Genomic DNA, 57,671 nt, shown 5'->3' with positions numbered 1-57,671 from the left:
AACAGGCACGCCGCGATTTCCATGTCGGCAACCTGTACTTCAACCGTGGCTGTACTGCTGCGATTGTCGGCTACCAGCCATTCGGCGGATTCAAGATGTCCGGCACGGATTCCAAAGCCGGCGGTCCGGACTACCTGACGCTTCACATGCAGGGCAAGACGTCTTCAGAACAGTTCTAGAACGCACTTCAATCAAAAATCACAATCAGAACAGCGGGCACACACCCGCTGTTTTTTGGAAAGGATGAGACAATGACGAAATCACAGGAAATCATCAATCAGACAGAACAGTATGGTGCACCAAACTACAAGCCGCTGCCGGTGGTCATCTCGGAAGCAGAGGGCGTATGGGTGAAGGATCCGGAAGGCAACAAGTATCTGGACATGCTCAGTGCATATTCCGCAGTCAACCAGGGGCACAGGCACCCGAAAATCATCCAGGCGCTGAAAGATCAGGCGGATAAGCTGACTCTGACATCCAGGGCATTCCACTCGGATAGGCTCGGTCCATGGTATGAAAAGGTATGCAGACTTGCAGGCAAGGAAATGGTACTGCCGATGAATACGGGAGCCGAAGCGGTCGAAACAGCGATCAAAGCAGCGCGCCGCTGGTCCTACGACGTGAAAGGTGTGGCGGACAACAAGGCGGAGATCATCGCCATGAACCAGAACTTCCATGGCCGTACGCTCGCTGCCGTATCCCTGTCTTCAGAAGCGGAGTACCGCCGCGGCTATGGTCCACTGCTCGACGGCATAAAGCTTGTCGATTTTGGTGACATTGAACAGATCAGGGAGGCAGTGACTGAAAATACAGCAGCAATTCTGCTTGAACCGATCCAGGGTGAAGCCGGCATCAACATTCCACCGGAAGGCTTCCTGAAAGCCGTCAGAGAATTGTGTGATGAACAAAATATCCTATTCATCGCCGATGAAATCCAGGCAGGACTCGGCCGTTCCGGCAAGATGTTTGCGACAGACTGGGATGATGTCAAACCGGACATGTACATACTCGGCAAAGCGCTTGGCGGTGGTGTCTTCCCGATTTCGTGCATCGTGGCCGACAAGGAAGTGCTTGAAGTGTTCAATCCGGGATCCCACGGCTCCACATTTGGTGGCAACCCGCTCGCATGTGCAGTGTCCGAAGCCGCACTCGACGTACTGATTGACGAAAATCTAGTGGAACGTTCACTTGAACTCGGTGACTATTTCAAAGGTGAGCTTGAGAAGATCGACAGTCCGCTGATCAAGGAAGTGAGAGGACGCGGTCTGTTCATCGGGGTTGATCTGACAGAATCTGCACGTCCATATTGCGAGGAACTGAAGAACCTGGGCATCCTGTGCAAAGAAACGCATGATACGGTCATCCGCTTTGCGCCGCCCCTCATCATTTCGCAGGAAGACCTGGACTGGGCGCTTGAAAAAGTGAAGCAGGTCCTCTCCAAATAAACCCTTTCAAACAGCAGTTAATATGTTACAATAACAGTGAAAACAGTTCCATAAAAGAGGCGGATATAAAATGTCAGATAAATCTAATCTTATCACTTCCACACAGGCCATCATCCATGAAGCTCTGGACAAGCTGGGCTTTGATGAGGGAATGTATGAACTGATCAAAGAGCCGATGCGTCTTCTGAAAGTGCGTATTCCAGTACGCATGGACGACGGTTCCGTGAAAGTCTTCACCGGCTACCGTGCACAGCACAATGATGCTGTTGGACCGACCAAGGGGGGCGTGCGATTCCATCCTGATGTCAATGAGGAAGAGGTTGTCGCACTATCGATGTGGATGACTTTGAAATCGGGCATAGTGAACCTGCCATATGGTGGGGGCAAAGGGGGCATCGTATGCGATCCGCGTGAGATGAGCATTGCTGAAGTGGAAAGGCTCAGCCGCGGTTACGTACGTGCCATTTCCCAGATTGTCGGACCGACAAAGGATATACCGGCACCGGACGTCTTCACGAACTCCCAGATCATGGCGTGGATGATGGATGAGTACAGCATGATCGATGAATTCAACTCTCCTGGATTCATCACCGGAAAACCGCTTGTTCTCGGCGGCTCCCAGGGGCGGGACCGTGCCACAGCGATGGGCGTCATCATCTGCCTGGAACAGGCACTTCTGAAGCGCGGCATGAAAATGGAGGATATACGGGTCGTCATCCAGGGCTTCGGCAACGCCGGCAGTTTCCTGTCGAAGATCCTATCCGACAAAGGTGCCAAGATCGTCGGTATTTCGGATGCCAACGGTGCGCTTCATGACCCGAATGGTCTCGATATCGACTATCTTCTCGATCGTCGTGACAGCTTCGGCATGGTGACGAACCTGTTCGATGAAGTACTGAAGAATGAGGAGCTTTTCAGCATCGACTGTGATGTACTCATTCCGGCGGCAATCGCCAATCAGATCACTGAAGATAATGCATACGATGTCAAGGCGGATATCATATGTGAAGCGGCCAATGGCCCGACAACGAAGGAAGCGACCCGTATTCTTACAGACAACGGGAAACTCATCGTACCGGATGTTCTTGCATCAGCCGGTGGCGTAACCGTTTCTTATTTTGAATGGGTACAGAACAACCAGGGCTACTATTGGGATGAGAATGAAGTGAACGAGAAGCTTGAAATAAAGCTTAAGAAAGCGTTCAATGACATCTACGATCTTCATGAGAAGCGTCATATCGATATGAGACTTGCAGCATACATCATCGGCATCAAGCGTACTGCAGAAGCTGCACGCTACAGAGGCTGGGCATAGGGCCATCCATTACATTGCATAGTAAAACCGGCTATCCATCGGATAGCCGGTTTTTTTTGTGATTCTCTATTACTTTCTTCTGTCTTCTTTCATTCTGTCGAGCAGCTGTTTGAGCTCTTCGATATAGTCGGCATCGCCATCACGTTTTTCGTGTGATGGTGCTTCCTCCTGTACTTTCGGTGCATCATAATCTGTGTCGTCCGTGGCTGGGCTGTAGCTGTAGCCATAGTCATCGGACTGGCTGTTCTTTTCTTCCTCGCGTTTTTGTGCATCAATTTCCTTCTGTGTAATGATGTCACCGTCCGGCGTCATATACTTCTTGTTCATCTTGCTTGTTTCGCTGTCAAAATAGCTGTATATGATCGGAATGATGAACAGTGTCAGGAATGTACTACTGACCAGTCCGCCGATGACAACAATACCCATCGGTGCGACAAGTTCGGCACCTTCACCGATACCGATGGCAAGCGGCAGCATACCAAGTGCAGTGGTCAGTGCGGTGATGACGATCGGACGGAAACGGTCCTGGACGCTCTTTTCGATTGCTTCAAGCGTCGGCATGCCTTTTTCCTTCTGCTGATTGATGTAGTCGATCAGAAGTATTGCATTGTTGACGACGATACCAAGCAGGAGGATGAAGCCGACTACAGCAATGACGCTGAGCGGATTGTTTGTGATGATCAGCGAGAACATCACGCCGATGATGCTGAGTGGCAGGGAGAACAGTACGACAAATGGATGCTTGAACGACTCGAACTGGGCAACCATGACAAGGTAGATGAAAACGATGCCGAGTACGACGGCAAGTGCCAGCTGAGGGATTGCATCAGTCAGCAGCTCAAGATCGCCACCGATGGAAGTCTCGGTTTCATCACTGAAGTCGGTATCATCAAGAATCGACTGTACATGGCTTCCGGCTTCATTCAGGCTCATCTGCGGGTCATAGCTGACTGTAAGTTCTGATGTTTCTCTCTGGTCATCCCGATTGATCAATGGCAGTGTTTCAGCCTCCTGGAATTCTGATACATCACCGATCGGGATATATTCTCCCTGACCATTTGCAATCTGGATATTTTCAAACGCATCCAGGCTGGATGTAACACTTTCAGGATACTTGACGTTGATTGTCAGGAAGTTGCTTCCCTCATCTACAGTCGAAGCAGAAATGCCATTTGTCGCCTCGTAGATGGACGTACCGATTTCAGCAGGCTGGAGGCCATTTTCACGTGCAGCAGCACGATCGACTCTGACCTGGAGTTCCTGAACTGAATCCTCACGGCTTGAAGCAACGCTCTCTATTCTGCTGTCCTCTTCCAAAGCTTCGATGATGGTCTGTTCAGACTCCACAAGACGCTCTGAATTTTCATCGGCAACATTCAGTGTCAACGTATTCGGGTCGGATCCGGTGCCTGTCTGCGATACCGGATTGACACCGATTTCGGCTGCAGTGTTGACATTCTCTATTTCATTTTCAATTTCACTGATGAATTCATTGGTTGTCACGTTGCGTTCACCTGGATCGACAAGTGTAACCATGACACTGCCGACGTTGCTTTCATTGACCGGGCTCATGGTGGAACCGGAGCCGATGGTACTCATATAGAAATCCACTTCGGAATATTCTTCAAGTTTTTCTTCTATACGCTGCACAGTCTGTTCTGTATCGGAAAGGATGGCATCCTGCGGCATGGTGACTTCAACAGTCAGTGCGCCTTCGTCACTCTCAGGCAGCAGGTTGATGCCCTGCAGATAGATGCCGGCAGCACCAGCGACAAGTATTACTGCTGTCAGGAAAAGCACCAGCATGCGGTGGGCAAGTGTCCAGCGTGACAGTTTTCTGATGCCTTTCATGTAGGAGCGGTTCTGACGTCTGTGTTCTGCATTTTCCGGCAGTGGCTTGAGGATGCGGCTTGAAAGCATGGGTACGACAGTCAGTGCAACAAACAGTGATGCCAGCAGACTGAATACGACGGTAATTGCAAATGGCGTAAACAGCTGGCCGACCAGTCCACTGACGAATATGACCGGCAGGAAGACGGCAGCAGTCGTCATGGTCGATGCAGTGATTGCACCTGCAACTTCCTTGGCGCCGTCGCTTGCTGCCTGCTTTGGTGATTTGCCCATGGACAGGTGCCTGTATATGTTTTCAATGACGACAACGGCATTGTCGACAAGCATACCGATTCCGAGTGCAAGTCCACCGAGCGTCATCATATTGATGCTGATGTCGGTGAAGAACAGCAGTGCAAATGTCGTGATGACTGAAAATGGAATGGCGATACCGATGATGAGCGGTGATTTGAGGTTGCGCAGGAAGGCGAACAGGACAACCATCGCAAGAATCGCACCACTGATCAGTGAAAGGTAGACGCTGTTGATGGCAACATCTATGTATTCCCCTTCATCGTACAGCGTCTCCACCGTCAGGTTTTCGAACTCCTCCATGGCGAGCTGCTCTTCCAGTACGGAGCGGAATTCGGCATTTACAGTCGAAGCATTGGCATCTGAAGACAGGCTCATGTCGATCTGCATGGCATCTTCCTGGTTCAGGCGTGTAATGACATCGTTCTCCACCTCGGTGATGGCGACGTCCGCCACATCATCCAGTGTCACGGTGCCGCCATTCTCAGGCAGATCGAGCAGAGTCAGCTGCTGGAGGGACTCCACGCCGTCGATGCTGCTGACTGTGCGTGTAGTGATGGACTCTCCCGCCTCTTCATCGACGATGGTGGCGTTCGGAATGGAGATGTTGTTCGCTTCGATGATGCCTGCGACATCACTCTGGCTCAGCTGATACTGCTCCAGTGCTTCGGTGTCCAGTGTGACACTGATCTCTTCCGTAATATTTCCGGTTTCACTGATTGAAGCGACACCGTTGATATTTTCAAGTTCACTGATCAGGTCGTCCACCTGACCCTGGAATTCGCTGACACTTTCGTTTTCGGATGTAACAGCCATGGTCATGCTCGGGAACATGGTAATATCGAATTCAAGGAAGGAAGGTTCACCCGCCTGCTCAGGCAGATCGACATCACCGATGGTGCGGGTGATTTCATTTTCCACTTCATCGATTGTCATATCATAGCCGAACTCAAGAATGACGATGGATGAACTCTCCTGTGATTGCGAGCTGATGTTCGTCAGACCGCTGACGGTCGACAGTTCGGCTTCCAGTGGCCGTGTAACATCCTGCATCACTTCCTCAGGTCCGGCGCCCTGGTATGTGGTTGCCACCGCAGCAACCGGCGGCTGCACATTCGGCAGAAGCTGGAGAGGCAGTCTGGTCAGTGATACAGCCCCGAGAAGTATCAGAATGATCATGACGACGATGGTGAATTTCGGTCTTCTTATTGAAAAATCCGCTAGCTTCAAAAACTTTCACTCCTAAATGGATTTATAATGGCTATCTCAATTGAACAACATGTTGTACAATGTCCAATGATAATTAAATTATATGCTTGCTTCAACAAACAATCCATTGCCAAGTGTTGAAAAGGAGAATAAATATGTCAAAATCAAGTCGGAAAGCAGAGACAAGGCATGATCTGCTGGAGGCGTTCTGGTCGCTTTATATCGAGAAGCCGATAGAAAAGATTACGATCCGGGAAATCACCGATCTTGCCGGCTACAGCAGGGGGACATTCTATACATATTTCTCGGATGTATATGAGGTGCTGGAAGTACAGAAGGCAGCTCTGATGCCGACGGTGGAGCAGATCATCGATCCGCTGAAGGAAATACAGGAGAATAACGGAAAGATCGTGGACCCGGCAAAGCGTGTGTCCGAATATATCAGGACGCATGGGGATCGCATTGCTATCATGCTCGGTCCTGGTGGCGATCCAAGTTTCGGTCATGAATTGAAGGCCAGGGTGAGGAAGGTCATGATGCACTTTGCTTTGGAACTTGGTATCCGTGAACTCAAGGAATATGAGTATGTCATCGAATATCATATTCTTGGAATGATCAACATGTACCAGCTATGGGTGGAAAATGACAGGAATATTTCAGAAGAAACCTTGAGTGAACTCTACGAAAGGGTGTCGCATGGCGGAACGATGAATATCATGAGCAGTATGATGAACGACCGGAAGACCGGTAGCTAGCACCCGGGTTCAATTATTTTATATACGCATCTTTTCTGTTTACAATTGCATCATATGCGAATACTGGAAGGAGCGATCAGATTGAAATACGATTTCGATACACCGATCAACAGAAGAAATACCTACGCCATGAAATGGGATGGCGGTGAGATGATCAAGGAGTTCGGACTGACGGAACGCTACGATGAGGACACGATTCCCCTGTTCACTGCCGATATGGATTTCCAGGTGGCCGAACCGATCGTCGAAGCACTCAGAAGGACGGTCGATCACCAGATATTCGGCTATACGATCGCCCCGGATGCCTACTATGGATCCATACAGAAATGGTTTTCCGATAAATATGACTGGCAGATCGAAAAGCAGGAGATCATCTATGCACCTGGAACCGTCCATTCACTGAATGTAGCGGTCAAGGCCTACTCCGAGAAGGGTGATGGCGTCATCATCCAGCGCCCGGTATACCCGCCGTTCACTTCAGCAATTGAGAATAATGACCGTGTGGTAAAAAATAATGCAATGATACGCGGCGAGGATGGCCGGTACAGCATCGACTTCGAGGGGTTTGAAGCACTGGCCAAAGAAGAGGATACATCCATGTTCATCATGTGCAACCCGCACAATCCGACCGGCAATATCATCCGTCCGGATGAACTGGGCCGCCTGGCGGAAATCTGCCGTGAAAATGATGTCATCATCATCGCTGATGAGATTCACGGCGACCTGATCCGCATCGGTGAGTCGTTCACGCCGATCATCAAAACCACCGTCCATACAGATCATATCGTGACACTGACCGCCATCAACAAGACCTTCAACCTGGCGGGACTACACTGTACGAACGTCGTCATTCCGGATGAAGCACTCAGGACGAAGTTCCAGGAGGAGCAGGGCATGAGCCTGCCGAGCCCGTTCACCGTTGCAGCACTGATTGCAGCGTATAATGAAGGGGATGAGTGGCTCAGGCAGGTGCGGGAGTATATTGATGGCAACATCGACTTCGTCATCGATTTCCTCACGCGTGAGATGCCGAAGGTCAAAGTCCGTCGGCCGGCGGGCACGTATGTCCTGTGGATGGATTTCAGCGGCTACGGTATTTCCGAGCGCGAGGTCCATGACCGCATCTACAATGAAGCGAATGTGCTCCTTGAGGATGGCAGGATGTTCGGACCTGAAGGCAACGACTACCAGAGGATCTGTGTGCCGTCCCCACGCTCTGTCCTTGAAGAGGCGATGAACCGCATCAAAAAGGCATTTAGTGATCTGCACTAGAATAAAAGACGAATAATTCTGAAATAAAAAGCTCTTTTTTAAACTTTGGGGTTGTAATTGTCTCCGACATGTATTAGTATGATATCCAATCAAGAAAATATATAATGATTGAAGAAGAGAAGTAGCAATTTCTCAATGCCAAAGAGAGCCGGTGGATGGTGCGAACCGGTGCAATGATCTTGTGAATGGACTTCTGTATAACCAGTCGCCCCTAAGGTACTGGCGTCTACCCAACGTTACATGGCTGATACTGATGCAGTGCATCCGTATCTTGAGTGGATCGGATATAATCCGGTCAATAAAGGTGGCACCACGGCTCCCCGTCCTTTTTAAGAGACAGGGGAGCCTTTTTGCATTCAAAAAGAAAACAGCGCATATCAGAACAAGTAGTAGCACACTGCATGGCACAGAGAGTCGGGATTGCTTGGAACCGATGCATGCATGTCCTATGAATGGGCCTGATAAGAATGCGCCCGTCCTTCGCACGTTACGCGATATGAAGCTGGAGCGCAGTGCGCTCAATACGAGGTGGCACCGCGGTGAAATCGTCCTCCATAGACCATGGGTCTATGGGGATTTTTTATATTCTGGGAGGTAGAAAAGATGAAATCAGAAGCAGTGGAAGCAGTAGTGACAGGAAGCATGAAACCATATCTGGCAAAACTATCCGAACGTATTGATCTGACCTTTGATGAAATGCATGAAGCGGTATCGATACTTCTGGAAGTCGAAGTGACCGACAGCGAAGTTGCAGCGTTTCTCATGGGTCTGAAAGCCAAGGGAGAGACGGTTGAGGAGATTGCAGCACTTGTGGAAGTGCTCCGCACACACGCCATGCCGATCCATCGGCACCTTGAAGGAGTCATGGACAACTGCGGGACCGGCGGTGATGGCTCCAACAGCTTCAACATCTCGACAACATCGGCTTTCGTTCTGGCAGGTGCAGGCATAAAAGTGGCCAAGCACGGCAACCGCAGCGTGACCAGCCGGACCGGCAGCTCGGACGTTCTATCCGAGGTCGGTGTGTCACTGGCATTCGATACCGAGGATATCGACGTGCTGCTGGATACGAATGGCATCGCGTTCCTGTTTGCCCCCCATGCCCATCCGAAGATCAAGCAGGTGATGAAAGTGAGGAACGATCTTAAAGTACCGACCATATTCAATCTGATCGGACCGCTGATCAATCCTGTAAAACTTGATTACCAGTTTCTTGGGGTATATAAGAAAGACAAGGTCGAAATGATGGCACACGTACTGAAACGGCTCGGAAGGAAACGGGCGGTCGTGATCAACGGTGCCGGCTCGATGGATGAGGCATCACTGCTCGGTGAGAACCATATGACACTGCTCGATGACGGTGTCATAACGAACGTGACATTCACACCGGAATCAGTCGGTCTTCCGACATACACGTTGGAAGACATTACAGGCGGGGACAGCCGGGAAAATGCAGCAATACTTACCAATGTACTCTCCGGCGAAGCAACACCCGCCCAACGGGATACCGTTCTTCTCAATGCGGGAATCGGTCTTTTCAGCGCCGGTAAGGCTGAAACGATCAGAGAAGGCATTGAAATGGCAAGAGAAAGCATCGATTCAGGCAGGGCACTGTCCAAGCTGGATCATCTGATCAACTATACACAAAAAGGCGGGATGTAGAATGGCAGCGATACTGGAAGAAATCATTTCTTATAAACGTATTGAGATAGAAGCGATGGGCACACAGGAGATCATAAAAAGCCGCAGACCGGCATCTTTCAAGAAACGTCTTGAAAATGCCGATACGATGTCGGTCATCGGCGAGGTGAAACGGGCATCACCGTCTAAAGGCGACATCAACATTGATATCGATCCGAAAGCGCAGGCCGAGAAATACGTAAAGGGCGGTGTTGATGTAATCTCGGTCCTGACCGATCGCAACTACTTCAAAGGATCGCTCAGAGATCTTGAAGCTGTAAAATGTGCAGTCGATGTGCCTGTACTGAACAAGGACTTCATCATAGACGAACGGCAGATCGACCGCGCGTACCTCTATGGTGCCGATATCATCCTGCTCATTGTGGCAGCTTTGGATGACGAGACGCTGAAGCGGCTTTATGACCACGCCGCGAGCTACGGCATGGAATGCATCGTTGAAGTGCATACGAAGGCGGAGATGGAACGGGCGCTCAAACTGGAGCCTGAAATCATCGGCATCAACAATCGTGATCTGAAAACATTCGAAGTGGATATCGCCAACACCGAACAGCTGCTCGAAGAATTCGGTGACGCCGATACGATCTTTATTGCAGAAAGCGGCATCCGGATTGAGGAAGATGCGAGACGCATGAAAGATGCCGGGGCACGTGCACTGCTGGTCGGTGAAACCCTGATGCGTGCGGAACATCCGGAACAGGTCATAGAATCCCTCAAGGTGGCGCTGTAGATGAAAATAAAAATCTGTGGCATCCAGTCGATCGAAGCGGCGGAATGGGCAGCGGATGCAGGTGTGGACATGATCGGCTTCGTCTTTGCGCCGAGCCGCCGAAAAGTGGATATTGGTGCGGCACGCGCAATTGCGGATGCGGTCAGAGGGCGTGTCAAAACCGTCGGGGTGTTCGTCAATGCGCCTGCTGATGAAGTGGAACATGTCCATCAGGCAGTCGGGCTCGACTACGTCCAGCTGCATGGGGATGAGTCGGAAGACTATGTCAAAACACTCGATATTCCGGTCATCAAAGCTTTTTCCGTCGGACAGATGCGCATTGAAGAGATGTTCCGATATGAAGCGGATCATATACTGATCGACAGTCCGCCCGGCAAGTACCGCGGGGGCACCGGCCACGCTTTCGACTGGTCGGCGCTGGATGATCCGGCACTCGATAGGAGTCGGCTGATCATGGCCGGCGGCATCAACAGCAGCAATATCCGGGCAGCATACGATTCGGTCCGGCCAGCCGGTGTCGATATTTCGAGCGGTGCGGAGACCGACGGTATGAAAGATGAAAATAAAATCCATGAACTGATGGAACAGATGAAAGGTGTCGATGGAAATGGAACAGACTTATACACAGCCGAATGAGAGCGGCCATTACGGAGATTTCGGCGGCAGATATGTCCCTGAAACGCTGATGGGCGCCATCAAGGAACTGGAAGCGGAATATAAGGCAGCGCAGCATGATGAAGTGTTCCAGAAGGAACTCAATCACTATCTTAAGGACTATGTCGGCCGTGAATCGCCGCTTTATTTTGCGGAAGAGCTGACAGCAAAGGCGGGCGGTGCAAAAATCTACCTGAAGCGAGAGGACCTGAACCATACGGGTGCACACAAGATCAACAATACGATCGGCCAGGCGCTGCTTACAAGAAAAATGGGCAAAAAGAAAGTGGTTGCGGAAACCGGCGCCGGTCAGCATGGTGTTGCAACGGCAACCGTATGCGCACTGCTCAAGCTTGAATGTGTCATCTTCATGGGCAAGGAGGATGTGAAACGCCAGGAGCTGAATGTTTTCAGAATGGAGCTGCTCGGCGCCAGAGTGGTCAGTGTCGACCAGGGACGGGGAACACTGAAGGATGCCGTCAATGAGGCACTCCGCTACTGGGTGGCCAATGTCGAGGACACGCACTACATTCTCGGTTCGGTCATGGGACCGCATCCGTTCCCGCAGATCGTCCGTGACTTCCAGTCCATCATCGGCAGGGAGACGAAAGAGCAGGTTCTGGACAAGGAAGGTCGGCTGCCGGACGCAGTCGTTGCATGCATCGGCGGGGGCAGCAACGCCATCGGCATGTTCCATCCGTTCATCGACGACCTGGATGTCCGCCTCATAGGTGTGGAAGCATCCGGCCATGGCATCGAGAGTGGCCAGCACGCCGCATCACTGAATGAAGGGCATGTCGGCATACTGCACGGATCGAAGATGCATCTGCTGCAGGATGAAGCGGGACAGGTCCAGGAAGCATATTCCATATCCGCAGGGCTCGACTATCCGGGCATCGGACCGGAGCACAGCCATCTGAAATCACTCGGCCGGGCTGAATACGCCCATGCGACGGATGAAGAGGCGCTCGAGGCATTCAAGATGCTGTCGCACACGGAAGGCATCATCCCGGCGCTTGAGAGCGCCCACGCAGTATCTCATGCCATGAAGGTGGCAGCGGAAATGACATCGGATGAAATCCTTGTCATCTGCCTATCCGGCCGCGGCGATAAGGATGTCGCCCAGGTCAAAGCACGTGAGGAAGGAAGAGAACTATGAGCAGAATGAAAATGGAGCAGACTTTCGAATCACTTGGAAACGAAGGAAAGAAAGCATTCATCGCCTACATCATGGCCGGAGACGGCGGCCTTGAAAACCTGAAGCATCAGATGCTGTCGCTTGAAGCGGCAGGGGCTTCGGTCATCGAGCTCGGCATCCCATTCTCCGATCCGGTGGCGGATGGGCCGGTCATCCAGGCGGCAGGCCAGCGCGCACTGGCAGAAGGGGTCACGCTCAGAGGCATTCTCGAGGAACTCGCCCGGATCAAAGATGACATATCCATTCCGGTGGTGCTCATGACCTATGCCAATCCGGTACTGCGACTCGGTGCGGACACGTTTGCTGAGATGTCCGATGAGGCCGGTGTCTCCGGTGTCATCATGCCGGATGTGCCACTTGAAGAATCCGGAGAATTCGAAGTGCCGCTCCGAAGATATGACATCACCATGATCCGCTTCATTACGCTGAGTAGCTCGGAAGAACGGATCAAGGAAGTGATGGAAGGGGCCGAAGGGTTCATCTATGCCGTAACGGTCAGGGGGACGACAGGCGCAAGAGCAGGATTTGATGCCTCACTGTACGATCATCTGGAAAGCATTTCGAAAATGACCGATGTACCCGTTTGTGCCGGCTTCGGCATCGGCAGCCGTGAACAGGCGGAGGCGGTCGGCTCACACTGCGACGGCGTCATCGTCGGCAGCAGAATCGTCGAGCTGATGCATGAGAATAATATCGAAGAAATAGAGGCGCTCATCCCGGAAAATGCAGATATTGCAATAAATGCGTCAAATTGATTGAAATAGTATCCCGGTTTTAAATACAATATAATTGTATATGATGGAAAAAACTTTATTTGGAGGATACTATGACACATATCAAATTCGATTATTCCAATGTAGCGTCATTCATGAACGAAGCGGAACTCTCCGGCCTGTCGCCGTTTGTATCAAGTGTGCATGACATGATCCATGAGGGCACAGGTGCCGGCAGCGACTACCTGGGCTGGGTGAAGCTTCCTGAAGACTATGACAAGGAAGAGTTCTCCCGCATTCAGAAGTCTGCTGAAAAGATCAAATCGGATTCCGATGTGCTCGTTGTCATCGGTATCGGTGGATCCTATCTGGGTGCGAAAGCCGCAGTCGAAATGCTGACACCGGCATTCGGGCATGATGGACCGGAGATCGTATTTGCCGGACATCAGCTCTCAAGCCACTATATGAATGAACTGAAGGACTACCTTGGTGGCAAGGACTTTTCAATCAATGTCATCAGCAAATCCGGAACAACAACGGAACCTGCCATTGCATTCCGTGTCTTCAAGAAGCTGCTTGAAGAGAAGTATGACAACCCGACGGAACGCATCTATGTAACGACGGACAAGGAAAAGGGTGCGCTCAACACACTGGCCCGTGAAAAAGGCTATGAGATGTTTGTCGTACCGGATGATGTCGGTGGCAGATACTCGGTACTGACTGCTGTCGGCCTGCTGCCGATCGCAGCATCCGGCATTGATATCGAAGCAATGATGGAAGGTGCACGTGCTGCCATGGACGAGCTCCAGGAAGCATCGCTCGAAAGCAATCCGGCGTACCAGTATGCAGTCGTCCGCAACGCCCTGTACAATAAAGGCTATGATGTGGAGATGCTGATCAACTATGACGCACGCCTGTCCTACTTCGGCGAGTGGTGGAAGCAGCTCTTCGGCGAGAGTGAAGGCAAGGACAACAAGGGAATTCTGCCGCACAGCGCCAACTTCACCACGGATCTGCATTCACTCGGCCAGTACATCCAGGAAGGCAGACGCATGCTGATGGAGACGGTCATCAATGTAGAGACGCCGCTCAGTGATGTGACGATCGAGGCGGAGGAACAGGATCTCGATGGTCTCAACTACCTTGAAGGGATGACGGTCGATGAGGTGAACCATCAGGCCATGCGCGGAACCATTCTTGCCCATGTGGATGGTGGTGTACCGAACATGATCGTCACTGTACCGAAGCTTGATGCATACACATTCGGCTATATGGCCTACTTCTTCGAGCTTGCATGTGCGATGAGCGGATATCTGCTCGGCGTCAACCCGTTCAATCAGCCGGGTGTTGAAGCATACAAGCAGAACATGTTCGCACTTCTTGGAAAATCAGGCTATGAAGATCTTAAAAAGCAATTGAATGACAGGCTCAATTAAAAATTATATAATTGATGGATAGTCAGGCTATATTACACTGTAATATAGCCTTTATTAGATATGTGAGGTCATGTGTGTGGAATTTCGGACATTGCTTGAAAAATTTACGACTCAGGAAGGATTGGAATCACTGTTTGAGGAAGTCGAAGCGATCGGCATCATTGTCGGTTTCCTGCTTGCGATGGCGGAGGCATTCCTGCCTTTTCTGCCACTGTTTGCGATTGTAATCATCAATCTCAATTCGTACGGACTCATTCTGGGCTTTCTGACAAGCTACTCGGCAACCGTCCTCGGAAGCTACCTTGTGTTTCTGACGGTCAGATACTTTCTCAGAAAGCCCGCTCAGAAATACATTGTTAAACACGAAAAGCTCAGCAGTATGCTGAGATTTGTCGATCACAAGGGGTTTGCCTTCCTGCTGATTCTGCTGTCCATACCCTTTACTCCAAGTTCAGTCATCAATGTCATCGCAGCTTTATCGAATCTTAGAAAAAGCGTATACTTATGTATATTGATTGTAGCAAAAGCGATCATGATTCTGCTGATGTCAGTTGTCGGTTACGATATCACATCATTTTTTACTTCACCGCTACAGTTGACGATTTCAATTGTTTTCCTGGTACTGCTCTATTTCTTCTCGAAGTGGTACCAGAAATATATCAACAGCAAACTAGAGAAATAGAGGTGAAGTCGAGTGAAGAAGGAAATTGGTGAGTGGCTTGTCGCAATCATCGTTGCTGTCGTACTCATTATCGTTATCCGGTCGTTTCTATTCGTCTCCTACACTGTGGACGGTCTGAGCATGGATCCGACTTTTGAAGATGAGGATCGGGTCGTTGTAAATAAATTCATGCAGCATTTCAGCGAGTATGAGACGGGGGATGTCGTCGTCTTCCATTCGGAAGCGGGACCGGCCTATGTCAAACGAATCATCGGTACGCCGGGGGATACGGTGACGATGGAGGACAAGCAGGTCTATGTGAACGGTGAACCGCTCGAAGAGGATTATGTTGTGCATACGGAAGATACGTACCTGGATAATTTCACGCTGCCGGAGCTCGGGGTGGACGGCGAGACACTCCCCGAGGACAAGTATCTCGTGCTTGGGGATAATCGGCCTGTAAGCCGTGACAGCCGTGATTTCGGTACGGTGGACGAATCCCAGATTGTCGGAGAAGTACAATTGAGATTCTGGCCGCTGAACAGGATTGCAGTGAATTTTGAATAGGAGGGCACCCTGAGGGGTGTCTTTTGCATAAGGAGAGGAAAATATGGGAATCAATATCTGGACGGGAATCAGCGGGACCGGCAAGACACGGCAGATGTTCGAGGAAATCAATGACATCACAAGTGCGGCGCCGCTCGGTTCAAGCATCTATATCATCACCCCGACGCAGAACACATTGAGGTATGAGAACATTATCACCAACCCGACGGATGAGAATCCCGGCGTCGGCAGCCTGCGTACAGCGGTGTTCAGCTTCGCCCGGCTGATGTGGCATATTTTCAATGAAACGGGCCACTCCACGCGTGATGCACTGTCCGAGAGTGGGCATATCATGCTGATCCACAAGATGATGAATGAGATGAAGGCGGAGTTCGATTTCTATCGCGACAGTGCGCAGTACATAAAATTTTCAGGCAAGGTGCTCGATATGCTGAGCGAGTTCCGCTCCTACCGTGTATCACCGGATGATTTCCAGCGGGTGGACGCTCCTGCGGGGCGTGTGCAGGACAAGATGCATGATCTTGAGATCATCTACCGCAGCTGGGAGAAGCGCATTACGGAACTCCAGATCGAGGACATCAACCTGACCGACCAGTTCATCAATCTGCTGTATTCGGATACGCCGATCCGATCGCTTGAAGATGCTGTCATCTATATCGATGGCTTCCACAACTTCACGGAAAGCGAATTTGCGCTGATCCAGGCACTTGAAACCCGGGTCCGTGACATCAACCTGCTTTTGACCCACCAGGGAACGAACAAACAGCTGTTCAGAAAGACTGATGCAGTCATCGAGCGCCTGCGGTATCTGCTCGGCGATGACAAACTGGCTTTCGAACATTTCGGGGAGGATTTCAGACGCTCCAGCAGAAGCGGCCTGATCCAGGTCGAACGCTACTTCGATCTCGGGGAGCCGATCTATGACTACGACGGTGTCATCTTCACAGAGGCGCCGAATGTCCTTGAGGAGGTTAATGATGTGGCCAGGGAGATCGAATCGCTCGTATTCGACGGCAAGGCATACTATACGGATATCGGCGTACTCTACCGCGACACGAACTATGAACCGGTCATCCAGTCGGCCTTCAGAAGATACAATATATCCTACCATATCGACAAGAAGGTGCCGATGCGTGCCCATCCATTCGTCCAGTTCATAATGAGCCTGCTCGAGTGCTACATGAGGAACTATGAGTTCGGTGCCTTCATGAATGTACTGAAGACGGGCTACTTGTGCGAGGCTTCGGAAAGGCACCATATCGACCAGCTTGAGAACTTTGCGCTTGAACGCGGGCTGAACGGCGCTGCACTGTTCGATGACGACCAGTTCCGCTACCATATGGAAGTGACCGAGTATGGCGTGAGACGGGTGGATCGAAGTGATGCCCATGCCGGGCTGATCCAGTTTAAAAATCAGGTCCTCGGCAAGCTTGAACGCCTCTTCAAGGCATTCAGGGAAGAGCAGACGGTCCGCGACTATATCAATGCCATCTACAACTTCGTCCTCGAGGAGGACATACTGGACAAGCTTGCAGAAGAGATGAAAACACTCGATGCGCGTCACGAAATACAGACGAGGGATGAGACCGAGCAGGCCTACAATATGTTCATCCGTCTGCTGGATGATGCCTATACGGTCTTTGACGACGAGCAGGTGTCATTCGCAATCTTCTATGAGACATTCATCGATGGGCTGAAGAATGCGGAGTTCAGCCTGCTGCCGTCGACCATCGACCAAGTCATGGTTGGATCGCTCGACCTGTCCAAAGTGGAAAATAAGAAATACATCTTCATCATCGGTCTGAACCGCGATGTCATGCCGCGTGAGAGCCGCAATACGGACCTCATCTCGGACGAGGAGAAGATGGTGTTCGAAAATGCGGACATCGAGCTGTCACCGGACTCCCGGACACTCAGCCAGGATGAACGCTTCGTCTTCTATCTCGGCGTGACGCGCGCCACCGAAGGGCTCTATCTCAGCTGGTCCGCCACACTGCCATCGGGTGAAGTGACGAAGATCAGTCCCTTCGTCGATGAAATGCTGCCCGGACCAGAACGAGTGCGGAACTATGAGTACAGGCGCACAAGCGAGTACGACCGCTTCAATCCGACCCGTCTCATCACCTCCATAGAAAGTATGGAGCCCACACTGCACCTGAAAGTGCGCGAGATGATGACAGCACCTGTCAGCGACCCGGCGGAATTTCTCAGGCTGCCTGAATACAGAGGCTGGGTTGAAGCCTACCATGTACTGATGAAGGAACGCTGGCACGATGTATATCCGAGAATGAGGCGCAATCTCACCTATGACAACCGTGCCGGCACCCTGTCACGTGAAGTGGCCGAAGCGCTCTATTCCGAGGAAATGAACGCCAGTGTGTCCCGTTTCGAGTCCTTTTTCAGGTGTCCATTCCAGCACTTCAGCAGATATGGCCTAAAGCTCCGGGTCAGAAAGCCGTACCAGGTGGCACCGCTTGAGCTCGGCAACCTGTACCACGAAGTGCTGTATGATGTCGTCAAGAGCCTCGACTATACACTCGACCATGATGAAGACAGAATAGAGGCACAGGTGGCGGAGTCCATCGAACGCTTCTCGCAGGCGATCCAGTTCGGCATCTTCGAGCACAGTGGATACTACCAGTCACTCAAATCACGTGCCAGGGATGCAATCATCAAGCTCCTTCTGTTCATGAAGGAGATCGAGAATCTCGGAGAGTACAGGATTGCCGATGTGGAACTGTCCTTCGGCTTCAAGGACAGCCCGATGGAAGAGATGACGCTGACGAGCAAAGATGGCTATCAGATCCATCTGCGCGGGAAGATCGACCGCGTCGACATGTATGAAACGGGAGAAGGCGCCTATGTCAACCTGATCGACTACAAGTCGAGCGCGAGGAGCATTTCACGCGAGGGCGTGCTGAACGGTCTCGAGCTTCAGATGATGACCTACATGCATGTGCTGATGACAAAAGGGCCGGCCTATTTCGGCAAGGAGAAGATCATGCCGAACAGCATGCTGTTCTTCCCGGTGAAGGATCCGCTCCTTTCTCTTGATGATGAAGCGGCACCTGAGGATGTGGCCCGCGAGCATAAAAAGCGCATGCGCCCGGACGGCGTCTTCATCAATGAAAGCGAGGCCTATGATACGGTGCTTGACGACAGTTCCGTCGGCATCGGCGGCATGCTGTCCGGTCTCGAAGATTTCAAGGAATACGGCGACTACCTGCCGATATCCGTGTCGAAAAACGGCAAGATCAACGCACGGACGAAAGGCAAGTACTTCAGTCCCGCACTGTTCGACCACTACGCCGGCCGCATCATGGACATGTATCAGAACGCGACCGATGAAATCTATGGCGGCGAAGTGCTCGCCTCGCCGATGGCGATGGATGCGGGCAACAGGCGGCTCGCATGCGAAATGTGCGATTTCAAATCTGCATGCCATATCGATGCCCTGATGAACCGTCAGGATGTACGGAAAAATGAGTTGAATGATGAAGCAGTGAGTCTATTTGAAAGTGAGGTGTCGATCGATGGTCCAGTGGACAGATAGGCAGCTTGAAGCAATTGAATATGAAGGGTCGGACGTTCTGGTTGCCGCTGCAGCAGGCAGCGGCAAGACGACGGTCCTGGTCGAGCGGATCATCCGCCGGGTGCTTGACGGGCGCTACGGCATCGACGGGGTGTTCGTCGCCACCTTCACCAATATGAGCGCCAGGGATATGAAGGACAAGATCGAGAAGGCGCTCAGGGGCGCCTACCAGGAAAAGCGTGATCCGAACATCTACAACGAAATGCTCAAGCTGAAGGAAGCGCATATCTCCACGCTGCACAGCTTCTGCCTGCACCTGACCCAGATGCACTACAACACCATCGGCCTGTCGCCTGACATGCGGACGCTTGGTGATGTGGAAATGAAGATCCGTCTCGATCAGGTCATTTCTAATGTGCTTGAAGCGTACTATTCGAAAGGGGAGCCGGACTTCAACACACTTGCCATGATGCTGTCGACCGACAAGAGCAATGACGGCCTGCTGAACACGGTCCGTGACCTCTACTATACCGCAGTGGCCAGTCCCGATCCGCGCGGCTATCTGGAACGCAATATCGACCAGTACCACAACACGGCGCACCTCCAGTCGATTCTTGATGCCCATGATCATAATATCAGGCTGAAGCTCGATGCTCTGATGAATGACGTCGATCTGCTGCGCCACCACTACAACACCGTGACGCACAGCACGATCAAGGATGCCCAGGTCCGCGATGCCTTTGACGCACTCGAGACACTTGCCCGGAAGGTCATGCAGTCGATCGAAGCGAACCGCAATGGCGAGCTTGCCGAACTGCCGCCATTTGCACTCAAGGATGGACGTACTGCCTTCATCAAAAACATCGAGGATCCGGACGAGAAAGCACAGCTGCTCGCATTGCAGAACCGGGTGAAGAAGCGCTATACGGAAATAAAGGATGCACGCGCCTATACGCTCGAGCGCGTAGCCGATGAAATGGCACCGATGAATGGACCGAGCAATGTGCTGATCCGGATCGTTGCCGATGTCATCGACCGCTTCCAGAACCAGAAGCTGTCACGGAATGAAATGGACTTCTCAGACTATGAGCATTATGCACTGGCCATTCTGAATGCACAGGATGGTGCGGTGAGAAAGCTGTACCAGAGCCGCTTCAAGGAAGTCATGATTGATGAGTATCAGGACATCAACCGGGTCCAGGAAGCCATCATCCAGTCGCTCAAAACCGGCGACGAAGCGTCAGGCAACCTGTTCATGGTGGGTGACGTCAAGCAGTCCATCTACAAGTTCAGACAGGCCGATCCGTCACTTTTCATCGAGAAGTCGGAACGCTTCGGTGCCCCGGACAGCGGCAAACTCATCAGTCTGAACCACAATTTCCGTTCCCGTGGGGAAGTGATCGATCTGACCAACGCGGTATTTGAGCGCATCATGGACAGGGAAGTGGGGGAAGTGAAATATGATGAAACCCATCGCCTCGTCCAGGGCAACCATCTGGATGCCCCGCCGCTGCCGTCGGAAGTCCACATCATCGAAGATGCCGAAAGCCGCGGAGATGATGCTGAAATCGTGCATATTGCACAAGTCGTCAAGCAGCTGAAAAAGAAGGGTGCCGACTACAATGACATCGTCATTCTGACCCGCAATACGCGCGATAACGAAGCCTACCGCAAGCTGCTGTCGGAAGCGGAGCTGCCGGTGTTCGTCAACAACCGTTCCGGCTATCTGGATACACTCGAAATCCGCACGATGATCAGCATACTATCCATCGTCGATAATCCGCTTCAGGATGACCACCTCGTCGGCACGATGCGGCTGCCGATGTTCAACTTCACCGAAAACGACATTGCGCACATACGTGCAGTCTCGGACTGCGACTACATGTATGAAGCACTGGTGCAGTACGAAGGACCGGCGCTCGTCATGAAGAAGATCGACGAGTTCATGGATGCGCATAGGACACTGCAGTCCTATGCCAGATACATGAGTGTGCCGGAGCTGATCGATGAGATCTATGTGGAACTCAATATTGTGGAGTATTTCGCCGGACTGAAAGGTGGGCTGACCCGCCGTGCCAATCTGAACGGGTTCATTGAAAAGGCCATGGAGTTCGAGAAGATGTCGCATCTGTCGCTGTACGAATTCATTGCGTACATCCATCGCATGATCGAGGATGGACAGGATTTCGGCGAGGAGAATACCGTGTCCGATGATGCAGATACGCTGCGTGTCATGACGATCCATGCATCAAAGGGCCTCGAATTCAGCTACGTCATCTATGCCGGCCTCTATAGGCAGCTGAACATGATGGACCTGATGAAGAAGGTGACCATCCATCCGGATGCGGGCATCGCCTTCAAGCGTTTCATGCCGGATAACCAGGTCATCCTGCCGAGCATCCATCAGCAGGTGGTGCGCCAGATGATCCAGCAGGAGCGGATCAGCGAGGAGATGCGCCTCGTCTATGTGGCGATGACGCGTGCCATCGACCAGCTGATCATCCCGCTCGTCTACAAAGCCGGGATGTCCGAAAAGTTCACTTATGAAGGCGGCAAGGTCCACGCCGATGACCGCCTGTCGATCCGCAGCATCCAGGACCTGCTTTCACCGGTGCTCGTCAATACGCCGATGGAAGCGCTCCGAATCCATCACATCGAAGAGGTGGAAGCGGCGCCCCAGGCAATCCGGCACACGTCACTTGATGACATTGAAGCGATGAAGATAGGCGGGAACCAGCTGCTGAAGGAACGGATCCTCTACCGCTATCCGCACACGCAGGCGACGGAGACGGTGTACAAGGAATCGGTGACAGAAATAAAACGGCGGAACGAGACGCCGCCTGACGATAGTGCCATCATCCGGCATGACCGGACACCGAATTTCAGGGCACCGAACTTCCGCAACGATACGCTCGATGCGCCGGTCTTCGGAACGATGATGCACCAGATGATGATGCATCTGCTCAACCGTTATGACGACCTCCGCAAGCTCGCGGGTGAAGCACGGGACGCATTCATTGAACAGATGATTCTGGAGAATACTTCGGATGATCCGCTGATCACACCTGAGCACCAGGCACAGATGATCCGAAACATCCATCATTTCCTCAGTGATGATACGATGTGCAGTCTGCTTGAACAGCAGCGTTCGATCCACACCGAAATACCGTTCATCATGAACCAGAAGGCCATCGGCTATTCAGACTTCGACCTTCAGATGGTGCAGGGGATTGTCGATGCCCTGCTTGAAATGGAGGATGACTTCGTCATCATCGACTACAAGACGGACCGTGTCCACCAAACCGGACTGACGGAGGCGGACCTGATCGGACGGTACAGCACACAGATGGACATCTACAGACGGTCGCTGATGCAGGCGCTGCAGAAAAATGTTACGGTATACCTATATTTCTTTGACTATGGAGCGATCAGATTTGATAAATGATAGACAACGTCCAAGCATGCTGCTCGGCATTATACTGATAGGGGTACTGCTGCTGAACGGCCTGCATTTCATGATGCCCTTTGATGCATTGAATCCATATGAATATTTGAGCGGCAGCAACCTGAGCAGCTATCAGGTTCTTGATATATTCATCGGTGGCGCCATCGTGCCGCTCGCGGCACTCGCCATCGGCTACACCATCCACGCTTTCAGGGATTACGGCATCGGCAACCTGGCCAAGATTACAGCCTTCGTACTCGCACTCGGCATCGTCCAGACCTTCTTCATTTTTGCATTCGACTTTCTGCCGGGTCTTGCACTGATGACGCTTGTCGCCCTATTTTTCCTGCGAACCGGATCTGCAGTCACATTCATCTCGGGCATGGCGCTTTTCCTGTTCCACCTGGTGGCGAATGTACTGGTCAGCCTGTTTACGGACATCGGTTCGCCGAGCGATATCATCTATACCGCCCTGCAGGACGTCAACAACTACACAAGTGTATTTACGAATACCGACTATTTTGCGATGATCAGCCTGAATATCGAAATCTTTTCAGCCAATGGACCAAGCACGTTGTATGGGCTCGTGTTCACCGTGCTGCCGTGGCTGCTCATCGGTATCAGCCTCGGCCAGATCGGCATCGCAAAGTTCGCGAAATCAAACCTGCTGCTCAGCACATTGCTGTTCATCATCCTGGCAGGCGGCGGCATGGCAATAAAGATCATCCAGGTGCTGACACTCGGCAGCTACAGCGGCCGGCTGCTGGCGGAGAACTTCGGTGGCCCGGTGCTCGCGCTCGGCTACTTTGTACTGCTGATCCAGCTGACAGTCATGGTGCCGGCGCGCATTCTGGAGATTTTCGGACGTATGGGAAGATATGCACTGACACTCTATATTCTCTCGAATGTCATTTTCATGCTGATATTCTACGGTATCGGGCTGCGGCTCTACGGAGAATTGGAAATCACCGGCATGATCTGGATGGCACTCGTAGTCTATATTTTCCTCATGGTGCTGGCGACGGTCATGCACCGGTTCAAGATCAGCAGCCTGGAGAATTTATTCACCAATAATTCTGAAAATGGAATCAACAAATAGATATAGTCTGTTATAATGAAGGAAATACACATATTAAGGAGCGTATTCCATGAAATTTCTAACATTCGATTATCGGGATCAGACCTACTATGGCGTTAAAGTAAAACGTGAGGAAAGTGCATGGATTCTTCCGAAGCTTTTTGAAGCTTTCGGAGATGACGAAAATTATCCCAAAACATTGTTAGAAGGTATTTCCAAATACCACACACTGGATTTCCAGGAACATGTCCGAAAATTAGTGGAAAAGGCACAGCAGTCAGGGAAGGCGGACAAGTACAAGGCGCCATTCAATGAAATTACATTCCGTGCGCCCGTGACCCCACCGAACAACGTCATCGCTTTCGGCAGGAACTACAAGTCGCATGCGGAAGAGCTGAACAACGAAGTGCATAGCCTGTACGTGTTCACCAAGGCGGCGACAAGTCTCGCAGGGGATGAAGAGACGATTCCGAACCACCAGGACATCACATCCCAGCTCGACTACGAAGGGGAGCTCGGTGTGGTCATCGGCAAGCGTGCCGAGAAGATCCAGAGTTCAATGGCGCTCGACTATATATACGGCTACACGATCATCAATGATATTACAGCACGCGATCTTCAGAAGGCCCATCATCAGGCATTCCTTTCAAAAAGCCTGAAGGGCGGATGCCCGATGGGACCATTCATCGTCACAAAGGACGAGCTGCCGAATCCGGAGCAGACTTCCATCGTGACGAAAGTCAACGGCAAGATCCGACAGGACGGCAGCACAAAGGAAATGGTATTGAAACTGGATGAACTGATTGCGGAAGTATCCAAATATGTCACGCTCGAACCGGGTGATGTCATCGCTACAGGCACACCAAGCGGCGTAGGTGCAGGCATGAAGCCGCCACAGTATCTGCAGCCGGGTGATGAAGTCCGCATTTCGATCAATGGCATCGGTACATTGACGACATATATTGGCAAGTAATCTCTCCTGAAATATGATAAGATATTGATGATTCATATTTGAAAGGAAGATTCGATGATACACTTGCATTTGACAGCAATCGTGCTGGCAGTCATCCTATTCATCATTACGTACAATTCGGTGGACACTCCGGATGGCCAGTCCACATACTCGAAACCGCTGCACATGGTTCTGAGACTCATCTACCTGATCGTCATCTTCACAGGTCTGATGATGTTCCTCGATTTCGGAAGCGGCAACCAGATGATGTACGGTCTGAAGTTCCTGGCCGGACTCATTTCGATCGGTCTGATGGAGATGGCACTGGTAAGACAGCGCAAATCCGGAACTGGCCGAACAATGGTCATCATACTGACAGTATTCCTGATTGTGACAATCGCCCTTGGCATCTATCTGCCGGCAGGTCCATTGAGCGCACTTTTCTCATAGGCTGCATGAGGGTTCAGGCACTCTTTACAGAGTGCCTTTTTTAATGTAAATTTGTGAACGTTTATTGACATGGGCTTATTTTGAAATTTTATCTAGTATACTGTCAATATAAAAATAGAAGGTAGGATAGCAATGAAGAAACTAGTGATATATATGGCGGTCCTGCTCGCAGCCATCGGCATTTCCAGTCCCGAAGCTTCTGCACAGGACAAAGAGCCCGAGCGCATCTATACAATTATCGTCGACCGTTTTCTCAATGGCACCGACACCAACGACGTCAATGTTACGGAGGACATGGATGAAGCGATGCCATTCGGAGGCGACTTTGCAGGCATCGAGAATAATCTCGAGTACATACAGGAGATGGGATTCGATACACTGATGCTCTCCCCGGTATTTGAAAAGGCCGATGACGACTATCTCGGCTACAGTGTCGAAAGCTATGAGGAGATCGAAGCGGCATTCGGCGGAGCGGAAGCATTCCGGAGTCTGATCGATGCAGCCCACGCGCGTGATATGGAAGTCGTCGTCGATATGCCGGTGACTGCAACAACAGGGTATGAAACGCTGGATGATCCGGAGCTGAACGACATTCAGCAGAGCTACTACGACAGCGTGCAGACAGAATTCATCGATCTCAGAAATGCCGATAACCAGGCGCGGTATCAGGAGATGGCACAGGCATTCGTCGATACGTATGACGTCGATGGTCTGAGCATGAATATCGTCCAGGACGGACTGGACGCCGCCAGTTTCATGCCGGAAGGTGTGAAGACATACGGCATCGTCGAAGATGAAAGCATCACCGCCCAAGGCTTCGATCATATGACCGATCCGGCGATGCGGGACGCAATCGTTGAAGCATTCAGTACAACAGATACCGAAATTCCGGACTATCCGACAGATGGTTCGCTGCTGCTTGCAGACCACTGGTTTACGGAACGCTTCACCACACATGCAGTGGAAGCCAACATGTTCCCAGGAAAGCGCATCAGCCAGCTGACAGCTTATTTCTACGGCTATCCCGGTGCCATCGCATTCCAGTATGGAACAGAAGTCGCCTTCAGTGGTGATGACATCCCGGAGATCCATCCGCAGATGGATCTATGGACCGACCAGGAAGTCGTCGACTACATCGTATCAATCAATGAAGTATTCTCAAAACACCCGCAGATGTATCAGGGTGAGCGTGAAGTGATAAAAAATGAAGGCGGTCATTACGTCCAGCGATATCACGCCTCGGATGTCGATTTCATTTTGAACATCAACGATAGTTCCGTCACAAAGAACGTTGAAATACCGATGGAAGATGAGGACGAAGGCAAGATGCTCAGTGGCCTGCTGATCGGCGATCTGCTGCGCAGCGGAGATATGGAAGGCGACACATTCCTCGCCGTACTGGACCGCGAAGAGACGGAACTCTACGCAGTCATCGAAGAAAGTGGGTTCAACAACGGCTACCTCTATGCCGGCCTCCTCATCTTCGGCGGCTTCGGCATCTTCATCTGGGTGGTGGCAAGAAGAAGCAGACGCAGATAGGCATGTATAGCGGTTTTCCCGTTCATCCCATATTATGACCGGGAGCAAGCACGCCAAATCAAAATAATGCTTCCCTGGATTCCAGGAGGACTCAGGCTGTAGACAAAGTCATATTAAAATGACATGTCTGCAGTCTTTTTGTCGGGATGTATGGGAATCTGCAGATCAGGGGGAAGAGTATGCTGAAATCAACAGGCAGCGGGTGCAGGATGGAAAAACCGATTCCCCTGAACGATAATATTCCGTCGCCGGTCATCATCACAATCGACCCCGACGGTGAATTGGTGTTCTAACTCGCCATGGTAGCGCCCACGATGGTGAATTAGCCCTCTAACTTGCCATGGTAGCGCCCACGATGGTGAGTTGGCCCTCTAACTCACCATGGCTACGCTCACGATGGTGAATTGGCCTTCTAACTCGCCATGGTAGCCCCCACGATGGTGAATTAGCCCTCTAACTCGCCATGGTAGCCCCCACGACGGTGAATTAAGCCTCTAACTCGCCATGGTAGCGCCCACGATGGTGAATTGGCCCTCTAACTCACCATGGTAGACTCCACGATGGTGAATTAAGCCTCTAACTCGCCATGGTAGCGCCCACGACGGTGAATTGGCCCTCTAACTCACCATGGCGACGCCTACAATTCGGGATCCATAAAAATACAAAAAAGAAGACAAACACCGTGTCAAAACGGGGTTTGTCTTCAATCTGTGCCCTTCTGGATTCCAGGAGGGCATTTTCATATTGCGCATCATTTCTGCAATTTGTTCATTTTTTCTATCGCCTTGTAGCCGACCATATTGAGTACACTCTTCGGACTGGAGTATGGCGGGGAGTAGGCGACTTCGATGTTGGCAAGATCCATGGCGGTTCCGCCGAGACGGATGTGGGCTGCCAGGACATCGATGCGCTTGTCGACGCCTTCTGTACCGACGACAGCAGCGCGCAGTATCTTCCCGTCTTCCTGTGCCACATGTAGCCGGACGTGGATTGGTAAGCTGTCCGCCATATACCCGGCTTTATTTTTCTGCTTATGGTCGATGACGAAGTGCGGATAGTCATCGAGTTCTGATACTTCAAGCCCCAGCGTCGCGATGTCATGGTCGAAGAATCTGATGATGTTGGTGCCGAGCAGCCCTTCGAACCGGACCGACCTGTCGCCGCTGATCTGGTTGCTGATGACATACGCCATACGGTGGGCGCCCCACGCCAGCGCGACATTGACCGGCCGGTCGACATGCTGATAGGATGTTTCAATCGCATCGCCGACGGCATAGATATTCTCATGGTTTGTCCTTCCGTACTGGTCGACGCAAATATAGCCGAGATCATTCGTGGCAATATCGGAATCTTTCAGGAAGTCGGTGCGCGGTGTGATGCCGATGCCTGCGATGATCATCGGTGCATCGATCTCTTCCCCGGTGGTCAGTGTGGCAGTGTCGCCATCGACTTCCATAATTTCTGCATTCAATTTTACATCGACGCCCTGCGCTTTCAGTTCATCGACGATAAACCCGCTCATGTCACGCTCAAGCGGGGGGTATACTTCCTCCGAACGATGGACCAGCGTCACTTTGATACCCCGGTGGACGAGGTTTTCGGCCATTTCGAGACCGATGTAGCCACCCCCGACAACGACTGCACGTTCAATGCCTTCATTCTCGATATGAGCCTTGATCTCATCCAGGTGCTCAAGGGAATGCAGCACAAACGCCTGGGGCACATCGAACAGCGCGGGAATGATCCGTGGCGCGCTGCCCGGTGACAGGATGAGATGGTCGTATTCAGCATCGAATGTCCGGTCGTTCAATATATCCTTGACCTGGACTGTATTCCTCCCGGCATCAACACCCATCACTTCGTGATGGGTGTTGACGATGATGTCCCGCTCAAGGAAGCTTTCCGGTGTGGCTGCAATGAGCTGATCGCGTTCTGCCACCTCGCCGCCGATGTGGTAGGGGAGGCCGCAGTTGCCGTAGCTGATATCGCGTCCCATTTCGTATATGGTGATATCGATATCCGGATCGATTCTCCGCAATTGGGCGGCAGTCGTCGCACCGCCTGCAACACCGCCTACAATGATCACTTTAGGCATCGTTACACTCCTTCGTTGAAATAGAACATCGCTACTGTGCCATTGCCGGTATGGCTGCTGATCGTCGGTCCGATCGTGCTGATCTTGACTTCCGTGACATTCGTCTCATCAAGTATCTTCTGCTTCAGCTGTTCCGCCTGGCTTTCGGCATTGGCATGCGTGATATGCACGTCGTGTGTGACATTGTCTGCAATCAGATGCTGGACCATGCTGCCATGGACCTTTTTGATGCCACGGTGCTTTTCAAGGGGAACCAGCTTGCCCTCTTCAACATGAAGCAGGGGTTTGATGTTGAGCAGTCCGCCGAGGAATGCCTGGCCTTTCGACAGACGGCCGCCTTTGGCCAGATAGTCGAGGTCATGGACCGTGAAGAAGTGGCGGATGGCTTTGACATCCTTTTCCACTTTCGCAACAATTTCGTCCTTGCCGAGTCCTTCCTCCACATAACCGTGCGCACGCTCCACGATCATGCCGAGTCCATAGCTTGCCGCTTTCGTATCGATGAGGGTGATGTCCGCTTTTGGATGATCTTCAAGAATCGTATCGCGTGCAATGACCGCGCTCTGGTAAGTCCCTGAAAGTTCGCTCGAGAACGCCATGTATAATACGGGTACATTCCGCTCCACATATTTCCGGAAGACTTTCGTGAAGTCTTCAGGGTTCGCCTGGCTCGTCAAAGGGCGCTTGCCTTCCGAGATGGCATCGAGCACCTCAGTGTTTGAGATTTCATACTGATCCAGGTAGTCCTCCTCGTCGATCGTGATTTTCAAGGGGATCATTTCAATACCCATTCTATCCAATTCATCTATGGAAATATCCGAACAGCTGTCTACAATCAATTGCATGTCATCTGCTCCCTTCTTTTTGTAGTTTCAATTTGAAAAAGTCGTTCAGGAATTGGCCGATACCATCATTGTTGTTGGTATCCGTCATGTAGTCCGCCACCGTCCTGATTTCATCGATGGCATTGCCCATCGCCACACCATGCGCGACATAGCGGAGCATTTCCGTATCATTGTCCTCATCACCAAAAGCGATCGTATGCTTTTTGTCGATGCCGAGGTAGCCCCGGCAGTAGTCGACGCCGACTGCCTTGTTGATGCCCTTCTTGACGATTTCGATGACCGGGTAGGGTGCCCCCCAGCGGCGGTGCTCGATCGTTTCGGCAAAAAGATCATCCAATGCCTGGCGGATGGCCGGGACTTCCGGCTCCTCCGCCTGTATGAGAATGGATGTCGGTCCAGATTCTATATTCTGCGTCAGATCCCCGATCTTGATCTGGGGACTGCCCATGCCGAAGGCTTCGAACAGCACTTCATCATGGTAGTGGATGTAGACATTATCCTTCACTTCGGCAATGACGTTCTGTATGTTCAGGTCCGGTACACGTTTGACGATTTCCCTGGCCACTTCAAGATCCAGTTCTTCATGTACTGTTTTGAAATAGAGATCCTGCGGATGGTGGACAAAGGCCCCGTTGAAATTGACGATCGGCGTGTTCATGCCGAGCTCACGGTAGTAGGGCTCAGTCGCTCTATAGGGGCGGCCGGTTGAGATCATCAGTTCATGACCGCGGGTTTTAAGTTCAAATAATACTTTTTTGGTGAATGGGCTGATGGTTTTTTCATCTGTCAGCAGCGTGCCATCCAGATCCAGGCATATGAGGTGTTTTTCCATTACGTTAAATCTCCTTGTCAATATTCATAAAACTATCATATCATTTATGTTTATATAGTGTAATTTTTTTGATATATTAATAGTATATACTCTGGAAGGAGTGAGATAAATGGATAAAGCAATGGAAGAAAGCATGATGGGAGCACTTGAGAACGTCATCGACCCTGAACTTGGCATCGATATCGTCAATCTCGGTCTCGTCTATGGTGTGCATCTTGACGAAGACGGCAGAGCAGGTGTTGAAATGACACTGACATCCATGGGCTGCCCGATGGGACCACAGATTGTGGACCAGGTGAAAACAGCACTTTCCGAACTGCCGGAAGTTGAAGAAACAGAAGTCAATATCGTCTGGAATCCACCATGGGATAAAGATAAAATGAGCCGTTACGCTAAAATCGCACTCGGTGTAAGCTGATCGATCATATAGTTGAGCCCTCCTGTACAGGAGGGCTTTTTTTCACTGCCAATGAAAAAATCCTCCCGATCCGGGAGGATTTCTATTTGAAGAAGAGGGAATACAGAATCGAGAATGTTCCCAGCGCAAAGCAGTAGTAGGTGAATATGATCAGGTTGCCGCGTTCCATTACACCCTGCAGCCACTTGAGTCCGAAGTAGGTGGCGATGATGGTCGCGATGAATGCCAGTGCATAAGGGAGTGCGAGTGTCATGATCTCGGGATCATTGACCAGATCTCCAATGGAGAGCAGTGCTGTGCCGAGTGATACCGGAATATAGAGCAGGAAGACGAATCGGAGTGCGTTCTTCTGGTTCATTCCGACACCCATGGCACCGACAAGTGTCGCGCCACTCCGGCTGATGCCGGGCATCAGCGCAACGCACTGGGATAAGCCGACGATGATGGCATCCTTGATGTTCAGGTCCCCGTCGCGTCTCTCGCCGCGTTTATTTTTGATGAACCATAGTGCCACACCAGTGACGAGCAGCATCAGACCGACTGTCATCATGGAGACGTTATCACCGATGATATCCTCGAGCAGAATGCCGAGTACACCGACCGGAATCGTCGCGATGACCAGGTAGATCGTGTAGCGGAAGTCTTCGATGGCTTCTGCATCCCGGGCGCCTTTGAATATGTAGCGGCTCAGATTGACGATGATTGCGGTAATATCTTTACGATAGATGTAGAGGACCGCAATCAGCGACGCGGTATTCAGCAGGATTTCAAAAGACAGACCTCTGGCCTCGATGCCGAGCAGCTCCCGGGCGATGACCAGGTGGCCGCTTGATGAAACCGGTATGGGTTCTGTGAAGCCTTGCAGCAGCCCTAAAAATATGTAGCGTATAATTTCAATGATATCCATTCTCCTACCTCCTAGATACTTCAGACTATAATATAAGATAAAAGCCTGCTAAAAGCTATCGATTACTTGAAAAATAATGATGGAAGTGTATAATATAATTAAAGGTCAAATATGGTCAAATAAATTTTGAAGATGCATTCTGAGTGAAAACAGCTGCGTTCTATTTCTGCAAAGAGGTGATATGTATGGATATAAATAAAATGACCTACACCGTCCAGTCCGTCATTGAACGGGCACAGTCGATGGCGGTGGATATGAAACTCCAGTCGATTGAATCGGAAGCGGTCATGAAGGCACTGCTGACGGTGGATGACAGCATGGCACGGGATGTGCTTGAACGCGCCAGCATCGATGTCGATCAGCTGCTCGGTGAATATGATGAAAAGCTGTCCAAGTATAATGTTGTCAAAGGCGATAATGTCCAGTACGGGCAGTATATGTCGAACGGCTTCACCCAGATTGTGAACCGGGCGGAGAAGATCATGGCGGATATGAAGGACGAATATGTTTCCGTCGAGCATATGCTGCTTGCGGGCATCGAAGTGGAGCCGATCATGAAAGCGGCCGTCGGCAATAAGCGTGAAGTGATCAGGGAAATAATCAGCAAAGTCAGAGGAGGGAATCGTGTGACTACACAAAATCCGGAAGTACAGTATGAAGTACTTGAGAAATATGGACGCGATCTGGTCGAGGAGGTGCGCAGCGGCAACGTCGACCCTGTAATCGGCAGGGACGAGGAGATCCGCAACTCGATCCGCATACTGAGCCGTAAAAGAAAGAACAACCCGGTACTGATCGGTGAGCCGGGTGTCGGCAAGACCGCCATCGTCGAAGGGCTGGCACAGCGTATCGTCCGCAAGGACGTGCCGGACAGCCTGCTTGATAAGACCATTTTCGAACTCGATCTGTCGGCGCTTGTCGCCGGTGCGAAATTCCGCGGGGAATTTGAAGAGCGTCTGAAGGCGGTGCTGAAGGAAGTGAAGGAATCCGACGGCCGCATCATACTCTTCATCGATGAAATCCATATGCTTGTCGGTGCGGGCAAGACGGAAGGTGCCATGGATGCCGGCAATATGCTGAAGCCGATGCTTGCACGCGGCGAACTCCACTGCATCGGTGCAACGACACTGAACGAGTACCGTGAATATATCGAAAAGGATTCTGCACTGGAACGCCGCTTCCAGAAAGTACAGATTCCGGAACCCGATGTTGAGGATACCATCTCCATCCTGCGTGGACTGAAGGAACGCTATGAAGTCCACCATGGTGTCAGAATCACGGACCGTGCGCTCGTTGCGGCCGCAGAACTTTCCGACCGCTATATTACGGACCGTTTCCTGCCGGATAAGGCCATCGACCTGATGGACCAGGCAAGTGCAACCATCCGCACGGAGATGGGCTCCAATCCGACGGAGCTCGACCAGATCAACCGTCGTGTCATGCAGCTCGAGATCGAGGAGCAGGCTTTGAAGTCGGAAGATGACTCGGTTTCAAAAACGCGCCTGGCTGAACTGCAGAAGGAACTGTCGGAAGCCCGTGAAGCGCAGCAGGCACTCACGCAGCGTGTGGAAAAGGAAAAAGGGCAGATCCAGAAGGTCAACGACAAGCGTGAAGAAGTGGACCGCACGCGCCAGGAACTCGATGAGGCAGAAAACAACTACGAGCTTGAACGGGCAGCAGAACTCCGTCACGGCAGGCTGCCGCAGCTCGAACGTGAACTGCGCGAACTGGAAGAAAAGCTGCAGGAGGAGAGCGCTGGTGAAAACCGCATCATCCGTGAAGTGGTGACCGAGGAGGAAATCGGCTATATCGTCAGCCAGTGGACCGGCATCCCAGTATCGAAGCTCGTCGAGACGGAAAAGGACAAGCTGCTGAAGCTCTCTGACATCATGCATGAACGCGTGGTCGGCCAGGATGAAGCGGTGGACCTCGTCGCAGATGCCGTCATCCGTGCCCGCGCAGGCATCAAGGATCCGAACCGCCCGATCGGCAGCTTCCTGTTCCTCGGACCGACGGGTGTCGGCAAGACCGAGCTTGCGAAGACGCTTGCTGCAACAATGTTCGATTCCGAGAAGCATATGATCCGTATCGACATGAGTGAGTATATGGAAAAGCATGCGGTATCGAGACTGATCGGTGCACCTCCGGGCTACGTCGGTCATGAGGAGGGCGGTCAGCTGACAGAAGCCATCCGCCGCCAGCCGTATTCCGTCATCCTGCTGGACGAAGTGGAGAAGGCACATTCCGATGTCTTCAACATACTGCTCCAGCTGCTTGATGAAGGCCGTCTGACCGACTCGAAAGGCAGATCTGTCGACTTCAGAAATACGATCATCATCATGACGTCGAACATCGGCTCCGGCCATCTGCTTGATAACGTCAGACAGGACGGGGAAATCTCCGATACCACGAAGGACTACGTGATGAAGGAGATCCATCAGTACTTCAAACCGGAGATCATCAACCGCATGGATGACATCGTCATCTTCAGTCCACTCTCCAAAGAGAACATGAAACTGATTACGGACAAGCTGATCAACGACCTCAATAGACGTCTGACAGACCAGCATATGACCGTCCAGGTGACCGATGCAGTCAAGGACTGGATCTCCGATGAAGCCTATGAGCCGCAGTTCGGGGCCAGACCGTTGAGACGCTTCATACAGCGTCATATCGAAACGCCGCTTGCAAGAAAGCTCATTGAAGCGGATATGACGGAAGGCATCGATGTGAAAATAGACTACCGTGATGGCGCACTTCAATTTGATATGTAGCATGGAAGCCGTACCCATAAGAAGTGGGTGTGACTTCAGACTGTAGACAAAGTCATTGTAGAATGACATGTCTGCAGTCTTTTTTTGGGATGGGGAGGTGATGGCGCCAACTCACCATCGATAGCCATGCCCACAGCAAGTGGGTACGGCTTTTTTATGTTGATAGGAAATAAGTTTCCAAGTTAGTTTGAATTATCAGTCAATTTGTATTAATATTGTTGTAAGTCCTTTTTTACACCACGAATCCTCTGCACCCCTACAACACCTTTATTCCCCATTTAATCCTTAATTTGACATAGTAACTCGTTCTTGTATACTGAAAAGGTACACGTTATAGAGTAGGGAAGATCACAAACTTACTAGGGGGAGATTTTTTGAAGAATTATGCATGGTTACTTATGCTCGCTTTTGTACTTGTACTTGGCGCTTGCGGAAATGGCGGTTCAGACTCTGGGGACTCGGGGGAAGGTTCCAGTAAATTGGCTGAACTTCAGGAAAGTGGCACAATCAACGTCGGGTTCGCAAATGAGCCACCTTACGCCTATCAGAATTCAGACAGCGGAGAACTTGAAGGTGCTGCAATCGACATTGCGACAGCGGTATTTGCAGAAATGGGCATCGATAATGTGGAAGGCCACCTGACGGACTGGGGAGAACTGATCCCGGGCGTACAGGCAGGACAGTATGATGTCATTACTGCCGGTATGGCGATTCTGCCGGACCGTTGTGAAAATGCCTTGTTTGCGGAACCTGAAATGCAGTATGGGGAAGGACTTGTTGTCCAAGCAGGCAACCCGCATGACATCCACAGCTATGCCGATATCGCAGAGAATCCGGATGTGACCGTAGCATTGATGGAAGGAACGACACAGTTCGACTTCCTCGAGCAGGAAGGTGTGGCATCAGACCAGATCATGTCGGTCGGTGATATCCCTGCGCAGCTTGCAGCTGTACAGTCCGGCAATGCTGACGTCGCAGCTGCGACAGAAGCAACATTGAGGGCAGCCTATGAATCACTCGGCAGTGAAGATGTGGAAGTCGTGGAAGACTTCGAACAGCCGGACATCGAAGGCATTCCAAGCTATGGTGCAGCCGCTTTCAACCTTGAGGATGAAGAACTGCGCACGGCCTACAATGAAGCACTGCAGACTTTGAAGGAAGACGGCACAATCGATGAAATTCTGGATAACTCACAGGGCTTTACTGCAGAAAACAACGCAGTTCCAGTCGATGGAATGACAACTGAACAACTGTGCGAAGGTTAATAATATTTCAAGGTCCAGTCATTCCTATGGAAATACTGGGCCTTTTCAATTGAAAGATAAGGAGTGAGGAAAAAATGTTCGAAACTGGGGTGAACATACTTACCTATCTGTCCCAGGGCGCCTGGACGACAATCAGCATCTTTCTAGTATCCACCCTGTTTTCTTTTATCATGGCTTTTGTCGCCGGCCTCATGAGGCTGGTGAAAAATCCACTGGTGCGTGGGTTCACCACGCTGTATGTTGAAATATTCAGGGGGACTTCCTTGATCGTCCAGCTGTTCTGGCTCTATTATGCAGTACCGATGCTGTTCAATATCGATCTTGGCAGCAACTTTTGGGTCGGTGTCATTGCGATCGCCCTGAACTACGGCGCTTACATGTCGGAAGTCGTCAGAAGTTCGATCCTCGCGATTGATAAAGGGCAGACGGAGGCAAGCATCGCACTGAACTTCTCTGGATTCCAGCGGATGCGGCATATCATACTGCCACAGGCACTCAGACTGATGCTGCCGGAATTCGGCAACTATTCAATACAGATACTTAAAGGGACGGCACTCGTCTCCCTGATCGGCTTGACCGATATACTCTACTATGGGGACATCTACCGTTCCTCGAATCTATCCGAAGGACCGATCGCCTATATGATGGTGCTGGTCATGTACTTCATCATTGCCCTGCCGCTCATATGGTTGTCGAAGAAAGGTGAAAAAATATCCAGAAGAGGGGTGGCCAGCTGATGACATACTGGAGTTGGGAAACGTTCATGGATGCTTTTCCGATTATTCTTGCCGGGTTGAAAATCACCCTCGGTCTGACTGTGGTCAGCTATGCGCTCGCCCTGATTGTCGGCTTCGTGTGGCTGGTGCTTGAATCGACACCATTCAGACCCTTTAACTTCATCATCTACTGGATCCGGGAGTTCATCCGGTCGACACCGCCGATTGTACAGATATTCTTCCTTTATTTCGCATGGCCGATGGTACCTTATATCGGTACATCGTTTACACCCTTCGTTGCAGCAATGCTTGCACTCGGCATTCATTTTTCCACCTATATCAGCGAAGTGTACCGTTCCGGTATTGAAAGCGTGGATAAAGGACAGTGGGAGGCATCGACGGCGCTCAATTTCTCGACGAGAGACAAATGGACGAAAATTGTACTGCCACAGGCACTGCCGCCGACCATACCGATGCTTGGAAACTATCTGATCATCCTGTTCAAGGAAGTACCACTTGCGGCAACCATCGGTGTCGTCGGCATACTGAGCCTGGCACGGAGCTACGGAGCGCAGACGTGGTCCTACATCGAACCGCTGACCATCGTTGCGATACTGTTCCTGCTGCTCAGCTATCCGTCTGCACTACTGATCCGAAAGCTTGAAAATAAAATGAATCGCCGATTTGAGAAGAAGCAGAAGAAAGTGAAGGTGGTTGAATAATGGAGCCGATTGTACAATATAAGGAAATTCACAAGTCATTCGGTGATACGCACGTCCTCAAGGGAATCAATCTCGACATCCGTCCAACGGAAAAAATTGCGATCATCGGTCCGAGTGGATCGGGCAAAACGACGATCATCCGTCTATTGATGACACTCGAGGAGCCGACGGACGGAGATATCTATGTCGCCGGAGAGAACCTCTGGAAGATGGAAGTAAAGGGGAAGATGAAACCAGCAAATGAAAAGCATCTGCGATCTGTGCGGAAGGACATCGGGATGGTGTTCCAGCACTTCAACCTTTTCCCGCACAAGACAATACTTGATAATTGCGTGACCCCACTGATACAGGTCAAGAAGATGAAAAAGGATGAAGCAGTCGACCTGTCCAAACAGATGCTTGATCGGGTAGGTCTCAGTGATAAGTACGATGCCTATCCATCCAATCTGTCAGGTGGGCAGAAACAGCGCGTCGCCATGGCACGCGCACTCGTCATGAAGCCGAAGATCATGCTTTTCGATGAAGTCACCTCCGCCCTCGACCCGGAACTCGTCGGTGAGGTGCTGGAAGTCATACGCGACCTCGCCGAACATGATGAAATGGCGATGATCCTCGTCACACACGAAATGGATTTTGCGCTTGAGATCGCAGATCGCGTCCTGTTTCTGGACGGGGGCGTCATCGCCGAATCCGGCACTGCTGATGAAGTCATCAACAAATCCGAGAATCCAAGATTGCAGGAATTCCTGAAACGCTTCAGAAAAGAAGAAGTATAGAAGGAGAAAAGCACGGGCCAATGGCCGGTGCTTTTTTGTGGGAATGCTGTTTATCGGGGGGGGTCCCTTATCCTCCCGCAAAAATAGAGACTCCGGAGGCAATTCGCCTCTGGAGTCTCAAACTACCACTTTATGCGTTTTCAAGTGCAAAGCCGGTACCGCCTTTTACTTGGAGGTAGGCTGTTCTGAGCGTTTCTTTCTCTTCTTTGCGGGTGTTTTCATCCCACTCGAGAAGGTCGCCCATCACGTTGATGACTGCATCTTTGTATTTTTCGACATTGGCGATATTGAAATAAAGATCACCTGTGCGTCTGACAAAGTAGTCGCGCGGATTCGCGGCCATTTCATGCTGGATGCTGTAGATGACTTGGGCATGGATGTCCTTCGGCAGCCCGTAATGCTCGGATGCAGCACCGAGGCTGCCGATGATTTCATATACGCGTTCGACATTGCTGCCGTAATGTCTGGCAAGTCGCTGCCCGTTTGTGATGGATAGGCCGTAGGATGGTGCGCGCTCTGACATGCGTGCGACGAAGTCTTCGAAGCCCGCGCTGCCACCGACGTCCCCGCCTGAGATCGGCTGGTTTTTCGTATCAGCTTTCCTGAATTTCAAACCGTATTCCTGCTGAAGTCGTTTCGCGACCAGATCCACGATTTCCTGTGCCATATGACGGTAGCCTGTCAGCTTGCCGCCAGCGATGGTGATGAGATCGCTCTTCGCTTCCCATATTTCATCCTTCCTGGAGATTTCGGAAGGGTCTTTGCCTTCTTCGTGGATGAGGGGTCTGATGCCTGCCCATGTGGATTCGATATGCGACTCATCAAGATCGAGGCCCGGGAACATGTTGTTTGTCGTATCGAGCAGATATTTGCGGTCCTCTGCTGTTGCGACTGGATCTTTCTTATCTCCTGTGTAGCGCGTGTCCGTCGTACCCATGTAGGTTTTGCCGTTTCTGGGGATGGCGAAAATCATGCGGCCATCGGACTTGGCATCGAAGTAGACTGCCTGATGGAGCGGAAAATTTTTCTCATCGAATACGAGGTGTACACCTTTTGACAGGAACAGCTGCTTCTTGCCTTTTTTGGATTCGGCATCGTGGGAGCGGACTTCATCCACCCACGGTCCCGTTGCATTGATGACGCGACGTCCAAGTATCTGGTACGATCCACCATCAATCTGATCTTCAGCGTGCACACCGACAACCTTGCCCTGATCATAGATGAATCCGACCGCTTTGACATGGTTGATCGGGTCTGCGCCGAATTCCGCCGCTTTCTTCATGACCTCAATCGTCATGCGTGCGTCATCGGTCTTGTACTCGACGTAGTATCCGCCACCGAGGAGTCCTTCACGTTTGACGAGCGGTTCTTTTTCGATGACATCATCCACGTTCAGCATCTTGCGCTGTTCGCTGCGTTTCACTTCTGCCAGCATGTCATAGACACGCAGGCCGATACTCGTTGTAAACTTCCCGAATGTTCCGCCTTTATGGAAGGGGAGCAGCATCCATTCAGGCGTTGTGACGTGTGGTCCATTTTCATAGACGATGGCACGTTCAATGCCTGTTTCACGTACAACACCAATTTGGAACTGCTTCAAGTAGCGCAGTCCGCCATGGACCAGTTTCGTGCTGCGACTGCTCGTTCCTTCAGCAAAGTCCTGCATTTCTACAAGTGCAACCTTCATTCCTCGCTTGGCAGCATCAAGGGCGATTCCCGCCCCGGTGATCCCACCACCAATAACAACAATGTCATAGTCGACTTTCTCCATATGTTGCAATTGATCTTTTCTAGTTAATGTGTTCAGCATTGAAATACCTCCTAGTTTTTTAGAAAAATAAAGGCCGCGCGGATCTTGGGTCTTTATTATGAAGCGTCTTTACTTATTCTTGAGATGCTTCGGCTTGAAGGCCTGGGTCGCCTGTACGGCGACCTGCCAGCCGTCATAGAGGGAGTCTCTTTGTTCCTGTTCCATCTCAGGTTCGAATACACTGTCTGTTTCGCTCACTTTTTTCAGTTCGTCGGTGGATTGCCAGAAGCCGACAGCGAGTCCTGCAAGGTACGCAGCACCGACAGCTGTAGTTTCAAGCACTTCAGGGCGTTCCACTCTCGTATTGAGAAGGTCAGCCTGGAACTGCATGAGGAAATCGTTGGCTGTTGCACCACCATCGACACGCAGTGTTTCAAGTTCGATGTTGCTGTCTTTCTGCATGGCATCAAGAACATCTTTCGTCTGGTAGGCGAGTGACTCGAGTGTCGCGCGGACAAAGTGTTCCTTTTCCGTGCCACGGCTGAGGCCGAATATTGCTCCCCGTGCTTCGGAATCCCAATAAGGAGCACCCAGGCCGGTGAATGCCGGAACCATGTAGACACCTTCAGTGGACTCGATGCGTTTGGCATAGGATTCCGACTGTGCAGAGTTGTTGAACATGCGCAGTCCGTCACGCAGCCACTGGATGGCCGAACCGGCAACGAAGATGGAACCTTCAAGTGCATATTTCACTTTGCCGTCGATGCCGTAGGCGATGGTGGTCAATAGACCGTTATCACTCTTGATGGCTTCCGTCCCTGTATTCATCAGCAGGAAACACCCTGTGCCATAAGTATTTTTAGCATCGCCTTCCTGGAAGCATGTCTGACCGAAGAGGGCTGCCTGCTGGTCACCGGCTACGCCGGCAATCGGTACATTGCGTCCGAAGAAGTGGGAAGTTGTCGTCTCACCGTATACTTCACTGGATGATTTCACTTCGGGCAGCATGGATGCCGGTACTTCGAGAAGTTCAAGCAGCTCCTGATCCCATTTCAAATCATATATGTTGTACATCAGCGTACGGCTGGCATTTGTGTAGTCCGTCACGTGGGCCGCGCCTTCAGTGAATCGCCAGATGAGCCATGTATCGATGGTGCCGAAGAGCAGGTCTCCATTTTCCGCCTTTTCACGGGCACCTTCCACGTTATCGAGGATCCATTTGACTTTCGTTCCGGAAAAATAAGGGTCGAGCAATAGGCCGGTTTTATTACGGAATGTTTCTTCATGCCCCTGTGACTTCAGTGTGTCACAGATCTCCGCCGTCTGACGGGACTGCCAGACGATGGCGTTATAGACCGGACGGCCGGTATTCTTGTCCCAGACGACTGCAGTCTCCCTCTGGTTGGTGATGCCGATACCTTCGACCTGCTCCGGCCGGATATCGTTTTCAGTCATGACCCCTGCCACGACCGCAAGAACGGAACTCCATATTTCATTGGCGTTATGCTCCACCCAGCCGGACTGTGGGAAGTACTGTTTGAATTCCGCCTGGTTCGTGCCGACGATATCCCCTTCTTTATTGAATAGGATGGCACGGGAACTTGTTGTCCCCTGGTCGATTGATAGAATATACTTTTCCATGTTGATTCATTCCCCTTTACTTTGAATTTGCTAGATTGTTCCTATGGAGACTATAGCAGTTTTGAGGCTTTCCCCTTGAGCAGGCTTTTATTAAGAAATACCCCTAGCGCGAGAACCAAAACAGTGAATACGATTGCAAGGAAAAGGAACATGTTCATCTCCGCGAGAAATATTGCGTTATAGACTGAAGCACCGAGTGCACCGCCAGCCAATGGACCGAGTACCGGAACGATGCCATATGCAAAATTGGACTTGCCTTTGCCTGGAATCGGCATGATGAAGTGGGCAAGTCTTGGACCGAGGTCACGTGCCGGGTTGATGGCATAGCCTGTTGTACCACCGAGACTGAGACCGATTGCTGTAATCAGGAAGCCGACGATCAGCGGGTTCAGACCTTCTGTAAAATCGTTCGCTCCGATGAACAGCAGCCCCATCACAAGGATGAAAGTACCGATGATCTCACTGACGAAGTTGGACACGTAGTTCGGCAGTGCTGGCCCGGTCGAGAATACGCCGAGTTTAGCACCCGGATCTTCTTCAGCTTTGAAGTGCGGCATGAAGTGCAGCCATACGAGGAAAGCTCCGAACATGGCGCCGAGTACTTGTGCGATGATGTATGGGATTACCATTCCCCATTCGAACGTGCCTGCAAAAGCAAAGCCGAGTGTAACAGCCGGATTGATGTGTGCACCTGAGACCTGTCCGACAGCATAGATTGCGAATGTTACCGCAAATCCCCATCCGAATGCGATAACGACCCAGTCGGCCCCTTTTGCCAGAGATCCCTTCAGATTGACGTTGGCAACAACGCCGCCCCCGAACAGGATCAGAATGGCCGTACCGATAAATTCTGCAATGTAGACATTCATTGCAAATCACTCCTTTGTTTGTTTGTTGGCTAATAAAACATAAAAAAACCCACACTGATAGCTATGTACAAGCTATAAATGTGGGCTCTGTTTCTCCGTGTCCTATTAACTTATCCTTAATCTACCTTAAAATGATAGCGCTGTCAACACCTGTTATGCATCATCACATATGATTGTCCGGACTGAACCAGAGTTCCGTCTTGCTCGTAGTCACATATTTTGCGCCGGCAGCAATCGCATCATCGACTTCCCGCTGTGTCTCGATCAGCCCGCCGGCTATGACTTCGGCATCCACTTCCTGCTTGAACAGGTGGATCACCTTCGGTACAACGCCCGGCAGTATCTCGATCAGTTTCGGCTCGGACTGTCTGATGAGTTCGATGCTTTTTTCAATGGCTGATGAATCGATGACGAATACACGCAGTATCGTCTCCATGCCGAGCTGGTTGGCTTTCTTGATGACACGACTGCGTGTCGTGACAATGCCGGTCGGCTTGTACTTCTGATGGATGAATTCAAGCGATGCGGTATCCACGGAAAGACCTTTGATCAGATCCAGATGCAGATAGACATCGAACCCATGCTTCTTGATGGTGGTGAGGTGGCTTTCCAGATGTCCGATATGCATGTCCAGAACGACACAGGCACGGTAGCGGCTCCCGATCAGTTTCTCGAAATCTTTCATTGAACGGATTGCAGGTAGGATTTTCATGCCATTGCACCTTCATTTCTAGTTTATTGGTCCAGTTCATCATAGAGGATTGATGCGGCATTGTATAGTAATTGAAAATTCGGGTATAGATAGTCACAATGGTGGACAGTATCCAGCATGCTGGTTGAAAGAGTGGACGGACCACCTGCATATTATTTATAGAAGAAACACGTCCAATGATGTTCTCGCAGGAGGGAAATACATGAAAACATCACGCAGTAATGACATGCTCAAAAATCTGCTTGGCGTGGATCACGCCATCATCCAGTCCCCGATGGCGGGCGGCATTACGACACTCAGGCTCGTCAGCGCCGTATCGAAAGCAGGTGGGCTTGGCATGATCGGTGCCGGCGGACTGGAACCGGAAGACTTGAGAAAGTTGATCCGGGATCTGAAGAAGGATGCCGGAACATTCGGTGCCAATCTTTTCGTACCGTGGCAGTTCAAAGTGACTGAACAGGGGGTTTCAGAAGCATATGAAGCATTGAAGCCGCTCTATGAAAGATTCGATCTTGATCAGCGCACAGTCTCCCCCGTTGCCTATGAGGATGTTGAAAATAAATTCAATGAACGGATTGAAGTGATCATCGAGGAGCAGGTCCCCGTATGTTCATTCATCTTCGGCATTCCATCCCACCAGCAGATAGAGCGTCTGAAGGAAGCGGGCATCATTCTGATCGGCACTGCGACAACGGTCAAGGAGGCTGAAATGGTGGAGCGCGCAGGCTTTGATGCAGTCGTTCTGCAAGGGGTGGAAGCAGGGGGCCACCGGGGTTCATTTCTGGACCCGGTGGAAGATAGTCTGGTTGGTCTGATGAGCCTGATTCCGGAAGCTGCGGATCATCTGTCGATTCCGCTCATTGCCTCAGGTGGCATCATGGACGGCCGCGGCATCGCAGCAGCACGGATACTCGGTGCTGCAGGCGTCCAGCTCGGTACAGCATTCATCTCCACTGAGGAGAGCGGTGCACACGCGGTCCATAAGAATGCACTGTCTGCCGATAGGGATGTCCCTTCCGTACTGACACGTGTATTCACCGGACGCGCGGCCCGGGCAATCAAGAACACGTTCATCAAGGATATGTCCGAGCATACGAAAAGAATGGTGGATTATCCTGTGCAGCGCACTCTGACGCAGCCGATACAGGATGCTTCGAAGGCGCAGAACAGTACCGACTATGCCATGCTGCTAGCCGGGCAGGGAAAAGCCATGGCGAGATACATGTCAGCTGCTGAACTCGTCCAGCAGCTGGTTGTAGAGACAGAGGAGCTCGGCATTGTCATATAGCAGGAACATGAAAAGACCCAACCGATGGTTGGGTCTTTTCGATATGATCAATGATTATGCTGTGCTTCGTTCGTATCTTCCGGCTTCAGGATGAGATCCAGAATGACGAGTGTCAACGTGATCAGTACTGCAAGCAGTACGCCGCTCCATACATTGTAAGGTCCGCCGCCGCCGAGACTGTTCAGTACGAAGTTAACCATCTGTGTAAGCATAAGTGCCCAGATGAAACTGATGATATACCGCATGGTCCTGCCTCCACTACAAATTTAGATAAACTAATGATAACTTAAAACACTTTCAATGTATAGTAGTAAAAGAAATAAAAAAATAGTTGTCATATTTGTATGATAGAAAACAGTGTATTATAATGTAAGCGGTTACATATTGCCGTAAAAAAATGGAAAACAAGTTGAAATGGTTTATGCATTAGTGTATATTTAATACTCATAAATACTTAAATATTGTTGCAATTCAAAAAACGAGTGTTGCAAATTAATTTTCTGACACGTACAATATACTAAGATGATTTCATGTTCAGATGCAATTATTTGAAACTGGTACATATTTATTTTTCCGAATATTCCTTATTTTCCAGGATGAAGGTTGCACGATGTATGATATGAAACGAAGAAAGAATGGGTGAAAATAGATGTCTGAAAAGCTGATAGAAGTAAAAAATCTGACAACCTCTTTTAAAATCGGGACCAAGTACTTTCCGGCAGTCGATGATGTGACATTCAGCATCAAGCCGAATGAAGTACTTGCACTTGTAGGAGAGTCGGGTTCAGGAAAAAGTGCCACGGCATTCTCACTGATGGGGCTGCACAGAAAAGCCCGCATCGAAGGGGAGGTCAATTTTCAGGGTCAGAACCTTCTGAAACTGAATGAAGGCAAGATGAATAAAATACGTGGGGGCGACCTGGCTATGATCTTCCAGGATCCGATGACAGCCCTCAACCCACTGATGAAGATAAAGCAGCAGATTGTTGAAACGCTCAAGATACATAATACGAAATCGAAAAGTGACCGGGACAAATATGCTGTGGAACTGCTCGATCGTGTCGGTATCCCGAGGCCCGACCGTGTGGCAGAAGCGTATCCGCATGAACTGTCCGGCGGCATGCGCCAGCGCGTCGTCATTGCAATCGCAATCGCGAACCGTCCGAAGCTGCTGATCGCGGATGAACCGACAACAGCACTCGACGTGACAATACAGGCACAGATTCTTGACCTGATCCGGGAACTGCAGGAAGACCTGAACTCAGGCGTCCTTTTGATCACCCATGACCTCGGTGTTGTGGCTGAGATGGCCGACCGTGTCGCCGTCATGTATGCCGGGCAGATTGTCGAAGTAGCACCGGTCAGGGAACTGTTCAAGAACCCGCAGCATCCATATACGCGTTCTCTGCTGAACTCTCTGCCATCCGAAGACATGCTGGGTAAAAAGCTGCATGTCATCCAGGGTGTTGTACCGGCGCTGAACAAGATGGACCGGACTGGCTGCCGCTTTGCACCGCGCATTCCATGGATCAGTGCATCCGCGCATGAAGAGAATCCCCAGTTGCGGGAAATTGCAGACGATCACTTCGTACGCTGTACGTGCTACAAGCATTTTACGCTCGAAGGTGAATCCACACAGGATGTCGGCGTTGAGGAATACCAGCTTGAAACAGGCGTCAGAGGAGGCAGGGCACGATGAACCTATTGGAAATTAAAGACCTGAAAGTCCATTACCCGATCAAGGGCGGCTTCTTCAATACGGTCAAAGATCATGTCAAGGCTGTGGACGGAGTGAGCATCAGCATTCCTGAAGGGACGACATATGGACTGGTCGGTGAATCCGGCTCCGGCAAGACGACAACAGGCAAGGCTGTAATGGGGCTTAATCCTGTCACAAGTGGAGAAATCTATTTTGATGGCACCAAGCTGAATACAAAAGGGAAGTCGGTGGATGTCAGAGATGATATCCAGATGATCTTCCAGGATCCATATTCATCACTCAATCCGCGTAAACGTGTATTCGATATCGTGGCGGAACCGATCAGGAACTATCATAGACGGTCGAGGAGCGAACTCGTTCCGGAAGTTTTGAGACTGCTGGAGCGAGTCGGTCTGCCACCCGGATCCCTCTATAAGTATCCGCACGAATTTTCAGGTGGACAGCGTCAGAGAATCGGTGTGGCGCGGGCAATCGCACTGAACCCGAAGCTGATCATTGCAGATGAGCCAGTATCAGCACTCGACGTGTCCGTACAGGCCCAGGTGCTCAACTTCATGCAGGATATCCAGCAGGACATGAATCTTACGATGATGTTCATCGCTCACGATCTCGGTGTTGTCAGGCACATGTGCAAGCACATCGGCATCATGTATCAGGGGCGCCTTGTAGAAGAGGGCAGAGCTGAAGATATTTTCAGCAACCCTCAGCATATCTATACAAAAAGACTGATTGCGGCAATTCCTGATACAGATGTGGATGAAATCGAAAGCAACCTTGCCATGAGACAGAAGGTCAAGGAAGAGTATGAACAGAACTTTGTCGATCATCTTGACGAAGAGGGCAGAGCTTTCCCGCTGCAATCCATTTCAGAGACGCACAGAGTCGCGCTACCGGTGAAAGGTTGATGAAAAAATGCTGAAATTTACTATAAGAAGACTGCTGATCACATTTCCGCAGCTCGTCGTATTGAGTGTCCTTGTTTTCATAATGGGTTCCATGATGCCCGGAGATGCACTATCCGGGCTGATTGATCCAAACATACCTGCAGAAGCAATACAGGCAAGAAGAGAAGCACTTGGCCTGGACAACCCATGGTACATACAGTACAGGGATTGGATATTCGCAATGTTCCAAGGCGATTTCGGAACATCGATCTTCCACCAGCGTCCGGTCATGGATGTCATCGGCGATCGTCTGATGAACACAATCTGGCTGTCACTGTTCTCCACAGTACTGATCTACCTGCTCGGTCTGCCACTTGGTCTCATATCCGGTCGATATAACGATTCTCTGCTCGATAATGCCATCACCGGCTATACATACCTTGGTTTTGCAACGCCGCAGTTCATATTCGGTCTTGTCGTCCTATGGATATTCGGCTACAACCTTGGATGGTTCCCGACAGGCGGGTCCGTTGCACCGGGTGTGGCACCAGGAAGTCTGGACTATGTACTGAGTAAAATAAACCACCTTGTACTGCCAAGTTTTGCGATTGCGCTGATCGGACTGGTCGGTACTGTCCAGTACTTGAGAAGCGGCATCATCGAGACGAAGCAGAAGGATTTCATCATCCTTGCCCGTGCAAAAGGCGTTAAAGAATCCGCTGTATACAACAAGCACATTTTCAGAAACTCGATTCTTCCGATCGCAGCATTCTTCGGCTACGAAATCGTTGCACTGCTCGGAGGTTCCATCTTCATAGAAATGATCTACAGCTATCCGGGTATGGGCAGACTGTTCGTCGATTCCATATCCACACGTGACTTCAGCGTGGCCAACGTTCTGATCCTGCTCTATGGGTTCATGGCGATTGTAGGCGCCCTGCTGTCCGATATCATTCTGAGTATCGTTGATCCGAGGATCCGCATCAAATAAGGAGGAGCGTATAAAGTGAGCAATAGAAATGACTACAATCAGAATTCCGATAATGAACGTACAGAACGAACGCGTCTCCGTCAGCAGGAGCTGGATCGGCGCAATACGGAAAGTGATGACATGCCAAGGGATGGTGATCCTTTCGAAGCCAGGTCGAATGACGACCACACATATGAAAAAGGCGACATGGACATGAGCATCAAAGCGGACATACAGCATGGTGCTGCCGGCCACGGCGCCCTCGATTCGAAGAACCTGCCGAGAAGTACACCCGGCTGGAAGATCATCATCCAGGAAGTCATCGCCGATAAGCTGGCTTTATTTTCACTGATCATCTTCACTATCATTACCGCCTATGTTTTCGGTCTGACGATGTTTCTCGACAGGGAGCAGATTGTCATGGTCGACCTGTTCGCCATCAACCAGGCGCCCGATGAAACATTCAGGCTCGGTACCGACTATGGCGGTCGGGACATATTCGGCCAATTGATCATCGGAACGAGAAACTCGCTTGCAATCGGTATTCTCGTTACATTGATGAGTGTCGGTTTCGGTATCGTCTTCGGTGTGGTGTCCGGCTACTTCGGTGGTCAGATCGACAACATCATGATGCGTATTGTGGATTTTTTCATGGTCCTGCCATTCCTCATGATCGTCATCGTCTTCGTTACAATCACACCAACATACAACATCTACACATTTTCTTTGATAATGGCAGCGTTCCTCTGGACGGGTACCGCAAGGCTTGTCCGTTCACTCGCCATACAGGAACGTGAACTGGACTATATCAATGCTTCCAGAACACTCGGCAGTTCACACGCCAAGATTGTATTTACACAGCTGATGCCGAACCTTGTCGGTATCATCATCGTCAATGGCACATTGTCGCTCGCGGCGAATATCGGTATAGAGTCGGGGCTGTCCTTCATCGGATTCGGTTTCCCGGAAGATACGCCATCTCTCGGTACACTGATGGCCTATGCGACCAACGCACAGACACTGCAGCACAGACCATGGATCTGGGTGCCGGCAGCAATCATGATACTTGTACTCATGCTATGTGTCCGCAACATCGGCGAAGCGATGAGACGTGCAGGAGATGCCAGACAGAGACAGGCTTGATTTTCAGGGCCCCATATGAAATGGGGCTCTTATTATGAAATAAAAAGTAAGCGATTTTATTGAAATAACTAAATTTTAGGAATTATTAACAATTAAGTGTCATAATACAAATTTATTGAAAATTTTAAACAAAACAGCATTGATATTTCAGATAATTATGATAATATTATGCATAGATGAATAAATCACATATTTTTGACAAGTGATTTATTTACATATTATGGTACTAAGTTTCAGCCTTAAACTGAACTTGAGTATATATCAGTTTAAATTATCTAAATGAAGAGGGAGGAAGTATGATGGCAAAATTTTCGTGGTCGAAATTGATGTTCTTCACAATGCTCATCATGGTGCTTGCACTTGCTGCATGTGGTGGAGGATCATCAGAGGAAGAAACAACTGAAGAAGCTTCCGGCGATGCAAGCTCGGAAGAGACGACAGAAGAAAGCACTGAAGAAGAAACAGAAGAAGGGTCCAGCGAGGATTCAGCTTCTGGTGACGTATACAACTATGAAGACTTCGGTACGACAGTATCGAATGAAGGGGAACCTGCTGAAGGGGGTACATTGAATGTGGGCCTGACTTCAGATACACCGTTTGAAGGCACACTGAACTTCAACTTCTATTCAGGAAATCCTGACTTTGAAGTCATCAGCCTGTTCGATGAGCCACTGTTCACGATGGATGAAGATTTCCAGTATACAAATGATGGTGCACTCCAGTATGAAGTAAACCAGGATGATAACACTGTCACTTTCACACTGCAGGAAGGCGTCACTTGGCACGATGGTGAACCACTGACAATCCAGGACTATGTCTATGCATACGAAGTGATCGGTGATCCCGAGTATCCGGGCGTACGTGGTGCGACTGACGGTTTCACTCTGATCGAAGGCTACAATGAATTCAAAGCAGGAGAAGCGGATTCCATCTCCGGTATCGAAGTAGTGGATGATCAGACAGCAGTATTTACCTACACGGAACTTGCACCATCCCTTACAGCAGGCGGGTTCTGGCCTTATGCACTGCCTGAGCACCACTATGAAGGGGTTGCAGTAGCTGAGATGCCTGAAGCACCACAGACACGTGAAAACCCTATCGGAATCGGACCTTATAAAGTAGATTCTGTTACACCAGGGGAAGCCGTTGTAATGTCCAAATTCGAAGACTACTGGAGAGGCGAACCGAATCTTGACGGTGTAACATTGAGCGTCGTTTCACCATCTTCTGTAGCGAATGCTATGGAAACTGGCGAAATCGACTTCGCAATCAACTTCCCGACTGACCAGTATCCGGATGTAGAGGGTATGGAAGGTGTGGAATGGCTGGCAAACATCGAGGGTGCCTACACTTATATCGGTTTCAAACTGGGTGAGTGGAATGAAGATGAAGGCCGAGTAAACTACATGCCTGAAGAATCCAAAATGGGCGATCCGGAACTTCGTCGTGCAATGTGGCACGCAATGGATAACGAAGCTGTCGGCAACCGTTTCTATAATGGACTGCGCTGGAAAGCAACGACTCTGATCACACCTTACCATGCAAACTGGCACGATGACAGCGTTGAAGTGCCACAGTATGATCCTGAAGAAGCAAACCGTATTCTCGATGAAGCAGGATACGAAGATGTCGATGGGGACGGCTTCCGTGAAACACCAGAAGGCGAACCACTTGAAATCAACTTCGCTTCCATGTCCGGTGGCGATACAGCTGAACCACTTGCCAACTACTACATCCAATCCTGGAAAGAAGTCGGCCTGAACGTACAGCTTACCAACGGACGCCTGATCGAGTTCAACACATTCTACGATATGGTTGAAAATGACGATCCAGCAGTAGATATCTATCAAGGTGCATGGGGTGTTGGTTCCGACGTCGACCCTTACGGTCTCTACGGTCCGGATGTAACATTCAACTACCCACGCTATGCAACTGAAGAGAGCACTCAGCTGATGGAAAGAGGAAACTCTGCAGAAGCATTCGATCTCGAAACAAGACAGGAGATCTATAACGAATGGCAGGCACTCATGGTTGAAGAAATGCCTGTAATCCCGACACTCTACAGAGCATATGTTGTTCCTGTAAACGAAAGAGTTGTCAACTACAGCATCGAACTCGGTTTCAATGAAGAAACAGCACCTTACAACTGGGGTGTCACAGAAGTTCAGGAATAAGATGCACTGAAAGCATCCATGCCTATTGCATGGATGCTTTTTTTGTTGTATGAGCACGCCCGATGTGATAGATTAGTACCTAGTGATAATATGAGATTATAAGGTGTGATCAAATGAAAAGAGTCGGCGTATTGGGCTTGGGTACGTATGTACCGGAGAAAGTGTTCACCAATCATGATTTTGAAAAGATTCTTGACACTTCAGATGAATGGATTACAGAAATGACGGGAATCAAGGAACGCCGTTATGCAGAAGGAATGGAGACGAGCGACATGGCGTATGAAGCCGCCAGGGAAGCGATCGAAAATTCCGGAATAGATAAAGAGGAGATCGATCTGGTCATTGTGGCAACATCTACAGGCGACCACCAGTTTCCGACAGTCGCAACTGTACTGCAGCACAGACTGGGTTTGAGGCAGGTTCCATCAATGGATCAGCTGGCAGCCTGTACAGGCTTCATCTATGGTATGGTGACCGCCCAGCAGTTCATCCAGACGGGCACCTATAAGAAAGTGCTTGTTGTCGGAGCGGACAAACTGTCCAAAATCACCGATTTCTCCGATCGTTCAACAGCCGTCCTTTTCGGAGATGGCGCCGGTGCAATCGTCATGGGTGAAGTGTCGGAAGGATACGGCATGCATTCATTTGAACTCGGCAGCAATGGCGCGGGGGGCCCCTACCTCTACGATGAAGCTGAAACAGGCAATATAAAGATGAATGGCCGCGAAGTCTACAAGTTTGCTGTCAGACAGATGGGCGAATCCAGTGTCAATGTGACTGAAAAGGCTGGATTGAGCAAAGATGATATAGATATGCTAGTGCCTCACCAGGCAAATATAAGGATTATGAATGCTGCACGTGAACGTATGGACCTCCCACAGGAAAGAATGAGTACCACTGTAGATAAATACGGGAATACTTCAGCGGCATCCATACCATTAAGTATCCATCACGAGATTAAAAATGGTAAAATAAAATCAGGAGACACTCTCGTTCTGGTCGGCTTTGGCGGCGGCCTGACATGGGGTGCGATCTGCCTGACATGGGGAGACAATAAGGAGGAGACTCATGGATAAGAGAAGAGTAGTAATTACGGGTATCGGTGCGTTGACACCAATCGGCAATTCCGCGCCCGAAACATGGGAGAATGCCCTTAAGGGAGTCAATGGCGTTGATAAGATTACTCGCATAGATAACAGCGAGTACAATGTCCATGTCGCAGGAGAACTCAAGAACTTCGACATCGAAAACTACATGGATAAGAAAGAAGCACGTCGCATGGACCGCTTCACGCAGTATGCGATGGTCGCTTCCGACGAAGCTGTTGCAGACAGCGGACTCGATATTACGGATGACAACCGTGAGCGTATCGGTGTATGGATCGGCTCAGGTATCGGTGGCATCCAGGCACTGGAAGATGGATTCAAAGTGCTCTACGAAAGAGGACCACGTCGTGTAAGTCCTTTCTTCGTACCGATGATGATACCGGATATGGCAAGCGGCCAGGTATCCATCAAGCATGGTCTTAAAGGTCCGAATGGTGCTACAGTAACGGCTTGTGCCACAGGTACAAACTCGATCGGTGAAGCATTCAAGTTCATCGAACGCGGTCAGGCGGACGCGATGGTCACTGGAGGTACGGAAGCACCGATCACCAGAATGGGTGTTGCAGGTTTCCAGGCCAATAAAGCACTGACGACTTCGGATGATCCAAACAAGGCCTCCCGCCCATATGACAAGAACAGAGATGGATTTGTCATCGGAGAAGGTGCAGGTATTGTAGTGCTCGAAGAACTCGAACACGCAAAGGCCCGCGGTGCAAAAATCTATGGGGAAGTTGTCGGCTATGGTACGACAGGCGACGCCCACCATATTACAGCACCTGCAGAAGAAGGAGAAGGCGGCGCACGTGCAATGCTCGAGGCAATGAAGGATGCAGGCATAAAGCCTGAAGAAATCGGCTACGTCAACGGACATGGAACAAGTACACCGTACAATGACATGTTCGAAACAATGGCCATCCGCAACGTCTTCAAAGACCATGCCTACAAGCTGCTCGTCAACTCCACCAAATCAATGACAGGACACCTGCTCGGCGGTACCGGCGGCATGGAAGCCATCATTACAGCACTCAGCCTGAGAGATGGTAAAGTTCACCCGACAATCAATCTGGAAACACCAGACCCTGACTGCGATCTGAACTACGTCACAGAAGGTGCAGTAGAAGCAGACTTGAAGTATGCCATCTCAAACAGCTTCGGCTTCGGCGGACACAACGCCAGCCTGGTATTCAAAAAGTATGATGAATAGATAGATGATGAAACCTGTCTTCCTTAATGAGGGAAGGCAGGTCAGATTGAAGACAAACTCCGTTTTGACACGGCGTTTGTCTTCTTTTTATATATTCTGATTGATCTCGGATCGTAGGCGCTGCCATGGCAAGTTAGAGGGCTAACTCACCATCGTAGGCGCTACCATGGCGAGTTAACGGGCTAATTCACCATCGTGGGGTCTACCATGGCGAGTTAGAGGCTTAATTCACCATCGTGGACGCCGCCATGGCAAGTTAACGGGCTAATTCACCATCGTAGGCGCCGCCATGGCGAGTTAACGGGCTAATTCACCATCGTGGGGTCTACCATGGCGAGTTAGAGGCTTAATTCACCATCGTGGGCGCCGCCATGGCGAGTTAGAGCGCCAATTCACCATCGTGGACGCTACCATGGCGAGTTAACGGGTTAATTCACCATCGTGGGGTCTACCATGGCGAGTTAGAGGGCCAACTCACCGTCGTGGGCGCTACCATGGCGAGTTAACGGGCTAATTCACCATCGTGGGGTCTACCATGGCGAGTTAGAGCGTCAATTCACCATCGTGGGCGCCGCCATGGCGAGTTAGAGGGCCAATTCACCGTCGTAGGTGCTACCATGGCAAGTTAGAGGGCTAATCTCATTCCCACTGGCACATCCCCAACAAACTTGATGATGCAAGCAGAAAAAGCCGCTTCTTCTTCCTCTTCACGTAGTAGCCGGTAATAAAAAAGACGGATCAGAGCACTGATCCGTCTATCATCCATATCATCCATATCATCCATATCGTCTATCTGCGTTTTCTGCCGAGCCCCATGGCGCGTTCCATCTTCTCCACCATTTTGTCTGCTTTTCTGGAGGCTTTTTCAGCGCCCTGGTCCAGAATGTCATCGAGTTCTCCACTTTCCAGATAGTGGTCCACTTTATTCTGGAAGTCGATCAGGAATGATTCGACGACTTCGCCAAGTTCGGCTTTGAAAACACCGTAATTGCTGTCTTCATACTGTTTCTCAAGGTCTGCAATGCTCTTTTCGGTCAAAGCGGCATAGATGGTCAGAAGGTTGGATATGCCTGGCTTCTCTTCCTTGTCGTATTTCACTTCGCTGCTCGAATCTGTCACTGCGCTGCGTATTTTCTTGGCCGCAGCTTTCGGATCATCGAGTAGAGAGATGAAACCTTTCTGGTTATCATCGCTTTTCGACATCTTCTTCGTCGGATCGTTCAGACTCATGATGCGTCCGCCGACTTCCGGATGCTTGACTTCGGGAACAGTCAATATATCATTGTATCTGGAATTGAAGCGTTCTGCCATATTGCGTGTCAGTTCGAGGTGCTGCCCCTGATCTTCACCGACAGGTACAACGTCTGTCCCGTAGATCAGAATGTCCGCCGCCATCAGGGATGGATATGTCAGAAGGCCGACACTGATGCCATCACGCTGATTCTGCCTGCGTGCCTTGTCCTTGAACTGTGTCATGCGCTCCAGTTCTCCGATGTAGCCGACACATTGCATCATCCATGCGGCCTTGGCGTGGGCTGCCACTTCACTCTGGATGAAGAGGGTGATTTTTTCTGGATCAAGTCCCGACGCCAGATAGATGGCTGCGAGTTTCCGTGTGTTTTCCCTCAGTTTCAGTCTGTCCTGTGGGACGGTTATCGCATGCTGGTCGACGATGCAGAAGTATGCATCGTATTCATCCTGCATCTCTGCAAACTGCTTGTAGGCGCCGATGTAGTTTCCTATTGTAGGTATGCCGCTTGGCTGAACGCCTGAAAATAATGTTTTCATCTCGTAATCACCTTTATGTTAGTCATTATTTATATGATAATAAAATTCCGGCCACCTTGCAATACAGGAGGTATCGGAGTGGTGACATAAATTTGGCATAATTTTTCTAAAAATTTGCGTGATTATTACATGATTCTCATTTAGTTTTAATCTTTACCCTGTATACTACAGAGTGTAAATAAGGTTTATACCGAAATTTATCAAGTTTCACGAAAAATCATGTCAATTCAGATTAGAAAACAGTCAAAACGGGTATAAACTAATATTACAAATCTTTTTGAAATTGGAGTGTGAGTTGTATGGTAACACTTTTTACTTCTCCAAGCTGCACATCATGCCGCAAAGCGAAAGCATGGTTACATGAACACGAAATTCCTTATACTGAAAGAAATATATTCTCTGAACCACTTGGACTCGATGAAGTGAAAGCGATTCTTAGAATGACTGAGGATGGCACGGATGAAATTATTTCTACAAGATCAAAGACTTTCCAGAAGCTCAATGTAGATATCGACAGCATGCCGATGCAGGAACTCTATACATTGATCATGGAGAATCCTGGTCTACTCAGAAGACCGATCATCATGGACGAAAAACGTCTGCAGGTAGGATACAACGAAGATGAAATTCGTCGTTTTCTTCCGCGCACAGTAAGAACATTCCACTTGAACGAAGCGAAGCGTCTCGCTGAGCTGTAGGTGCTGTTCTTCCTTACAAACAACAATATACTTACAATCAAGATGCCCGCGGATTGCTTGAAATCCACGGGTATTTTGGCGTATAATGACATGACAATTCTAAAAGTGGTTTTAGCATTTCGGAATAAGGTATAATATAGATAAGAATCATACTTGAGGGAGAGGAGTGAGAAGTATGAGGATTGAAAGAATTGATGAGTCGACAATCAAGTTTTTCATTACCTACCAGGACATCGAGAAACGTGGGTTTGATAAAGAAGATCTATGGATGAACCGCAAACGTGGAGAAGAGTTCTTCTGGTCCATCATGGATGAAGTGAACCACGAGCAGGAAGAAGATTTTTCAATGGAAGGACCGCTATGGATTCAGGTGCATGCCTATGATAAAGGTATCGAAGTGGTCGTTTCCAAATCCCAGGATGATAAACCATTCTCTACGGAGCAGACGCCTATGGATATAAATAATAATGATGTTGAACAGTTCCTCGAAAATATCGCCGCAGACTCGGAAGAAGTGACACCAATCACAAAAGAACCTGTCATGGTCAAATTCGATGAGTTCGAAGACCTTATCAAGTATACGCACGAGGTGGAAGTTGACGAAACCGTCTACGAAGACCTTCTTATTGCACATAAAGGCAGCTACTACTATCAGATTTTCTTCGACTATCGTATGGATTTCATGGACATGGAACGCATTGAAGCAAAACTTCTCGAATACAGTTCTCCCGCCGAACTATCCAGCATGGTGGTGGAGGAGTACGGTAAAGTCATCATGAGTATGAACGTAAGAAGCAAAGTAAGAAAGTTTTTTAAAGAAAAATAATTTACTTGTATAGAAAATAAATCAAAAGCCTCCTTTTCTACCATATATAGAAGAGGAGGTTTTTTCTATGTTCATCGCACATGATAAAAATGGTATCAGAATCACAGCGAAGGAGGCACTAAAAGGCACGCACTACTTCTGTCCGGTGTGCGGATCGTCTGTCACCTTCAAATCCGGCAGCGTCAAGACACCGCATTTCTCGCATCACCGCATCATGGACTGTGTCCGTTATCTTTACAAGAAGGAGTCGCTTGCGCATCTGGATGCAAAACATACGCTCTATCTGGCACTGAACCGCCATCCTGTCGCAATGGAGTACTACCTGAAGGAAATCGAGCAGATTCCGGATCTGCTGATCGATCGCACTCGTGCGCTTGAAATCCAGTATTCAACCATTTCACCGGAGCTCATCGTTGAACGGTCACGGGGCTATCACTCCCTCGGCATGGAGGTCATCTGGCTGCTGGATGAGGCGGCACTGCGCATCAACGCGGGCTGCATCATACCGACGCACTTTCAGCTGTCCACCGTCTTCAATGCGTCACTCTTCAGCTACTCCAACAAGCATGGACGTCTGAAGAGATGGACACTTCTGCATCATAGAGGGGGCAGCCGCTACACATACACCGCTGAAGTCCTTGCTCCTGACGCACTCGCCGGTCCGCTTCCGGCAGCACCCGTTGCACCAATCAGACTGGATCAGGACGACATCAGACGCATGATCCGCCATGCACGCCAGCAGAAGAGCCGTTTGAAC

Annotated in this window: 48 protein-coding genes and 1 other annotated feature (2 of these 49 cut by a window edge); of the genes, 36 read left to right on the top strand and 12 right to left on the bottom strand. The window is 50.4% G+C overall.

The genetic code is table 11. The annotated features are described in order from the left end of the window. The 3 genes from pruA to J4760_RS08600 form a co-directional block, all read left to right on the top strand. A protein-coding gene (gene pruA, locus J4760_RS08610; RefSeq protein ID WP_145284126.1) for an L-glutamate gamma-semialdehyde dehydrogenase crosses the window boundary here: on the top strand, positions 1–179 show its 3' portion. It extends 1,363 nt beyond the left edge of the window; 179 of the gene's 1,542 nt are visible here — the last part of the coding sequence; its start codon lies beyond the left edge, outside the window; the stop codon is at positions 177–179. Between the two features lie 72 nt (positions 180–251). Continuing rightward, entirely contained in the window at positions 252–1,445 is a 1,194-nt protein-coding gene (locus tag J4760_RS08605) for an ornithine--oxo-acid transaminase (protein WP_145284130.1), read from the top strand. A gap of 70 nt (positions 1,446–1,515) precedes the next feature. Continuing rightward, complete coding sequence (locus J4760_RS08600) at positions 1,516–2,760, top strand: Glu/Leu/Phe/Val family dehydrogenase (protein ID WP_145284134.1); 1,245 nt, start codon at positions 1,516–1,518, stop codon at positions 2,758–2,760. A gap of 69 nt (positions 2,761–2,829) precedes the next feature. On the opposite strand, the gene J4760_RS08595 is transcribed toward J4760_RS08600, so the two are convergent. Continuing rightward, a complete protein-coding gene (locus J4760_RS08595; RefSeq protein ID WP_237605448.1) occupies positions 2,830–6,132 on the bottom strand; it encodes an efflux RND transporter permease subunit in 3,303 nt (1,100 codons plus the stop codon). Between the two features lie 134 nt (positions 6,133–6,266). On the opposite strand from J4760_RS08595, the gene J4760_RS08590 reads away from it, so the two are divergent. From J4760_RS08590 to J4760_RS08515, 16 genes are all read left to right on the top strand, one after another. Continuing rightward, the gene (locus J4760_RS08590; RefSeq protein ID WP_237605447.1) at positions 6,267–6,866 is read left to right on the top strand and encodes a TetR/AcrR family transcriptional regulator; all 600 of its coding nucleotides are present in this window, start codon (positions 6,267–6,269) and stop codon (positions 6,864–6,866) included. A gap of 81 nt (positions 6,867–6,947) precedes the next feature. Then, positions 6,948–8,138: a MalY/PatB family protein gene (locus J4760_RS08585; protein ID WP_237605446.1), complete on the top strand. Its 1,191-nt coding sequence runs from the start codon at positions 6,948–6,950 to the stop codon at positions 8,136–8,138. A gap of 99 nt (positions 8,139–8,237) precedes the next feature. Further along, positions 8,238–8,469: a binding site (T-box leader), on the top strand. Positions 8,470–8,780: 311 nt separating this feature from the next. Next, positions 8,781–9,800: an anthranilate phosphoribosyltransferase gene (trpD, locus tag J4760_RS08580; RefSeq protein WP_237605558.1), complete on the top strand. Its 1,020-nt coding sequence runs from the start codon at positions 8,781–8,783 to the stop codon at positions 9,798–9,800. Position 9,801: 1 nt separating this feature from the next. Beyond that, the gene (gene trpC / locus J4760_RS08575) at positions 9,802–10,566 is read left to right on the top strand and encodes an indole-3-glycerol phosphate synthase TrpC (protein WP_145284147.1); all 765 of its coding nucleotides are present in this window, start codon (positions 9,802–9,804) and stop codon (positions 10,564–10,566) included. Further along, complete coding sequence (locus tag J4760_RS08570; RefSeq protein WP_145284150.1) at positions 10,567–11,202, top strand: phosphoribosylanthranilate isomerase; 636 nt, start codon at positions 10,567–10,569, stop codon at positions 11,200–11,202. Continuing rightward, positions 11,174–12,379: a tryptophan synthase subunit beta gene (gene trpB / locus J4760_RS08565; protein ID WP_145284152.1), complete on the top strand. Its 1,206-nt coding sequence runs from the start codon at positions 11,174–11,176 to the stop codon at positions 12,377–12,379. The genes J4760_RS08570 and trpB overlap by 29 nt, the downstream gene beginning before the upstream one ends. Then, on the top strand, positions 12,376–13,173 hold the full coding sequence (gene trpA, locus J4760_RS08560; RefSeq protein WP_145284155.1) for a tryptophan synthase subunit alpha: 798 nt from the start codon (positions 12,376–12,378) through the stop codon (positions 13,171–13,173). Before trpB ends, trpA begins: the two co-directional genes overlap by 4 nt. A 71-nt stretch (positions 13,174–13,244) precedes the next feature. Continuing rightward, positions 13,245–14,567: a glucose-6-phosphate isomerase gene (locus tag J4760_RS08555; protein ID WP_145284157.1), complete on the top strand. Its 1,323-nt coding sequence runs from the start codon at positions 13,245–13,247 to the stop codon at positions 14,565–14,567. Between the two features lie 70 nt (positions 14,568–14,637). After that, positions 14,638–15,249 carry a TVP38/TMEM64 family protein gene (locus J4760_RS08550; RefSeq protein ID WP_145284160.1) on the top strand — a complete coding sequence of 204 codons (612 nt, stop codon included), beginning with the start codon at positions 14,638–14,640 and terminating at the stop codon, positions 15,247–15,249. A gap of 12 nt (positions 15,250–15,261) precedes the next feature. Further along, positions 15,262–15,795, top strand: coding sequence for a signal peptidase I (gene lepB, locus J4760_RS08545; RefSeq protein ID WP_237605445.1), 534 nt, complete (start codon positions 15,262–15,264; stop codon positions 15,793–15,795). 43 nt (positions 15,796–15,838) lie between these two features. After that, the gene (locus J4760_RS08540; protein WP_237605444.1) at positions 15,839–19,348 is read left to right on the top strand and encodes a PD-(D/E)XK nuclease family protein; all 3,510 of its coding nucleotides are present in this window, start codon (positions 15,839–15,841) and stop codon (positions 19,346–19,348) included. Next, positions 19,329–22,772, top strand: coding sequence for a helicase-exonuclease AddAB subunit AddA (addA, locus tag J4760_RS08535; RefSeq protein ID WP_237605443.1), 3,444 nt, complete (start codon positions 19,329–19,331; stop codon positions 22,770–22,772). The genes J4760_RS08540 and addA overlap by 20 nt, the downstream gene beginning before the upstream one ends. Next, a complete protein-coding gene (locus J4760_RS08530; protein ID WP_237605442.1) occupies positions 22,762–23,871 on the top strand; it encodes a DUF418 domain-containing protein in 1,110 nt (369 codons plus the stop codon). Before addA ends, J4760_RS08530 begins: the two co-directional genes overlap by 11 nt. A gap of 49 nt (positions 23,872–23,920) precedes the next feature. Beyond that, positions 23,921–24,823: a fumarylacetoacetate hydrolase family protein gene (locus J4760_RS08525; protein ID WP_145284174.1), complete on the top strand. Its 903-nt coding sequence runs from the start codon at positions 23,921–23,923 to the stop codon at positions 24,821–24,823. A gap of 54 nt (positions 24,824–24,877) precedes the next feature. Next, positions 24,878–25,252: a YisL family protein gene (locus J4760_RS08520; protein WP_145284177.1), complete on the top strand. Its 375-nt coding sequence runs from the start codon at positions 24,878–24,880 to the stop codon at positions 25,250–25,252. Between the two features lie 132 nt (positions 25,253–25,384). After that, complete coding sequence (locus J4760_RS08515) at positions 25,385–26,791, top strand: alpha-amylase family glycosyl hydrolase (RefSeq protein ID WP_237605441.1); 1,407 nt, start codon at positions 25,385–25,387, stop codon at positions 26,789–26,791. A gap of 751 nt (positions 26,792–27,542) precedes the next feature. Here J4760_RS08515 and J4760_RS08510 read toward each other — a convergent pair. From J4760_RS08510 to J4760_RS08500, 3 genes are read right to left on the bottom strand one after another with little or no spacing between them, the layout of a single operon-like run. Next, on the bottom strand, positions 27,543–28,886 hold the full coding sequence (locus tag J4760_RS08510; RefSeq protein WP_237605440.1) for a CoA-disulfide reductase: 1,344 nt from the start codon (positions 28,884–28,886) through the stop codon (positions 27,543–27,545). A 2-nt stretch (positions 28,887–28,888) separates the two neighbouring features. Next, positions 28,889–29,731 (bottom strand): DegV family protein, encoded by an 843-nt coding sequence (locus tag J4760_RS08505; protein WP_237605439.1) that lies wholly within the window; start codon positions 29,729–29,731, stop codon positions 28,889–28,891. Position 29,732: 1 nt separating this feature from the next. Next, entirely contained in the window at positions 29,733–30,563 is an 831-nt protein-coding gene (locus J4760_RS08500; protein WP_237605438.1) for a Cof-type HAD-IIB family hydrolase, read from the bottom strand. Positions 30,564–30,672: 109 nt separating this feature from the next. Here J4760_RS08500 and J4760_RS08495 point away from each other — a divergent pair, with 109 nt between their 5' ends. Continuing rightward, positions 30,673–30,981 carry a metal-sulfur cluster assembly factor gene (locus J4760_RS08495; RefSeq protein ID WP_145284191.1) on the top strand — a complete coding sequence of 103 codons (309 nt, stop codon included), beginning with the start codon at positions 30,673–30,675 and terminating at the stop codon, positions 30,979–30,981. Between the two features lie 82 nt (positions 30,982–31,063). Here J4760_RS08495 and J4760_RS08490 read toward each other — a convergent pair whose 3' ends face one another. Further along, positions 31,064–31,888: an undecaprenyl-diphosphate phosphatase gene (locus tag J4760_RS08490; protein ID WP_237605437.1), complete on the bottom strand. Its 825-nt coding sequence runs from the start codon at positions 31,886–31,888 to the stop codon at positions 31,064–31,066. A gap of 185 nt (positions 31,889–32,073) precedes the next feature. Between J4760_RS08490 and clpB the strand changes: the two genes are divergently transcribed. The 5 genes from clpB (at position 32,074) to J4760_RS08465 (ending at position 38,141) form a co-directional block, all read left to right on the top strand. After that, on the top strand, positions 32,074–34,662 hold the full coding sequence (gene clpB / locus J4760_RS08485; protein ID WP_237605436.1) for an ATP-dependent chaperone ClpB: 2,589 nt from the start codon (positions 32,074–32,076) through the stop codon (positions 34,660–34,662). 374 nt (positions 34,663–35,036) lie between these two features. Further along, positions 35,037–35,927, top strand: a complete 891-nt coding sequence (gene ehuB, locus J4760_RS08480; RefSeq protein ID WP_370637553.1) for an ectoine/hydroxyectoine ABC transporter substrate-binding protein EhuB — start codon at positions 35,037–35,039, stop codon at positions 35,925–35,927. Positions 35,928–36,001: 74 nt separating this feature from the next. Continuing rightward, positions 36,002–36,664, top strand: a complete 663-nt coding sequence (gene ehuC, locus J4760_RS08475) for an ectoine/hydroxyectoine ABC transporter permease subunit EhuC (protein ID WP_145284200.1) — start codon at positions 36,002–36,004, stop codon at positions 36,662–36,664. Next, positions 36,664–37,365 (top strand): ectoine/hydroxyectoine ABC transporter permease subunit EhuD, encoded by a 702-nt coding sequence (gene ehuD, locus J4760_RS08470; protein WP_145284203.1) that lies wholly within the window; start codon positions 36,664–36,666, stop codon positions 37,363–37,365. Before ehuC ends, ehuD begins: the two co-directional genes overlap by 1 nt. Then, positions 37,362–38,141, top strand: a complete 780-nt coding sequence (locus tag J4760_RS08465) for an amino acid ABC transporter ATP-binding protein (protein WP_370637560.1) — start codon at positions 37,362–37,364, stop codon at positions 38,139–38,141. The genes ehuD and J4760_RS08465 overlap by 4 nt, the downstream gene beginning before the upstream one ends. 130 nt (positions 38,142–38,271) lie before the next feature. Here the strand turns inward: J4760_RS08465 and J4760_RS08460 are convergent, their stop codons facing one another. From J4760_RS08460 to J4760_RS08445, 4 genes are all read right to left on the bottom strand, one after another. Then, the gene (locus J4760_RS08460) at positions 38,272–39,951 is read right to left on the bottom strand and encodes a glycerol-3-phosphate dehydrogenase/oxidase (RefSeq protein WP_237605435.1); all 1,680 of its coding nucleotides are present in this window, start codon (positions 39,949–39,951) and stop codon (positions 38,272–38,274) included. Between the two features lie 69 nt (positions 39,952–40,020). Then, on the bottom strand, positions 40,021–41,532 hold the full coding sequence (gene glpK / locus J4760_RS08455; protein WP_237605434.1) for a glycerol kinase GlpK: 1,512 nt from the start codon (positions 41,530–41,532) through the stop codon (positions 40,021–40,023). A gap of 50 nt (positions 41,533–41,582) precedes the next feature. Then, complete coding sequence (locus tag J4760_RS08450) at positions 41,583–42,401, bottom strand: MIP/aquaporin family protein (protein ID WP_145284215.1); 819 nt, start codon at positions 42,399–42,401, stop codon at positions 41,583–41,585. 163 nt (positions 42,402–42,564) lie between these two features. After that, positions 42,565–43,113 (bottom strand): glycerol-3-phosphate responsive antiterminator, encoded by a 549-nt coding sequence (locus tag J4760_RS08445; protein WP_237605433.1) that lies wholly within the window; start codon positions 43,111–43,113, stop codon positions 42,565–42,567. A 202-nt stretch (positions 43,114–43,315) separates the two neighbouring features. Between J4760_RS08445 and J4760_RS08440 the strand changes: the two genes are divergently transcribed. Then, complete coding sequence (locus J4760_RS08440) at positions 43,316–44,401, top strand: NAD(P)H-dependent flavin oxidoreductase (protein WP_237605432.1); 1,086 nt, start codon at positions 43,316–43,318, stop codon at positions 44,399–44,401. 47 nt (positions 44,402–44,448) lie between these two features. Here the strand turns inward: J4760_RS08440 and J4760_RS08435 are convergent, their stop codons facing one another. After that, the gene (locus J4760_RS08435; RefSeq protein ID WP_145284221.1) at positions 44,449–44,646 is read right to left on the bottom strand and encodes a YjzD family protein; all 198 of its coding nucleotides are present in this window, start codon (positions 44,644–44,646) and stop codon (positions 44,449–44,451) included. Between the two features lie 404 nt (positions 44,647–45,050). Here J4760_RS08435 and J4760_RS08430 point away from each other — a divergent pair, with 404 nt between their 5' ends. The 7 genes from J4760_RS08430 (at position 45,051) to fabF (ending at position 53,602) form a co-directional block, all read left to right on the top strand. Beyond that, complete coding sequence (locus J4760_RS08430) at positions 45,051–46,100, top strand: ABC transporter ATP-binding protein (protein ID WP_237605431.1); 1,050 nt, start codon at positions 45,051–45,053, stop codon at positions 46,098–46,100. After that, positions 46,097–47,026 (top strand): ATP-binding cassette domain-containing protein, encoded by a 930-nt coding sequence (locus J4760_RS08425; protein ID WP_237605430.1) that lies wholly within the window; start codon positions 46,097–46,099, stop codon positions 47,024–47,026. Before J4760_RS08430 ends, J4760_RS08425 begins: the two co-directional genes overlap by 4 nt. A 7-nt stretch (positions 47,027–47,033) precedes the next feature. Next, on the top strand, positions 47,034–47,996 hold the full coding sequence (opp4B, locus tag J4760_RS08420; protein WP_145284230.1) for an oligopeptide ABC transporter permease: 963 nt from the start codon (positions 47,034–47,036) through the stop codon (positions 47,994–47,996). A gap of 15 nt (positions 47,997–48,011) precedes the next feature. Then, entirely contained in the window at positions 48,012–49,118 is a 1,107-nt protein-coding gene (locus J4760_RS08415) for an ABC transporter permease (protein WP_237605429.1), read from the top strand. Positions 49,119–49,417: 299 nt separating this feature from the next. Beyond that, entirely contained in the window at positions 49,418–51,292 is a 1,875-nt protein-coding gene (locus J4760_RS08410; RefSeq protein WP_237605428.1) for an oligopeptide ABC transporter substrate-binding protein, read from the top strand. Between the two features lie 113 nt (positions 51,293–51,405). Continuing rightward, entirely contained in the window at positions 51,406–52,368 is a 963-nt protein-coding gene (locus J4760_RS08405; RefSeq protein WP_237605427.1) for a beta-ketoacyl-ACP synthase III, read from the top strand. Beyond that, entirely contained in the window at positions 52,361–53,602 is a 1,242-nt protein-coding gene (gene fabF / locus J4760_RS08400; RefSeq protein WP_145284239.1) for a beta-ketoacyl-ACP synthase II, read from the top strand. The genes J4760_RS08405 and fabF overlap by 8 nt, the downstream gene beginning before the upstream one ends. Positions 53,603–54,227: 625 nt before the next feature. On the opposite strand, the gene J4760_RS08395 is transcribed toward fabF, so the two are convergent. Beyond that, a complete protein-coding gene (locus J4760_RS08395) occupies positions 54,228–54,386 on the bottom strand; it encodes a hypothetical protein (RefSeq protein ID WP_237605426.1) in 159 nt (52 codons plus the stop codon). A 5-nt stretch (positions 54,387–54,391) separates the two neighbouring features. Beyond that, a complete protein-coding gene (gene trpS / locus J4760_RS08390) occupies positions 54,392–55,390 on the bottom strand; it encodes a tryptophan--tRNA ligase (protein ID WP_237605425.1) in 999 nt (332 codons plus the stop codon). 299 nt (positions 55,391–55,689) lie between these two features. Here trpS and spxA point away from each other — a divergent pair, with 299 nt between their 5' ends. The 3 genes from spxA to J4760_RS08375 form a co-directional block, all read left to right on the top strand. After that, complete coding sequence (gene spxA / locus J4760_RS08385) at positions 55,690–56,088, top strand: transcriptional regulator SpxA (protein ID WP_145284245.1); 399 nt, start codon at positions 55,690–55,692, stop codon at positions 56,086–56,088. Positions 56,089–56,263: 175 nt separating this feature from the next. Next, positions 56,264–56,914, top strand: coding sequence for an adaptor protein MecA (locus tag J4760_RS08380; RefSeq protein ID WP_237605424.1), 651 nt, complete (start codon positions 56,264–56,266; stop codon positions 56,912–56,914). A 67-nt stretch (positions 56,915–56,981) separates the two neighbouring features. Beyond that, positions 56,982–57,671 carry the 5' portion of a competence protein CoiA gene (locus J4760_RS08375; RefSeq protein WP_237605423.1) on the top strand. It continues 267 nt past the right edge of the window, so the window shows 690 of its 957 coding nt (coding positions 1–690); its start codon is at positions 56,982–56,984; the stop codon falls past the right edge of the window.

The organism is Salinicoccus sp. ID82-1 (genome assembly GCF_021991715.1).
In the GTDB taxonomy this organism is placed as follows: Bacteria; Bacillota; Bacilli; order Staphylococcales; family Salinicoccaceae; genus Salinicoccus; species Salinicoccus cyprini.
The sequence above is the reverse complement of the archived record's forward strand: the minus strand, read 5'-3'. Positions and strand labels throughout refer to the sequence as shown.

What these genes read in the sequence shown, in the direction of transcription:
- J4760_RS08605 (WP_145284130.1), top strand. Translation starts at nt 252, where the DNA reads ATGACGAAATCACAGGAAATCATCAATCAGACAGAACAGTATGGTGCA.
- J4760_RS08600 (WP_145284134.1), top strand. Translation starts at nt 1,516, where the DNA reads ATGTCAGATAAATCTAATCTTATCACTTCCACACAGGCCATCATCCAT.
- J4760_RS08590 (WP_237605447.1), top strand. Translation starts at nt 6,267, where the DNA reads ATGTCAAAATCAAGTCGGAAAGCAGAGACAAGGCATGATCTGCTGGAG.
- trpD (WP_237605558.1), top strand. Translation starts at nt 8,781, where the DNA reads ATGAAACCATATCTGGCAAAACTATCCGAACGTATTGATCTGACCTTT.
- trpC (WP_145284147.1), top strand. Translation starts at nt 9,802, where the DNA reads ATGGCAGCGATACTGGAAGAAATCATTTCTTATAAACGTATTGAGATA.
- J4760_RS08570 (WP_145284150.1), top strand. Translation starts at nt 10,567, where the DNA reads ATGAAAATAAAAATCTGTGGCATCCAGTCGATCGAAGCGGCGGAATGG.
- trpB (WP_145284152.1), top strand. Translation starts at nt 11,174, where the DNA reads ATGGAACAGACTTATACACAGCCGAATGAGAGCGGCCATTACGGAGAT.
- trpA (WP_145284155.1), top strand. Translation starts at nt 12,376, where the DNA reads ATGAGCAGAATGAAAATGGAGCAGACTTTCGAATCACTTGGAAACGAA.
- J4760_RS08555 (WP_145284157.1), top strand. Translation starts at nt 13,245, where the DNA reads ATGACACATATCAAATTCGATTATTCCAATGTAGCGTCATTCATGAAC.
- J4760_RS08550 (WP_145284160.1), top strand. Translation starts at nt 14,638, where the DNA reads ATGTGTGTGGAATTTCGGACATTGCTTGAAAAATTTACGACTCAGGAA.
- J4760_RS08540 (WP_237605444.1), top strand. Translation starts at nt 15,839, where the DNA reads ATGGGAATCAATATCTGGACGGGAATCAGCGGGACCGGCAAGACACGG.
- addA (WP_237605443.1), top strand. Translation starts at nt 19,329, where the DNA reads ATGGTCCAGTGGACAGATAGGCAGCTTGAAGCAATTGAATATGAAGGG.
- J4760_RS08525 (WP_145284174.1), top strand. Translation starts at nt 23,921, where the DNA reads ATGAAATTTCTAACATTCGATTATCGGGATCAGACCTACTATGGCGTT.
- J4760_RS08520 (WP_145284177.1), top strand. Translation starts at nt 24,878, where the DNA reads ATGATACACTTGCATTTGACAGCAATCGTGCTGGCAGTCATCCTATTC.
- J4760_RS08515 (WP_237605441.1), top strand. Translation starts at nt 25,385, where the DNA reads ATGAAGAAACTAGTGATATATATGGCGGTCCTGCTCGCAGCCATCGGC.
- J4760_RS08510 (WP_237605440.1), bottom strand. Translation starts at nt 28,886, where the DNA reads ATGCCTAAAGTGATCATTGTAGGCGGTGTTGCAGGCGGTGCGACGACT.
- J4760_RS08505 (WP_237605439.1), bottom strand. Translation starts at nt 29,731, where the DNA reads ATGCAATTGATTGTAGACAGCTGTTCGGATATTTCCATAGATGAATTG.
- J4760_RS08500 (WP_237605438.1), bottom strand. Translation starts at nt 30,563, where the DNA reads ATGGAAAAACACCTCATATGCCTGGATCTGGATGGCACGCTGCTGACA.
- J4760_RS08495 (WP_145284191.1), top strand. Translation starts at nt 30,673, where the DNA reads ATGGATAAAGCAATGGAAGAAAGCATGATGGGAGCACTTGAGAACGTC.
- J4760_RS08490 (WP_237605437.1), bottom strand. Translation starts at nt 31,888, where the DNA reads ATGGATATCATTGAAATTATACGCTACATATTTTTAGGGCTGCTGCAA.
- clpB (WP_237605436.1), top strand. Translation starts at nt 32,074, where the DNA reads ATGGATATAAATAAAATGACCTACACCGTCCAGTCCGTCATTGAACGG.
- ehuC (WP_145284200.1), top strand. Translation starts at nt 36,002, where the DNA reads ATGTTCGAAACTGGGGTGAACATACTTACCTATCTGTCCCAGGGCGCC.
- ehuD (WP_145284203.1), top strand. Translation starts at nt 36,664, where the DNA reads ATGACATACTGGAGTTGGGAAACGTTCATGGATGCTTTTCCGATTATT.
- J4760_RS08460 (WP_237605435.1), bottom strand. Translation starts at nt 39,951, where the DNA reads ATGCTGAACACATTAACTAGAAAAGATCAATTGCAACATATGGAGAAA.
- glpK (WP_237605434.1), bottom strand. Translation starts at nt 41,532, where the DNA reads ATGGAAAAGTATATTCTATCAATCGACCAGGGGACAACAAGTTCCCGT.
- J4760_RS08450 (WP_145284215.1), bottom strand. Translation starts at nt 42,401, where the DNA reads ATGAATGTCTACATTGCAGAATTTATCGGTACGGCCATTCTGATCCTG.
- J4760_RS08445 (WP_237605433.1), bottom strand. Translation starts at nt 43,113, where the DNA reads ATGAAAATCCTACCTGCAATCCGTTCAATGAAAGATTTCGAGAAACTG.
- J4760_RS08440 (WP_237605432.1), top strand. Translation starts at nt 43,316, where the DNA reads ATGAAAACATCACGCAGTAATGACATGCTCAAAAATCTGCTTGGCGTG.
- J4760_RS08435 (WP_145284221.1), bottom strand. Translation starts at nt 44,646, where the DNA reads ATGCGGTATATCATCAGTTTCATCTGGGCACTTATGCTTACACAGATG.
- J4760_RS08430 (WP_237605431.1), top strand. Translation starts at nt 45,051, where the DNA reads ATGTCTGAAAAGCTGATAGAAGTAAAAAATCTGACAACCTCTTTTAAA.
- J4760_RS08425 (WP_237605430.1), top strand. Translation starts at nt 46,097, where the DNA reads ATGAACCTATTGGAAATTAAAGACCTGAAAGTCCATTACCCGATCAAG.
- opp4B (WP_145284230.1), top strand. Translation starts at nt 47,034, where the DNA reads ATGCTGAAATTTACTATAAGAAGACTGCTGATCACATTTCCGCAGCTC.
- J4760_RS08410 (WP_237605428.1), top strand. Translation starts at nt 49,418, where the DNA reads ATGGCAAAATTTTCGTGGTCGAAATTGATGTTCTTCACAATGCTCATC.
- J4760_RS08405 (WP_237605427.1), top strand. Translation starts at nt 51,406, where the DNA reads ATGAAAAGAGTCGGCGTATTGGGCTTGGGTACGTATGTACCGGAGAAA.
- fabF (WP_145284239.1), top strand. Translation starts at nt 52,361, where the DNA reads ATGGATAAGAGAAGAGTAGTAATTACGGGTATCGGTGCGTTGACACCA.
- J4760_RS08395 (WP_237605426.1), bottom strand. Translation starts at nt 54,386, where the DNA reads ATGGATGATATGGATGATATGGATGATAGACGGATCAGTGCTCTGATC.
- trpS (WP_237605425.1), bottom strand. Translation starts at nt 55,390, where the DNA reads ATGAAAACATTATTTTCAGGCGTTCAGCCAAGCGGCATACCTACAATA.
- spxA (WP_145284245.1), top strand. Translation starts at nt 55,690, where the DNA reads ATGGTAACACTTTTTACTTCTCCAAGCTGCACATCATGCCGCAAAGCG.
- J4760_RS08380 (WP_237605424.1), top strand. Translation starts at nt 56,264, where the DNA reads ATGAGGATTGAAAGAATTGATGAGTCGACAATCAAGTTTTTCATTACC.